The organism is Actinomadura graeca (assembly GCF_019175365.1).
GTDB classification, from domain to species: domain Bacteria; phylum Actinomycetota; class Actinomycetes; order Streptosporangiales; family Streptosporangiaceae; genus Spirillospora; species Spirillospora graeca.
The window spans coordinates 1,065,848-1,123,518 of sequence record NZ_CP059572.1 but is presented as its reverse complement, the minus strand read 5'-3'; the positions used below and the strand labels follow the sequence as shown (position 1 = coordinate 1,123,518).

Genomic DNA, 57,671 nt, shown 5'->3' with positions numbered 1-57,671 from the left:
GGCCGATCCGTCGTTCGCGCTGTGGTCGTTCGTGTTCCTGGTCGCGCTCGGCACCGACTACAACATCTTCCTGATGACGCGCGTCCATGAGGAGGCCAGGCAGCACGGCACGCGGCGCGGCTCGCTGATCGGGCTTTCGGCGACCGGCGGGGTCATCACCTCGGCGGGCGCCGTCCTCGCCGGGACGTTCGCCGCGCTCGGCTCGCTGCCGCTGGTGTTCGTCACCGAGCTCGGCTTCACCGTCGCGTTCGGCGTGCTGCTGGACACCTTCGTCGTGCGGTCGGTGCTCGTCACCGCGCTGAACCTCGACGTCGGCCGGCACATGTGGTGGCCGAGCGCCCTCGCCCGCCCGAGCACCGTCCCGCCCGCGGCCCCCGAGCAGGCCCCGGCGGGCGCCAACGTCGACTGAGCGGACGCTAGGACCAGCTGGGGTGGCCGAGGGCGCGGCCGGCCGGGGTGACCACCCGGTCGCCCGTGCCGTCGGCGCGGATCGCGCGGACCTCGGGATCCTCCACCGCCCCCTGGACGTAGCAGACCCAGCGGCCGTCGCGGGACCAGCCGGGGTCCATCTCGCGCTCGCCCGCCCGCGTCAGCGGGCGGGCGCCGGACCCGTCGGCGTTCATCACCCAGATGTCGGAGGCCGGTGACTCGCCCCGCGTGTAGGCGATCTTGGAGCCGTCGGGGGACCACGCGGGGTCGACGGCGCGGACCCCGTCCCGGCTGAGCTTCGTCCACGGCGCGTCGGGGTGCTCGGGGTCGAGCGTGTAGAGCTGCTCGACCCCGTCGCGCTTGCTCCAGAACACCAGCCGCTTGGTGGAGGACCACATCGGGTCGTCCTTGGCGGCCGCGTCCGTGGTGAGCCGGGTGATCGAGCCGTCCTCCAGGCGGACGATGAACAGCTGCCTGGCCTGGCCCTGCTTGCCGACGTAGGCCAGCCTCGTCCCGTCGGGCGACCAGGTCACCCGGCCGCCCGCGATGTCGGCGACCTTCCGCGCGCCGGTGCCGTCGGCGTTCGCCACCCACGCCGCCGCGGCGCCTTGCGAGGTCCGGGTGAACGCGATGCGCGTGTGGTCGGGCGAGCGCACCGGCAGGATGTCGCACTGCGGGCCCTGGATGAGCGGCTTCGGCGCCGCGTCCCCGGCCTTGTAGGTGCCGATGTCGCCGTGGCACTTGTCCGGCCAGCCCGGCGCGGTGTCGATCCGGACGAGCATCGGCCCGGTGGGGAAGGCCGCCGGGCCCGCCGCCGCCTTCTTCTTCTCCGGGCGCGTGAGCAGGTAGGCGCCTCCCGCGATACCCGCGGTGACCAGCACGGCGAGCGCGCCCGCGGCCACCGTCCGGGTGCGGCGGGACGGCCGCCGCCCCGCCGGCCCCGCCTGGCGCTCCCAGGTGGTCGGCTCCGCGGCCGGCCAGGGCTGCGGGACGGGAGGCGGCTCGGACCCGTAGACCTGGCGCGGGACCGTGCGGCGCTCGTCCGGCGGCTCGGTGCGCGTCTGCGTCGGCGGCGGCTCCGGAGGCTGCGGCGTGGGCGCGGGCGTGGGCGCGGGCTGCGGGGGAGCGGGCGGGGGAGCGGACGCCAGGACGGTCACCGGCGGCGGCGCCGCCCAGGACTCGCCGAGCGTGGTGTTGACGGCGGCCTCGCCTGCGCCGCCGACCAGGGTGAGCAGCAGCTCGCGGGCGGACGGCCGCCGCTCGGGCTCCTTGAGCAGGCAGGACCGGACGAGCCCGGCGAGCGGCGCGGGCAGGTCGCCGACCTCCGGCTCGGCGTGCACGGCGCGGGCGGCCATGATCTGGAACGAGCCGTGCCCGAACGGGTTGCGGCCGCTGGCGGCGAAGGCGACCAGGCAGCCCCAGGCGAACACGTCGACCGCCGGGGTGACCTGCTGCGTGAGGATCTGCTCGGGAGCGATCCAACCGGGGGTGCCGACGACCTGGCCGGTGCGGGTGTGGGCGCTCGCCATGTCCAGGGCGCGGGCGATGCCGAAGTCGATCACCCGGGGCCCGGAGATGGACAGCAGCACGTTGCTGGGCTTGAGGTCGCGGTGCACCAGGCCCGCGCTGTGGATGGCGACGAGCGCGGCGGCGACCCCCACCGCGACGCCGTGCAGCATCCCCGGCGACAGCGCCCCCCGCTCGCTGACGTGCTGGAGCAGCGAGGGCCCGTCGATGTACTCGGTGACCATGTAGGCCATGCCGAGGTCGTCGCCGTGCTCCAGGACCTGCGCGGTGCAGAACGAGGCGACCCGCTCGGCGTTGGCGGCCTCGTCGTGGAAGCGCGCGAGGAACGTGCGGTCGCCCGCCAGCTCCGAGCGCACGACCTTCACCGCGACCGGGCGGCCGTCCGGGTCGCGGCCGAGGTAGACCGCGCCCATCCCGCCCTCGCCGATCTTGGCCTCGATGCGGTAGCGGCCGACCCGCGTGGGGTCGTCCGGGCGCAGCCCGCCCGGTGACGCCGCGGCGCCCGGACGGGAAGGTGGGCTCTCCATCGGCGTTCCTTTCGCCCCCCGAGGGCCGCGTCTCGGCGGCCGCCACCACGGCGGCACGCGGCTCCCTCCGGCCCCCACGATGACAGAGGACGGGGCGTCGCGGCCAGTGCCGGGGAAGGTCAACGCTTTCTCAAGACCCCACCGGCGCAGGGCAAAACTCTGTTCGGCCGCCGTGCAGACGGTGATCCGGGGCGCGCCCGGGCATACCCTGTCGAACCAGTTGGATCAACTCAAGATCGAACCAGTGCGGCTCGGTGGGGGAAATCGGTGATCGTCCCGAGGGTCAGGGTGGCGGCCGCGGCATCCGCCGCGCTGCTGGCCGCGCTGCCCCTGGCGTCCTGCGCCGGGGAGGTCGAGCGGCGCGGGCGCCGCATCTCCGACGACACCGCCGTCCGCAGCGTCGATCCCACCGCCGTCGCCGGCCTCACCGCCCAGACGCGCTTCGAGCAGGACACCACGCGCCGCGTGTACGCCGCCTACCCCCGGGTGCCCGGCGCGAACGCGCTGACCAAGCGGCTCGCCGCGGTGGTGGAGGAGCAGGTCCGCCCATTCACCGCCCTCACGACCAGCGCGCCGCCGCTGGCCGACGGCGGGGTCCCGGAGCTGAACGTGCAGTGGTCGCTGACCGCGGCGTCCCGGCAGGTGGTGGGCGTGCGGCTGGTGACGTGGCAGTACCTCGGCGTGTCCGGCGGCGAGGCCCGGCAGACGCTCTGGTACGACGGCGCCACCCGCACCGCGCACACCTCCGCCGACCTGATCGACGGCCGGGCCGGGCTGACCGCGCTGGCCGAGCGCGTCCGCGACCGGCTCGGCTCGCGCGCGAACCCGGCGCAGGTCCGCGCGGACGAGGCGACGTTCCCGTCGCTGGCGTTCAACGAGGCCGGCGACATGGTGGTGGAGTTCGGCGACTACACCGTGGCGCCCGGCTCGGCGGGACGGGTGGCCGTCACGCTCCCCCGCTCGGTGTACGACCCGATGCTGTCGCCGTTCGGGCGGCGCGCCCGGGACGCGGCGCTCGCCACCCCCGCACGCCCCACGACGACCGCCCCGGAGCTTGCGGCGGCCCGGCCCGTTCCCGGGCCGGTCGACTGCTCGCACGCCAAGTGCATCGCGCTCACCTTCGACGACGGTCCCGGCCGGTACACGCGCGAGCTGCTGCGCACGCTCGCGGCCCGGCGGGCCCGCGCCACCTTCTTCGTGGTCGGCGACAACGCCGCCGCCGATCCGGGGCTGCTGCGCGACGCGGCCGCCGCCGGCAACGAGCTCGGCAACCACACCCAGGCCCACCGCGACCTGACCCGGCTGCCGACCATGCAGATCAACTCCGACGTGCAGCGGACGCAGGACGTCCTGCGCACCGCGCTCGGCCGGTGCCCCACCCTGCTGCGCCCCCCGTACGGCGCCACGAACACCACGGTCTCCAGCGTCGCCAAGTCCCTCGACCTGGTGCAGGTGCTCTGGAGCATCGACCCCGGGGACTGGCGCATGCGCGACCCGGAGAGGATCGCTAGCCGAGTTGTGGAGCGGGCCAGGCCGGGCGCGGTCGTCGTGCTGCACGAGAGCCGCAAGCCGACGATCGGCGCGGTCCCGCGGATCCTGGACCGCCTCGCCCGGCAGGGCTACAGCTTCGTCACGGTCTCGGAGCTGATGGCGGGCCGCGAGATCCCCATCGGCGGGCACTTCTCCGGCATGTGACCGGCCTCCGCCTGTGAGCGGCGTCGGGCATGTGACCGGCGTCAGGTGCGGGCGTCAGTGGAAGTTGCGGGCGCGGACCTTTCCGGGGACCGGCAGCCGCCGCAGCCGTGTCGCGCGGACGTTGGTGACGCCGTCGGCCCGTTCGAGCCGCCCGCCGACCAGCAGCGCCTGCGCGTCGACGGCGAGGGCCCGGTGCCGCCGGAACACCTGCGGCGGGCACACGACGTTGATGATGCCCGTCTCGTCCTCCAGCGTCATGAACACGATCCCGCCCGCGGTCGGCGGGCGCTGCCGGTGGGTGACGAGCCCGGCGACGACCACGTTCGTCTCGGCGGGGGCCGCCGCGAGCCGCTCGGACGACAGGGCGCCCAGCTCGTCCAGGGCGTCCCGGACGTGCGCGACGGGATGGGTGCCGGACACGCCCGTCGCCCACAGGTCCGCCAGGGTCTCCTCGATCGGCGTCATGGCGGGCAGGGCGGGCGCGGCCGCCCCCGGTGTCACGCCCTCCAGCCGGCCGGGGCCGGAGCCCGCCAGCGCGCCCGCCGCCCAGAGCGCCTCGCGGCGGGACATCCCGAGCCGGTCGAACGCGCCCGCGGTGGCGAGCGCCTCCAGCGCCCCCGCCGACATCGGGACGCGCCGCGCCAGGTCCTCCATGCCCGTGTAGGGGCGTCCCGCGGCGATCGCCTCCGCCGTGTCGGTGCCGAGGTTGCGGATCCCGTCCAGGCCGAGCCTGATCGCGGGCTGCGGCTCGGCCGGGGCGTGCGGGTGGGCGCAGTCCACCTCGACGGGTTCCTCCAAGGACGGGTGGACGCCGCTGGCGTTGATGTCCACCCCCCGCACCACCACGCCGTGCCGCTTGGCGTCCGCCAGGAGACTCTGCGGGCTGTAGAACCCCATCGGCTGGTTGCGGACGAGCGCCGCGGTGAACGCCGCCGGGAAGTGCCGCTTCAGCCAGGCGCTCGCGTACACCAGGTGGGCGAAGCTCTGCGCGTGGGACTCGGGGAACCCGAACCCGGTGAAGCCGAGGATCTTCTCGTAGACGCTCTCGGCGATGTCGGCGGGGATGCCGCGCTCGGCCATCCCGTCCAGGAGACGGCGCCGGAGCCGCTCCACCCGCTCGGGCGCGCGTTTGGCGCCCATCGCCTGCCGCAGCTGGTCGGCCTCCGCCGGGGTGAAGCCGGCGCAGTCCACGGCCAGCTGCATCATCTGCTCCTGGAACAGCGGCACGCCGAGGGTGCGGGAGAGCGCGGGCTCCATCAGCGGGTGCGGGCACGTGGCGGGCTCCAGCCCCTTCCTGCGCCGCAGGTACGGGTGGACGGACCCGCCCTGGATCGGCCCCGGGCGGATCAGCGCGACCTCCACCACCAGGTCGTAGAACTCGCGGGGCCTCAGCCGCGGCAGCGTCGCCATCTGCGCCCGCGACTCCACCTGGAACACCCCGACGGTGTCGGCGTCGCCCAGCATCTCGTAGACCTCGGGGTCGTCGGGCGGGACGGACTGCAGGTCCAGGCGCCGCCCGTGGTGCCCGTCCACCAGGTCGAAGCAGTCGTGCAGCGCGGCGAGCATGCCGAGGCCCAGCAGGTCGAACTTCACGAGCCCGGCGGACGCGCAGTCGTCCTTGTCCCACTGCAGGACGCTCCGGCCCTCCATCGAGGCCCACTCGATCGGGCAGATCTCCCCGACCGGCCGGTCGGCGATCACCATGCCGCCGGAGTGGATGCCGAGGTGCCGCGGCAGCCGCAGCATCCGGTCCGACAGCTCCAGCACGGCCGCGGGGATCTCGGTCTCGGTGCCGACCGGGTCGCGCGGGTCGATGCCCTTCGACCAGGCGTCCTGCTGGCCCGGGGAGTACCCGAGCGCGCGGGCGGCGTCGCGGACGGCCATCCGCGGCCGGTAGCTGATGACGTTCGCGACCTGCGCTGTGCACTCCCGCCCGTATTTGCCGTAGACGTACTGGATGGCCTCCTCGCGGCGGCGGTGCTCGATGTCCAGGTCGATGTCGGGCGGGCCGTCCCGCCCGGGGGACAGGAACCGCTCGAACAGCAGCCCGTGGTGGACGGCGTCGACGCCGGTGATGCCGAGCGCGTAGCAGACCGCCGAGTTCGCCGCCGAGCCGCGCCCCTGGCACAGGATGCCCTCGCGCCGGCAGAACTCCACGATGTCGTGGACGATCAGGAAGTAGCCGGGGAAGCGGAGCTCCTCGATGACGTCCAGCTCCTTGGCGATCTGCGCGTACGCGCCGGAGACCCGCTCGGCGTCCGGCGGCCCGTAGCGGCGCAGCGCCCCCTCCGCGACCAGGTGCCGCAGCCAGCTCGCCTCGGTGTGCCCGCCGGGGACGGGCCAGTCGGGCAGCCGGGGCGCGACCACGTCGAAGCGGAACAGGCACTCGCGGGCCAGCGCGGCCGTCCGCTCGCGGACGCCGGGGAAGCGCGCCAGCCGGGCCTCCATCTCCGCGCCGCTCCGCAGGTGCGCGGTGCCGCCCGCCGGGAGCCACCCGGCCATGTCGTCCAGGCCGCGCCGGGCCCGGACGGCGGCCATCGCCTGCGCCAGCCGGGCCTCGGGGCCCGGTGCCGCGAAGTGCACGTTGTTGGACGCGACGGCGTCCACGCCGACGCGGGAGGCCAGCTCGGACAGCGCGTCGTTGCGGTCGTCGTCGCCGGGCCGGTCGTGGTCGACCAGCTCGACGAACACGTTGCCGCGCCCGAACATCGCGGCCAGCTCCCGGAGCTCCCGCTCCGCCGCGTCCGGGCCGCCCGCCTCCAGCGCCGCCGGGACCGCGCCCTTGCGGCAGCCGGTGAGCACCGCCCAGTGCCCGTCGTGCGCCCCGGCCAGCGCCTCGATGTCGTACACCGGGCGGCCCTTCCGGCCGCCCGCGAGCTGCGCCGCCGTGATCGCCGAGCAGAGCCGCGCGTAGCCGGGCGCGCCGCGCGCGAGGACCAGCAGGTGCCGGCCCGCCGGGTCGGGCTCGCCGGCCCGCGGGCCCGGCAGCCCGAGGTTCAGCTCCGCGCCGAACACCGTCCCGATGCCCGCCTCGTCCGCGGCCCGCGCGAACTGCACCGCCCCGTACATGCCGTCGTGGTCGGTGATCGCCATCGCCTCGACGCCCAGCCGCGACGCCTCGGCGACCAGCGACTCGGGGTGGCTCGCCCCGTCCAGGAAGCTGAACGAGGAGTGCACGTGCAGCTCCGCCCACGGCACGCCGACGGACGGCGCGGGCTCCGGGCGCGGGGGACGCGGCAGCCGCGGCTCCGGCGGCCCGCCCGCCACCCGGGGGCCGCGCCATGACAGCCGCTCCTCGAACTCCCGCCACGGGATCGGCGGGTTGTGCCAGCCGGTCATCCGCCGCCGCCGGTCGCGGCGCCGGTCGCGTCGCTAGTCATAGGCCGCCTCCACGTGCCAGTGGCCGCCCTCGACGGCGAGCAGGTAGGCGGCGCCGTCCTCGGTGGCGACCTGGAACCGGGCGCGGCGGCGGGCGCGGGCGGGGTCCCACCAGTGCTCGTCCGCGGGCCAGGGGCCCGTCCAGCCGGTCACCGCCGCCGTGGTCCCGCCGATCGCCAGCGCCGCCGGCGGGGCCGACACCGTGCAGCGCGCCGACACCGCGACGAGGCCGCCCGCGGCGTCCACGACCTCGGCGGGCCGCGCGTGCGGCGGGACGGCGGCGGGCGCGGGCGCCGTCACCCGCCCCGGCCACGGCCCGTCCGGGACGGAGCCGGGCGGCAGGTCGCCGACCGGGACCCTGACGACCTGCTCGCCCGGCCCCCGCCCGCCCGTCAGCACCGGGCGGGTGATCGCGGCGTGGCCGAGCAGCGACTGGATCCGGTCGGCGGCCCGCGCGATCCGGTCGGTGAGCGGCGACCGCCCCCACAGCGCCTCCTGGCGCCCCTCGTCCGGGACGAGCTGGTCGGGCGCCAGCTCCAGCCACGCGATCCCGCCCCAGGCCGCCTCGCCCGGGTCCCCGCCGTCCCCGCCGGGGACGGGCGTCTCGATGCCCTCCGGGTCCGTCCCCGGCGCCGGGCGCCCGGCGCTCCACGCCGACAGCTGCCACCGCACCCGCTCGGCCACCGCCGTCGCGGACAGCCGGCCGTCGTGCCGCCACAGCCGCCGCAGGACGCGCCCGTCGGCGAACCCGGCGGCCGCCTCCAGCCGCACGCAGGTCAGCCCGCCCGCCGCGAGGCCCTCGTGCAGCTCGCCCGCGAGCCGCTTCGCCGCGAACACGACCTGCTCGGCGCGCGCGGCGGGCGGGTCGAAGGCGGCGCGCACCGACAGGTCCGCCGCGCCGGGGACGGCCGCGAGCGGGCGCGGCTCCTCGCCGCGGGCCAGCCGGTGCGCGAGCGCGCCGTCCGCGCCGAACCGTCCCGCGACGTGCCCGGACGGCAGCGCCGCGAAGCCGCCGAGGGTCGTCACGCCGAGCCGCCGCAGCAGGTCCGCCAGCTCCGGGCGGTCCAGCACCGACAGCGGGTACGGGGCGAGGAACGCCGCCGCGCCGCCCTCCGGCACCACCACGCCGCCCTGCCCGGCGCGCGCGGCCAGCCCGGCGGCGAACAGCCCGTCGGCGACGCCCGACCCGCAGTCGTGCCCGGCCTCCACGACCGTGTCCTGGACGAGGACGCGCAGCGCCTCCTCGCCGCCGTAGAACCGGGCGGGCCCCCGCGCCTCGATGGCGCACAGCCCGGGCCGCACGACCTCCACCTTCGGCGCCAGCTCCGCGACCGCGGCGGCGACGTCCTCGAACAGCCGCCCCTCGGTGCCGGTGTCGCGCTCCCGGACGGCCAGCTCCGGGCACCGCCGCTGCGCGTCCCGGATCCGCTGGCCGCGCCGCACCCCCTCGGCCCGCGCCGCCGCCGTGCACGCCGCGACCCTGCCCCCGGCCGCCACGGCGCCGGGGGCCGCCGCGTCCATCCCGGCGGCCGTCGCCGGCCAGTCCGGGCACCACACCACCAGCACGCGCGTCACGCGATCTCCTCCTCGGCGCCGGTGTGGACGCGCGCGCCCGCCGACAGCCGTCCCGCGCCGGGGACGGCCGCCAGCGCCGGGACGGAGCCGGCGGCGGTGACGGCGCCGTCCGGGCCGGGGAACCAGAGCCGGGCGCGGCGGCCCGCCCCTGGCCCCTCGGCCACCACGTCGGCGAGGCGGCCGCGCAGCCGCCCGTGGCCGTCGCCGAGGCCCTGCCAGGCGAGGTCCTCCAGCCGCAGCCGGAGCCGGACGCCCGGCCACGCGCCCGCGTGCGCGCCGGTCAGCGCCAGCACGCAGCCGTGCTTGCGGGCCAGCGCCGACAGGCGGCGGACGGCCGCGGCGGCGGGCCGCCCGGGCGGGCGGAGCAGGATCAGCTCCACGGCCTCGGCGAGCGCGGCGACCACGTCGGGCCAGCGCTCGCCGGGATCGTCGACGAGCAGCAGCCGCTCGGGCGCCGCGCCCATCCCGGCGGCGGCCAGGACCCCGAAGTCCGGCACGCCCACGACGCCGCACCAGCCGCCGGTCCCGTCCGGCCCGCCGTGCGCGCCGACGCCCGCGACGAGCGCCAGGCCGAGGGACGACGCGCCGGGCCCGGACAGCCCCACGGCCGACCCCGGCCGCAGCCCGCCCCCGGGCACGACCGCCCGCAGCGCCGGCAGCACCGGTACCGCCGCCGCGGCGGCGGGGGTGGCCGCGACGTCGCGCAGCGCCGCCTCCGGCACGGGCGTCCCTCCTTCCACGATCTGCACACAATTTCGAACACAGGTTCGACCTGTGTCAAGTTCTCGCAGGTCACGGAGCTGGCAGTGGTGGCACGAAAGGCCCTGCCCCATAGGGCCTCACGCGACTTTTCCGGCAGACTGGACGTATGGAGCATGAGGTGCCGACGGTGGAGTGGGCCGGTGACGGGCTGCGGCTGCTGGACCAGACCGTCCTGCCCGGCCGGGTGGAGCACGTGGTGGTCCGCGACGTCGCCGCGCTCGTGGACGCGATCCGGCGGCTGGTCGTGCGCGGCGCCCCCGCCCTCGGCGTGGCGGGCGCCTTCGGCGTCGCGGTCGCGATGCGGCAGGCGGCCCGCGAGGGCTGGGACCGCGCCGCCCTGGACGAGGCGATCACCCGGGTCCGGGAGGCGCGCCCGACGGCGGTGAACCTCGCGGCGGGCGTCGACCGCGTCCGCCCGCTCGTCGACGAGGGCGCGGGCGCCGTGCTGGCCGCGGCGCAGGCCCTCCTGGACGAGGACGTGCGCGGCAACCGCGCGATCGGCGCGGCGGGCGCGGACTGGATCCTCGGCCGCCTCGGCGACCGCCCGCTGCGCGTCCTCACCCACTGCAACGCCGGCGCCCTCGCCACCGCGGGCTGGGGGACGGCGCTCGGCGTCGTCCGCGCGCTGCACGGGCGGGGCCGCGTCGAGATGGTGTACGTGGACGAGACGCGCCCGCTGCTCCAGGGATCCCGCCTCACCGCGTGGGAGCTGGCGCGCGCCGGGATCCCCTGCGCGGTGCAGGCCGACGGCGCCGCGCCGAGCACGATCCTGCGCGGACTCGCCGACGTCGCGGTGATCGGCGCGGACCGGATCGCCGCCAACGGCGACACCGCCAACAAGATCGGCTCGCTGGGCGTGGCGCTGGCCTGCGCCGACGCGGGGATCCCGCTGGTCGTCGCGGCGCCGTGGAGCACCGTCGACCTGGCCCTCCCGGACGGGCGGGGCGTCCCCATCGAGGAACGCCCCGCCGCGGAGATCCTGGCCTGGAACGGCGTCCCCACCGCGCCGGAGGGCGTGGCCGCCCACAACCCGGCGTTCGACGTCACGCCCGCCCGCCTGGTGACCGCGCTCGTCACCGAGACGGGCCCGCTGGAGGTCTCGGCGGGCGAGACCCCCTTGACGGCGGAGGGGGCGGCGAAGGGGGCGGCGAGGGGCGCCGCCCGCCCTACGGGGTGAGGGTGCGGGTGGCGGCCCGGAGGCTCGCGCGGAGCCGGGCCTCGTACGCCTTGGCGGCGGCGGGGTCCTTGTCCACGAACAGCGCGTCGTAGAGCGCGGGCAGCCGCTGCGTGGCGTAGCCGGTGTCGATGCCCGGCGCGTAGACCTGGTGCCGGTACCACGGCCGGCCGGGCAGCCCGGCCGAGGTCAGCAGGTCCCGCTCGGTCCGCATGATCTTCTCGTTCAGGCCGCGGAACGCGTCGGTGTCGTCCTCGCGGAGCGCCTCGTCCGCGCGCTCCTGCAACGCCTCCGCCGCCCGCCGCCACGCCTTGGCCTGGGCGATGGAGCCCGAGACGTCGACGACGACCGAGCCCAGCCGCTTGCGCTGCTCGGCGGTGAAGTCGGCGAGGTACGCGGCGGTCTCCTCGGCGTACGGGCGGTAGCCGATGGCCACCACGTCGGCGTTCGCGAGCCGCAGCGCCGCGATGCCGGCCAGGCGGGACATCGCCGCGTGGTACTCGAAGTCCGGGTCGCCGAAGTGCGACGTCCAGTAATAGTCGTCACAGGAGCAGTGGTAGCTGCCCGAGGCCCCCGGCGTGGCGGAGCCGAGGTCCATGGCGGGCACGCCGAACCGCTGGAAGAACGCCTGGAAGTCGGAGCCGCCGCCGATCCTGTCGATCGGCGTCGCGCCCTTGTTCTGCGCCTTCCACGCCTCGTACAGCGTCCCGGACGTCCCGGGCCAGCCGACCTCCTTGGACGCGTCGATGACCGACCGGTCCAGCGCGGGCGTCGCAGAGGCGCCGAAGTCCGAGCCGCCCGCGCCGTCCATGTTCACGTAGGCGACGGCGTTGCGCAGGTCGCGCTCCCGGTCCTCGGCGTACTCGGTGGAGCCGAACAGGCCGTACTCCTCGCCGTCCCAGGTGGCGAGGACGATGGTGCGCTTGGGACGCCAGCCCCGCTCCAGGAGCCTGCCGAGCGCGCGGCCGATCTGGAGCACGTTCTCCGTGCCCGACAGGTTGTCGACGCTGCCGTACGTCCACGCGTCATGGTGCGCGCCCAGGATGACCTCTTGGTCGGGACGCTCGCTGCCGGGGATCCGCACCGTCACGTCCCACAGCGGGCGGACGTTGAACCCGTTCTCCAGATCCAGGTGGACCTTTGTCCCGCCCGGCCCGTACCGGTAGGGGAAGGGCAGGCCGCCCTGCCAGTCCTTCGGGACCTCCGGCCCCTTCAGGGCGCGCAGCAGCGGCTCGGCGGCGCCGTAGGAGATCGGCGTCGTGGGGACGAGCCCCTTCAGCATGGGGGCGTCCTCGGGATCGATCCGGCGCGCGCCCTTCACCGCGGGCCAGCCGGGCGTCTGCGGGTCGCCCGCCGCGAGCTGGATCTGCGCGATGCTGCCGCGCTGGATGCCGTCGGAGGCGCGCCACGGGCCGTCCGGGTACACCGGGCCCCGGGTGGACCCGTCGTCGGCGGGATCGGAGTAGATCAGCACGCCCTTGGCGCCGTGCCGGGCGGCCTCGCGGGGCTTGATGCCGCGGAAGACCCGCCCGTACCGCACCAGGACGATCTTCCCCTCGACGGAGACGCCGTTCTTGGCGAGCAGCGCGAAGTCCTCGGGCCGGCCGTAGTTGGCGTACACGACCTCGCCCCGCACTTCCCCGGACGGCGACATGCCGTTGTGCCCGGGGATGACCTGGTCGAAGTGCTTCTGCCAAGGCCGGCGCCTCTCCTTCACCGGCAGCGTCCGGTGCTCCGGCGCGGTCATCTCGACCGTGACCCGCTCCGGCATCGACAGGTAGGCGTAGTAGGTCCTGACCTCGGGCTCCAGCCCGTAGGACCGCAGCCGCGCGACGATCCGCGCGACCCGGTGCCGATCGCCGGTGGTGGTCGTCAGGCCCGGTTCAGCCGCCAGTTCGGCGTCCAGCGAGCGGGCCTCCTTCGCGTCCGGGACGGCGCTCAGCAGCCTCTCGTACTGCCGCTGCCATACGGCGTTCTCCTCGGTGAATCCTGCGATCGGGTCGGGCCGGGCGGGCGCCGCCTCGGCGGGAGGGACGGCCACCGCCGCGGTGAGCGCGAGGGCCAGGGTGACGGCCGGGGCGCACAGCGCCGCCAGGGCCGGGGTTCGGGAGCGGAACACCAGCGATACCTCTCAGTACTCGGGGTACGAGTGCGCCCGGACCGTACGTCGCGATCACCGGAAGATCCAGGACCGCTGCCGGAACCGGCCATCGTGTCGGCGGGATCGGCCATCATGGTCGGTGTGCCGAGCCCCCCGACGACGCCGTCCGCCGCGCCGCGGCCCGCGGTGCTGGAAGCCGTCCTGGAGCGCGTGACCTACGCCAACGAGGACACCGGGTACACCGTCGCGCGGGTGGCGACCGAGAAGGGCGGCGCCGACCTGCTCACCGTCGTGGGGGCACTGCTCGGCGCGCAGGTCGGGGAGAGCCTGCGGCTCACCGGCCGGTGGCGGTCGCATCCGAAGTACGGCCGGCAGTTCGAGGTCGAGTCCTACACCACGGTCCTGCCGGCGACCGTGCAGGGCATCCGCCGCTACCTCGGCTCCGGGATGATCAAGGGGATCGGGCCGGTGATGGCCGACCGGATGGTCGGGCACTTCGGCACCGACATCCTGCGCGTCATCGAGGAGGAGCCCGGGCGGCTCGTCGAGGTGCCCGGGCTCGGTCCGAAGCGCACCAAGCGGATCGGCGAGGCGTGGGAGGAGCAGAAGGCCATCAAGGAGGTCATGGTCTTCCTCCAGGGCGTGGGCGTCTCGACGTCGCTGGCCGTCCGCATCTACAAGCAGTACGGCGACGCCTCCGTCGGCACCGTGCGCCGCGAGCCCTACCGGCTGGCGGCGGACGTGTGGGGCATCGGGTTCAAGACGGCCGACACGATCGCGCAGGCCGTCGGCATCCCGCACGACAGCCCCGAGCGGATCAAGGCCGGGCTCCAGTACACGCTGTCCGAGGCCGCCGACGACGGGCACTGCTTCCTGCCCGAGCCCAACCTGGTGACGGCGGCGGAGAAGATCCTCGGCGTGCCGCGCGAGCTGATCGTCCCGGCGCTGGAGGAGCTGGCCCGCGACGAGGGCGTGGTCCGCGAGCGGGTCCCCGGCCCCGGCGACGACGCGGCGGCGATCCCGGCGGTGTACCTCGTCCCGTTCCACCGCGCCGAGCGCTCCCTCGCCCGCGGGCTGCGGGAGCTGCTGGACGCCCCGTCCGACCGGCTCGGGGCGTTCGCGGACGTCGACTGGGACAGGGCGCTGCCGTGGCTGAAGGAGCGCACCGGCCAGGCCCTCGCGCCCGAGCAGGAGGACGCCGTCAAGCTCGCCCTGACGTCCAAGGTGGCGGTGCTCACCGGCGGGCCGGGGTGCGGCAAGAGCTTCACCGTCCGCTCGGTGGTGGAGCTCGCCGCCGCGAAGAAGGCGAAGATCGTCCTGGTGGCGCCGACCGGGCGGGCGGCCAAGCGGCTGGCGGAGCTGACCGGGCACGAGGCCGCGACCGTCCACCGGCTGCTCCAGCTCCAGCCCGGCGGCGACGCGAAGTTCGACCAGGACAGCCCCCTGGACGCCGACCTCGTCGTCGTCGACGAGAGCTCGATGGTCGACCTGATCCTGGCCAACAAGCTGGTGAAGGCGATCCCGCGCGGCGCGCACCTGCTGCTCGTCGGGGACGTCGACCAGCTCCCGTCCGTCGGCGCCGGGGAGGTGCTGGCCGACCTGCTCGCCGCGGAGGCCGTCCCGCGCGTCCGGCTCACGAAGATCTTCCGGCAGGCGCAGCGGTCCGGCATCGTCGTCAACGCGCACCGCGTCAACTCCGGCGAGCATCCGCAGACCCGCGGCTTCCCCGACTTCTTCCTGTTCCCCTGCGAGGAGCAGGACGAGGCCGCCGAGCTGACCGTGGACGTCGTCGCCCGCCGCATCCCGCGCAGGTTCGGGCTCGACCCGCGCCGCGACGTCCAGGTCCTCGCGCCGATGCACCGCGGCGCCGCCGGGGCGGGCGGGCTGAACACGCTGCTCCAGGAGGCCCTCACCCCGCACGACGAGGCCCGCCCCGAGCGCCGCTACGGCGGGCGCGTGTTCCGGGTCGGCGACAAGGTCACCCAGCTCCGCAACAACTACGACAAGGGCGAGGCCGGGGTCTTCAACGGGACCGTCGGCGTCGTCACGTCGGTGTCGCTAGAGGAGCAGACGCTGACCGTCCTCACCGACGAGGACGAGAGCGTCGGCTACGCCTTCGACGAGCTGGACGAGCTGGCCCACGCCTACGCCATCACCATCCACCGCTCGCAGGGCAGCGAGTACCCGGCCGTCGTCATCCCGCTGACCACGGGCGCCTGGATGATGCTGCGCCGCAACCTGCTCTACACCGGGATCACGCGCGCGAAGAAGCTCGTCGTGCTCGTCGGGTCGCGGCGGGCGCTCGCCGCGGCCGTCCGCACCGCCGGTGCCGGCCGCCGCCACACCGCCCTCTCCCACCGCCTGGCGCCGTGACGGCGCCGGCAGTGCCCTGACGGCGCCCTGGCGGCGCCCGCCGGGGATCAGTCCTCGACGCTCAGCCGGTCGAGGCGCAGGCCGGTGAACGCGTCCGCGGTGACGCCGCGGACCCGCCCCGACCACACCAGATGGTCGTGCGCCGACCACAGCGGCATCGCGGGCATGTCGCGCAGCAGCGCGCTCTCGGCGAGCCGCGCCGGGATCACGCCGTCCTCGGCGGTCCCGGCCTCCCGGGCCTCGGCGAGGAGCCCGGTGACGGAGCCGTCGGCGGGGAGGGCGGGCGCGGCGTCCAGCAGCGACGCCAGCGACGCCACGGGGGCCGGGTAGGCGGCCGTCGCGTGGACGGCGAACGGGCCGTCCACCTCGCGCCGGGCCAGGGCCCCGCGCAGGTCGGGGACGGGACGCGGCCGCGCGTCCAGGCCCAGCCCCCCGTGGAGCTGCCCGGCGACGGCCCGCACCCACGCGTCGTCCCCGGCGCCCGCCTGGTACCAGAGGGAGAGCGGCCCGGGGAGGCCACCGGCGTCCTTCAGCGCGGCGGCCGCGGCGCGCGTGTCGTGGACGCACAGCCGGCACTGCCCCTGGCGGTGCCCCGGCAGGATGCCCGGGGCGACCAGCGAGTCGGCGGGGGAGTACTGGTGGCCGAGCACGCCCTCGGTCACCGCGGACCGGTCGACCGCCATCGACAGGGCGGTCCGCGCCGTGGGGGAGGACAGGCGCCTCGCCCAGCCGGGGAACACCAGGTAGGTGACGGTCCGGCCGGGGACGGCGAGGTGGCGGCCGCCGAAGTCGGCGTCCATCGACCCGTGCCGCGCGGGCGGCACCAGCGTCGCGACGTCCAGGTCGCCGTTCTCCGCCGCGGTGTACTGGCGGGCCGCGTCCGGCATCGCCCTGACCACGACGTCCCGGCCGCCGCCGGGCCGCCGCAGGACGACCTCGCCGCCGGCCCGCGCCGCGATCCGCATCGGGCCGTTGCCGACCGGGCTCCGCGCATAGGACGCCCAGTCGCGGGACCGCAGGACGCCCTCGGGCATCGGGAAGAACGCCGGATCGCCGAGCAGTGCGGGGAACCCGCTGAGCGGGCGGTCGAGCGTCACCTCGAAGGTCCGGTCGCCGGTGACCTTGAGGCCGTCCACGCCGTCGGGGCGGGGATGCCCGGCGCCCTTCACCCGGGCCACGTCCGCGATCAGCCGCGCGCCCGCCCAGCCCTCGCGCAGGACGGCCGTCCAGGCGCCGGTGAAGGAGCGCGCCGTGACGGGCGAGCCGTCGGAGAACACGCCGCCCGGCCGCAGCCGCACCGTCCAGACCCGCCGGTCGCCGCTCGTGACCGACTCCGCGGCGGCACCGGCGGGGGCGCCGGTGGCCGGGTCGTAGGCGACCAGTCCCGTCCACACCGCGTTCGCGATCATCCGCCCGGTCGTGTCGCGCACGTCGCCGGGCAGCAGCGTCGCGGGCGCGGGCGCGCCCACCGAGATCCGCGGATCGGCCGGGTCGCCGAGCGCCTTGAGGGCCGCGACCGGCGCCACCAGCACCACGACGGCACCGGTGACCAGGGCGGCGGTGCGCGGGGCGCTCTTCAACGGCCTCTCCCGGGGAGGTCGGGGCAGGACGCGGGGAAGCGTACGGCACCGGCGCCGGGCGGCGGAAGAGCGACCATGGACCGACCGGCCCCCCGTCCTGGACAGTCGCCACCTGCCCTTACGGTGCTGAGGCCAATTCGTGACATATCACCCTGTTGATCATCGTTCCAACTCTGGTCACACTGACGCTGCGCAGACCGTCCGACAGTGGAGGCGCCCATGACCCCCCGCCATTCCCTCCGCCCGCCGCGCCGGACGCGGCGGCTGCTCCAGGGCGGCGGCGCCGTCGCGGCCTCGCTGGCGCTCATGGCGGGCTCCGCCTGGGCGTGCCCGCCCGAGCCCGGCGCCCCGCAGGCCGGCGCCCCGGCCGCCGCGCGCGGGGAGGGGCAGGGAGAGGGAACGGGAGGCCACGGCGGGCACTACCACCGCTCCGCCGCGAAGACGGCCGGGCCGTCCGAGTCGATCAAGAACGTGCGGCGCGTCGGCGGCGTCACCGACGCCAAGGGCGCCATCTCGCTGATGTTCATCGACTACGGCCACGGCCGCCACAAGCGCACCATCCTGTACGCGACGGGCGAGTTCGGGCTGAAGGCCTACGACATCACCGCCGACCCCCGCGTCCCCAAGCTGGTCGGACAGCTCAACATGCCCGGCATGTGGGAGACCGAGGACACCGACTTCGACCCGAAGCGCAAGATCATCTATCTGTCCCGGGACCCGCGCGCGTTCGGCGGCACCACCGCCAAGGGCGAGTCGGGCGTCTACGTCGTGGACGCCTCCAAGCCGGAGAGCCTGCGGCAGATCACCTACGTCAAGGTCCCGGCCGGGCACACCACCACGTGCGTGAACGACTGCCGGTACCTGTGGACGGGCGGCCCGTCCAAGGCGGACTGGATGCCCGCCGACTGGGGCGGCCGGCCCGTGTGGGTCACCGACGTGCGGAACCCGGCCGAGCCGAAGGTGCACAAGGACCCGATCGACACCGGCCGCAACGACGGCAAGACCGACTACACCCACGACATCCAGGTCGATTCTGACGGCATCGCGTGGGCGTCGGGACGCGGCGGCGTCCGCGGGTACTACACGACCGGCCGCCACTACGACCCGCTGAAGCGCGAGTGGCGCCGCGCCACCGCGGTCGACCCCGTCCCGTACGCGGGCGGCGGGCTCGACGAGGCCACGACGCACTCCACGTTCATGCACAACAGCTACCGGGCCGTCGGGCGCACCCGGGGCCAGGCCGCCGACCCGCGCAGGTGGGGCAACGGCAAGCTGCTGTACGTCACCGAGGAGACGTTCAACGAGGGCTGCGCCAACGACGGGCTGCTCGTCATCGCCTCCCTCAAGGGCTCCTACGACGGCCAGGGCTGGCGCTCCACGCCGGAGAAGAAGTTCCGCCTGCAGACCGTCGCGACCTGGGGCGTCGCCGGGCAGGAGGGCAGCGACCCCGATCCCAAGCAGGACGACTGCTCCGCGCACTACCTCGACGTCCGCGACGGTGTGATCGTCCAGTCGTTCTACTCGCAGGGCACCCGGTTCCTGGACGTCAGCGACCCCACCAACCCCAGGCAGGTCGCCTACTACCGCCCCGCGGACGCCTCGTCCTGGCAGCCCTACTGGCACGGCAGGTACGTCTACGTGGCCGACAACACGCGCGGCATCGACGTCCTGGAGCCGACCTTCCGCTGACCTTCCCGCCGGTCACCACCCCGCCGGCGCACCCCGCAGAGGCCCGTCGCGACCCCCCTGGACGGGCCTCTGCCCGTGCCGGGCGGCCCACTCCGCCCGTGCCCGGCGGCTCACCGGAAGTGGTAGGGGCCGTCGGAGTCCCGGGCGTTGCGCTCGGCGGCGGCCACCGCGGACGCGGCGGCCCTGCGGAGCCGGTGGCCCGCCTGCTGGACGACCCGCGCCGGCCGCTCGGGCAGATGCCGGGTCGCGCCCCGGTGCCGCCGCCACTGCTCGCGTGCGCGGGCGCGGTGCTCCACCCGCAGGTGCTCCAGGAGCCGGTCGAGGTCCATGGAGATCTCCCCGTACAGCGGCCACAGGTCGCCGGCGGCGGCCCGCTCGTGCAGCTCCCGGTTGAGCCGGGCGCGCCGCTCCCGCGCGATGTCGACGCGCATCTCCAGGTCCTGCTCGGCCTTGAACGGCCGCGCGTCGCGGTCCAGGTCGGAGCGGGCGAGCCGGCCGTAGGCGGCGATGCTCGCGGCGACCCCGGCCAGCGCGTCCGCGAGCTGCGGGCGCAGGACGGGGTCGGTCAGCAGCCGGCCGTGCCCGCCGAGCCGCTCGTCGTCGGCCAGCGACCGGGTCAGCCCGCGCAGCGACAGCGTGAAGTGCTCCATCGTCTCGACGGCGTTGCGCAGCGCCACGCCCGCGTCGACGAGCCGCCGCGCCCGGGTCCGCGGGTTGAGCCGGACGCTCTGCTCCGCCGCGCCGAGCGCCTGGTCGGTGCGGGACAGGTCGCGGGCGAGCCGCTCCGCGCCCTCCTGCCAGCGGGCCGCCTCGCCCTCGGACGGCTCGCCGTCCAGGCCCTCGGCGATCTCCTCGATCAGCGCCCGCAGCCGCTCGGCGATGTCCTGGACGGCCTCCTCGGCGGGCCGGACGCGCACCGAGGGCGCCAGCAGCGTCGCCGCCAGCCCGGCGGCCGCCCCGACCAGCGTCTCCAGGAACCGCTCGGCGGCGCCGGACTCGCTGGCCGCGCCCAGCGCGAAGATCAGCATGGTGCTGATCGGCACCTCCAGCACATGCTCGCCGAGCCGCAGCACGTGCCCGATGACGAGGGCGGCGAGGATCGCGAGCCCGAGGCTCCACCAGGAGAAGCCCACGGTGCCGGCGAACAGCACCGCCACCAGCACCCCGGAGGTGACCGAGGCCACCCGCAGCACGCTCGACTTGATCGTCTCGTACACGGAGAACTGGACCACGAGCAGCGCGGTCAGCGGCGCGAGCAGCGGCTGGGGGCCGCCCTCGGGCAGCACCGCCTGCGCGAGCACGAAGGAGGCGACGGCGGTGAGGGTCAGGCGGGCGATGCGGAACGCGGTCGACCGCACCTCCGTCGCCACCTGGAGCGGCGAGCGGTCGGTGCGGCGGCCGGGACGGAGGAACGCGAAGGGCATGGGTGCACACGGGTGTCGGGGTCGCGGTACGGGTGCCCAGGCGGACACCCCTCCCTCAAAGGGATCCGAGACCTCTTTCTTCCCGCCTGACGGCGTTCCTCTCACATCCCGGGTAAAAACCTCTCAGGTGCGCCGGCGGGCGCGGAACGCCGCGACGTTCGTCCGGTTGGCGCAGGTCTCGGAGCAGAAGCGGCGGCGGCCCGAGCGGGAGGTGTCGGCGTAGACGCGGTCGCAGTCCCCGGCCGCGCAGACGCCGGTCCGGCCCAGGCCGTGCTCGACGACCAGCTCGGCGAGGTTCATCAGCGTGGTGGCGCGGAAGCGGTGCGGCAGCCGGGACGAGGGCGGCGCGTAGTGCATGTGCAGGCCGTGCGGCTCGTGGTCGGCCAGATGCGGGTGCATCGGGACCTCCAGCATCAGCTCGTTGAGCATGCCCATCGCCTCCTCCAGGCCGCCGGCCTCGAAGAACGGGCGCAGCGTCCGGCCCCACCGCCGGAACGCCTCGGCGTCGCGCGGCTCGAACTCACGCCAGAGGAACCCGTTGTCGCGCAGGAGGCGGCGCAGCGCGTCCTCCGAGGCGTCGCCCGTCACGCTGGTCACCGCGTTGACCAGCGCGACGGCGGCCGAGACCCCGTGGCTCCTGTACCCGGTGATCCGCAATCGCCGGCCTCCTCTCCCGCCGCCGTCCTGTAAATGATATTTTGATTTTACCCCTTACAGAGCTTCCGAGGATGCGCGGTGGAGGAATGCCCACGCTGTGGCTGGCCCCAGACCGAGGTGTACGAGGTCCTCTCACGTCACCTGACGTCGGAGGGCGTGGTGAGCTACACCCGCTGCGCCTGCGGTGAGATGCAGGTGAGGGTCCAGCCCTACACCCCCGGCGCGGTGGTGACCGCCGGGCACGAGCCCCCCGCGCCGGGCTGACATCGAGATGGGCCAGTACGCGCCCCTGTAGGTCAGTGGCGCCAGCGGGTGGCGGCGGCGACCTGTTCCGGTGTCGCGCCGTCCAGCAGCGCGATCTCGCCGCGCCGGACGGTCGCGACGGTGTCGGTCACCGCCTCGCCGAGCGCCTCCCGCAGGACGCCGTCCGCCTCGAACGCCGCGACCGACTCCGCGAGCGTTGACGGAAGCCGGGCGATGCCCCGCTCGGCCTGCTCGTCCGGCGCCAGCGTGCCCGGGTCGACGTCCACCGGATCGGGCAGCGTGGCCCCGGCGTCGAGCCCGGCGCGGCCCGCCGCCAGCAGCGCGGCGAGCGCGAGGTAGGGGTTGGCGGCCCCGTCGAAGCACTTGACCTCCAGGTTCGCGGCGCTCGCCCGCTCGCCGTCGGCGCCGGTGACCAGCCGCAGCGCCGCCTCCCGGTTCTCCAGCCCCCAGCAGGCGAACGCCCCCGACCAGTGCGACGGGACGAGCCGCAGGTAGCTGGCCACCGACGGCGCGCCGACCGCCAGCAGCGCGGGAAGCCGCTCCAGGATCCCGGCGGCGAACGACTCCCCGGCGGAGGTCAGCCCGTAGGGCCCGTCGCCGCCCGCCATCGCGTTGGCGGACCCGGAGGCGGGCCTCTCGGACGCGGCGGCGGGCTCGCCGGCCTGGCCGTCCCGCGCGTCGTCCTCGCGCCAGAGGCTCAGGTGGACGTGGGCGCCGTTGCCGACCGAGTCCGCCTCGACCTTCGGGGAGAACGAGGCGATGAGGCCGTGCTCCATGGACACCGCCCGGATCGTCTCCCGGACCAGGACGGCGGTGTCGGCGGCTCCGGCGGGGTCCTCGGCGGCCACGGAGATCTCGTACTGCCCCGCCGCGTACTCGGGGTGGAGCTGCTCGACGGTGACGCCCGTCGTGTCCAGGGCCCGGAGCAGGTCGCGCAGGTAGCCCGACAGCTCGCTGACCCGCGTCATGCCGTACGCCGGGCCGTGGCAGGCGGGGGCGAAGCCGTCGCCCGCGCTCTCCGACAGCGCCCACTCGATCTCGAACGCGGCCTTCGCCGTGAAGCCGGCGGCGGCGAGGCGGGCCATCTCGCGGCGCAGCACGGCCCGGGTGTCCAGCGGGTGGACGGCGCCGTCCTGCGCGTACCGGGAGGCGGGCGCGTGCGCCCAGCCGGGCATCGCGGCCATCGGGACGAGCCGGTCCAGGTCGGGGTGCAGGCGCAGGTCGCCCGCGGGGCCGCCGATGTACCGGCCGGACACGATGGAGTCGTCCAGGAGGAACACGTCGAACACCGGTGACATGCCGACGCCCCAGGACGCGGCGTGCTCCAGCCGCCCCACCGGGACGGTCTTGGTCCGCGTGATCCCGCTGACGTCCACCCAGGTGAGCGCGACGGCGACGACGTCCTGCCCGGCGAGGCGCCGGGCCGCCTCCGCGGCCCGGGCGCCGAGCCGGGCCCGTTCGTTGCCGTCGAGCGCCCCGTCGAAGGCGGCGGGCTGTCCGGAATCATCCACAGTGAGTGCTCCCGAGAGGAGTTGGCGAGGGGCGGGCGGGCACGGGCTCCGCCCGTACAGGCATCGTAGGAAGAACAGCGGGTGCTTTTCAGGGAGGAAGGCGGGTGTCGTGCTCGAATGGCTGGAGTCGATCGGATTGGCGGACCACCACTGCCACGGCGTCCTCGGCCGCGACCTCGGCCGCGCCGAGTTCGAGGCGCTGCTGACCGAGGCCGAGACCGGCGGGCCGCCGGGCGTGAGCCCGTTCGACTCGCAGATCGGCTTCGCGCTGCGGCGGTGGTGCCCGCCCGTCCTCGGCCTGGAGGCGCACGCCTCGCCGGAGGACTACCTCGCGCGGCGGGCGGAGCTGGGCGCGGCCGAGGTCAACCGCCGTTTCCTCGCCGCGGCGCGGCTGGAGTCCCTCTGCGTGGACACCGGGTACACGCCGGAGTCGCTCCTGGACCCGCCCGCCCTCGGGCGGCTCGCGGGCGCCCCGGCGCACGAGATCGTCCGGCTGGAGACGGTCGCGGAGCAGACCGCCCGGGACGGCGTCGCCGCGGCGGGCTTCGCCGACGAGGTCCGCGCCCGCGTCGCCGCGTGCGCGCCGCGGGTCGCGGGCGCGAAGTCGATCGCGGCCTACCGGGCGGGGCTGGAGCTGGAGGGCGCGCGCCCGTCGGCCGCGGAGGTGACGGCGGCGGCCGGGCGGCTGCTGCGCCAGGAGGACCCGCGGGTCTGCGATGAGGTGCTGCACCGTTTCCTGGTGTGGTGCGCGTCCGACGCCGGGCTCCCCGTGCAGTTCCACGTCGGGCTCGGGGACGTGGACGCCGACCTGCGGCGCGGCGACCCGCTGCTGCTCATCGAGCTGCTGCGGGCCATGGACGCCGCCGGGACGCCCGCGCTGCTGCTGCACAACTACCCCTTCCACCGTCAGGCGGGCTACCTGGCCCAGGTCCTCCCGAACGTGTACGTGGACGCCGGGCTCGCCACGCACAACCTCGGGCACCGCGCGCCGGCGCTGATCGCCGAGCTGCTGGAGCTGGCGCCGTTCGGCAAGGTGCTGTACTCCTCCGACGCGTTCGGGCTGGCCGAGCTGTACCACCTGGGCGCGCTGCTGTTCCGGCGCGGGCTCGCCGGGATGCTCGCCGGGGGAGTGGAGGACGGCGCCTGGACGGCGGCGGACGCCGAGCGCGTCGCCGCGCTCGTCGCGTCCGGCAACGCCCGCCGCGTCTACCGCCTGTGATCCGGTGCCGCCTGTGATCCGGTGCCGCCTGTGATCCGGTGCCGCCTGTGATCTCATGCCGCCTCCGGGGAGGGGCCGGGTACGCTCGAAACGATCACCGGGAGGGCGGCACATGGCGGGACGGGAGCGGCTGCTCGTCATCGGGGGCGACGCGGCGGGGATGAGCGCGGCGTCCCAGGCGCGCCGGCGGCGCGGCCCGGACGAGCTGGAGATCACCGTGTTCGAGCGCGGGCACCACGCGTCCTACTCGGCGTGCGGCATCCCCTACCTCGCCGGTGGCGTCGTCGCGGACGCCGGGGCGCTGATCGCCCGGACGCCGGAGGAGTTCCGCGACCGCGGCATCGACCTGCGCCTGCGCACCGAGGCGACCGAGATCGACCTGCCCGGCGGGCGGGTGCGCGTCCGCGGCCTCGACGGGGGCGGCGAGCGCTGGGAGCACTACGACCGGCTCATGGTCGCCACCGGCGCGGTCCCGGCGCGGCCCCGGCTGCCCGGCGCGGACGCCGTGGGCGTGCACGGCGTGCAGGTCCTCGGCGACGGCATCCGGATCCGGCGCGTCCTCGACGATGACCGGCCGCGCCGGGCGGTGGTCGTGGGCGGCGGCTACATCGGGCTGGAGATGGCCGAGGCGATGGTGACGCGCGGCCTGGAGGTGTCCCTCGTCGACGGCGCGGACCAGCCGATGCGCACCCTCGACCCGGACATGGGCGCGCTGGTCGCCGACGCGCTGCGCGGCGTCGGCGTGCGCCTGTACCTGGGCGAGCCGGTGGAGGGCTTCGACACCTCCGGCGGGCGCGTCACCGCCGTCCGCACCGCGGAACGGGTGCTGCCCGCCGACCTGGTGGTCCTCGGGCTCGGCGTGCGGCCGGGCTCGGACCTGGCCCGCGCCGCCGGCGTCGAGACCGGGGCGACGGGCGGGATCGTCACCGACCGGCGGATGCGCACCCGCTCCGAGGGGGTGTGGGCGGCGGGCGACTGCGTCGAGACCCGCCACCTGGTCTCCGGCGCGCCGGTCGCCATCGCGCTCGGTACGCACGCCAACAAGCAGGGACGCGTGGCCGGTGTCAACCTCGGTGGCGGGTATGCGACATTCCCCGGTGTGGCCGGCACGGCCGTCGCCAAGATCTGCCGGTCCGAGGTGGCGCGAACGGGCCTGAACGAGCGCGAGGCCGCGGAGGCCGGATTCGAGACGATCACGGCCGCCGTCGAGTCCACCACCCGCGCCGGCTACTACCCGGGCGTGACGACCATGCGCACCAAGCTGGTCGCCGAGCGCCGGACGGGGCGCCTGCTCGGAGCGCAGATCGTCGGCGAGGAGGGCGCCGCCAAACGCGTCGACGGCCTGGCCATCGCGCTGTGGAACGGGATGACCGTGGAGGAGATGACGGGCCTCGACCTCGGCTACGCGCCGCCGTTCTCGCCCGTCTGGGACCCGGTGCTGATCGCCGCCCGCAAGGCCGCCGAGCGCGTCGAGGAGGACATGCGCGCGGCGCCGTGAGCGGGGGGCGCCACATCACGCAAAGTGCCTGAACCGTCAGACTGCTCCGCTACGGTGAGGCGGCATGGAAGATCATCCCCCCCTTCTCCCCGACGAGGACGTCCTGGCGATCCCGGAGGCGTGGCGCACGTCGCTGCACACCCGGCGCGGCGGGGCGCGGGGCCCGGTCGCCACGGTGGCGGCGTCGGCGCCCGGGGCGGCGCGCAAGCTGATCGACGCCACCGGCGGAGCGGTCGCGTCGCTGCTGAAGGGGGAGACCGGTGACCCGGCGCTGACCAAGGCCGCGCGCCGGTACCTGGACGGGGCGGACGACCCCGCCGGCGCCGCCGTGGTCGCGGCCGTCACCTCGCTCGGCACCCCGCGGGCGAGCACGTCGGTGCACCGGACGTTCGCCGACGCCTGGACCGCCGAGCACGGCGTGGGGTTCGCCGCGTGCGCGGTGGTGGAGCTGAGCCGCACGCGGGCGACCCGCCGCGGCGGCGGCGACTGGGCCGGGACCTGGGTGGGGGCCGGGCACCGCGAGCGCGACGACGGCGCCGGGGTCGGCGAGGAGACGCTGCGGCGGGTCCGGGGCCTGCTCGCGGTCGCGGAGGAGCACGCGTACGCCGAGGCGGTGGAGCGGCTCGCCGCCCACCGCCTCACCTGGTCGATGTCCTGGCTCGTGTCCTACCTCGCCCCGACCCGCGAGGACTGGGTGGACGAGTGCTGCGCCGCGCCCGCCCCGATCGCGGGCGGCGGCGGCCTGCGCTGGCTGATCTACTCCACGGTCGGCACGCCCGGCCAGCTCACGACGCCGGTCCCGGCGCGGGGCCTGTCCTGGAAGGACGCGACCCGCGCCCTGCTCGTCACGATGGTGGACGGCGTGGGCCCCGGCGTCCTGCCGTTCCTGCTCGACAGCGCGGCGAGCGGCCACCTGGAGTCGGCGGACCGCAGGCGCCTCTACGAGACGATCGCGGTGCTGCCGACGGACGAGGCGTTGCTGGCGCTGCTGGACCGTGTGGACCGCAAGCACGTGCGGCCCGCCCTCGGCGAGGCGATGAAGCGGTTCCCGGTGCGGGCGCTGCGGCTGCTGGCCCGCGCGGGCGCCGAGGACCTGCTCGGCGAGCACGTCCTGCTGCACCCCGAGGTGGTCGCGGCGGCGCTGCCGGGGCTGCCCCGCGACGTCCGCGCCGTGGTCGAGCGGATCGCGGCGTCGTCCGTCCGGGTGCCGGACGCGCCTGACGACGCCCTGCCCGCCGCCCTGACGGACCCGACGTGGGAGCGGCCGCACCGCCCCGCCGTCGACGGCCTCCAGGCGCCGCCGCCGCGCCTGGCGTGGCTGGACGGCGAGCAACGGGAATGGGCCGACGCCGATTCGGGCGTGGCTCCGCCGGAGGGCAGCGACTGGGCGATGCTCGTCGAGGGCCACACGTCCGGCGCTCCCAAGACCGGGTCGGTGCAGCTGATGGTGCACGGCCCGGACGAGCTGATCCGGCCCCTCCTGCCCGGCTTCACCGGCTTCCCCCGCCGCGACGCGCACCGGTGGACGCGGCCCCTCGTCGCCCGGTACGAACTGGACGCGCTGCCCGTCGCCGTGCGGATGGCCGAGGCGTACCCCGCGACCTGCGGCGATCCGCTGCTGCCGTACCTGGACGAGCGGGTGGCGCTGCTCGCCGCGGACTGGTTCTCCCGCCGGGGGAAGGGCGCCGCCGCCGGGCGCCGGTGGCTCGATCGGCACGGTCTCGACGCTGTCCCGCTGCTCGTCCCCGCGGCGCTCGCCACGACGGCCAAGCGGTGGCGGCCGGCCGAGCACGCCCTCCGCCACCTGGGCGGCGCGCACGGCCTGGACGGGATCGTGGAGGCCGCCCGCGGCGTCCACGGGGACGAGGCCGCGGACGCGATCCGCGTGCTGCTGACCGCGAGCCCGGCGGGCACCGGCCTGGTCCAGCCGCCGGCGATCGGCGCGTGGGCGGACCCGGCGGTCCTCCCGCAGGTGCTCCTGCGCGACGGGGAGCGGGCCCTGCCGCGTGAGGCGGCGCGCCGGCTCCTGGAGCTGCTGGCGATGCCCGTCCCGCACGGGATGGAGGAGGTCCGCCGGGTGTGCGAGCCGGAGACGATCGCGGAGTTCGGGTGGGCTCTGTTCCAGAAGTGGCGCGAGGCCGGGGCGCCGTCGAAGGACGGGTGGGCGCTGACGCAGCTTGGCCGCAGCGGCGATGACGCGACGGTGCGGCTTTTGACGCCGGTCATCCGTGCGTGGCCCGGTGAGGGCGGTCACAAGAACGCGGTGAACGGGCTGGGTGTGCTGGCCGAGATCGGTTCGGACGTGGCGCTGATGCATCTGCACGGCATCGCCCAGAAGGTGAAGTTCAAGGGGCTCCAGGCCGAGGCGCAGACGAGGGTCAGGGAGGTCGCCGACCGCCTCGGGCTGAGCACCGAGCAACTGGCGGACCGTCTCGTCCCCGATCTCGGGCTGGACGCCGATGGTTCGATGACGCTCGACTACGGCCCGCGGCGGTTCCGCGTCGGGTTCGATGAGCAGCTCAAACCGACCGTCGCCGATGAGGACGGCACGCCCCGCAAGTCGCTGCCCAAGCCCGGCGCCAAAGACGACCCCGGCCTCGCTCCGGCCGCCCACAAGGCGTTCACCGCGCTGAAGAAGGACGTCCGCACGGTCGCGTCGAGCCAGCTGCTGCGCCTGGAGCGCGCGATGGTGACGCAACGGGAGTGGACGGCCTCTGAGTTCCGCGAGTTCATCGCCGGGCACCCTCTGGTGCGGCACCTGGCGCGCCGTCTCGTCTGGGCCGCGCGGGACGGCGCCGCGACGACCGCGTTCCGCATCGCCGAAGACGGCACGTTCGCCGACACCGAGGACGACGCGTACACGCTCCCGGACACGGCGTGCGTCCGCGTCGCGCACCCGCTGCACCTGGACGTGGCGGCCTGGGCGGAGGTGTTCGCCGACTACGGGATCCTCCAGCCGTTCCCGCAGCTCGGACGGCCCGTCCACGCCCTCACCGACCAGGAACGCGGAAGCGGGCGGCTGGAACGCTTCGAGAACCTCAAGGTCCCCTTCGGCAAGGTCCTCGGGCTCGTCCGGCGCGGCTGGGAGCGCGGCGTCCCCCAGGACGCGGGCGGCGAGCGGTGGATCTCGCGGCGGGTGGGCCCCGGCCGGTACGTCGTGATCGACCTGGACCCGGGGATCTCGGTCGGCGCGGTCGACGCGACCGGCGACCACCAGATCCTGGAGTACGTGTGGATCGGCACCCGGCCCACCGACTTCTGGCCGTCCAAGGGCACGCCGCTGCGGTTCGGGGAGCTGGACCCGGTCACCGCGTCCGAGGTCCTCGCCGACCTGACCACGCTGTCCGACGCGGCGGTCTGACCGGCATGGACGACCGCCTTTCACCCCAGGCCGGCGAGGACGCCCTGACGATCCCGGAGTCGTGGCGGCGGTTCCTGCATCCGCGGCGCGGCGGGACCCCCGGACCGGAGATCAGGCCGGCGAGGACGGCGCCGGAAGCGGCCCGCGCCCTTGTCGACGCGGCGGGCACGAGGGTCGCGAGGCTCCTGGACGGCGAGGCCGGGGAGCCGCGTCTGGCCGAGGCCGCCCGCCGTCACCTGGACGGGACCCCCGACCCGGTGGGCGCCGCCGCCGTGGCGGACGCCGCCTCGGCGGGCACGCGGTCGAAGGCGCCCGCCGCGCACCGCGCGTTCGTGGACGCCTGGACCGTCGAGCACGGGCCCGCGTTCGCCGCGTGCGCGCTCGTGGAACTGGACCGCATCGCCGACCGGCCCGCCTGGGGCGTTTACGGGGCCGACCCGGAGGCCATGCGGCGCATGCGGGGTCTCCTGGCCGCCGCCACCGACCGGGATCACGAGGACGCGGTCGAGCGGCTGGCCGCGCACCGGACCACCCCGCAGGCGCGCTGGCTCGTCTCCTACCTCGTCCCCGCGCGCCTCGACTGGCTGGACGAATGCCTGGAGGCGCCCGGCGACCCGGGCCGCGACCGCCGATGGCAGATGTACTGCACGCTGGGGGACCCCTCCCGGCTCCCGAGCCCGTCACCGGGGCTGGGCTGGCGGGACGCGTCGCGCGGGGTGTTCGTCACGATGGCGGACGGGATGGGGACCGCCGTCCTGCCCTTCCTCCTCCAGCACGCCGACCGGCGCCGCCCGGACGAGCAGAGCAGACTCGTCTTCGAGACCGTCGCCGTCCTCCCCTCGGACGAGGCGTTCCAGGCGATCCTCGACCGGCTCGGGCACAAGCACGCCCGGCCCGCGCTGATCGCCGCGATGGAGCGTTTCCCCCTGCGGGCGGTGCGGCTGCTCGCCGCCGCCGGCACCCCCGAGGCGACGTTGCTGCTGGAGGAGCACGTGCGGGCCCACCGCGAGGCGGTCACGGCGGCGCTCCCCGCGCTGCCGCCGGAGGTGCGCGCCGTGGCCGGGCCGATCGCGGCGTCGTCCGCCGGGGTCCCGGAGGCGGAGGAGGCCGCGTTGCCCGCGCTCCTCGCCGACCCCCCGTGGCGGCGTCCCCGGCGTCCGGCCGTGGCGGGCCTGGAACCGCCCGCCGGGCGGATGGCCTGGGCCGAGGGCGAGCGCGACGAGTGGGCCGCCACCGGCACCGGGTCGGTCGACGCGCCCCGGGACCCCGACTGGGAGGCGCTCGCCGAGAGGTACCGCAGCGGCGGCGGCCCTCCGCAGGGGACGGTGGCGCTCATGGTCCACGGGCCGGAGACGGTCGTCCGCCCGCTGCTCCCCGGATGGCCGGGGCGCCTGTGGTGGGACACCGGCCAGTGGATGCGGGTCCTCATCGCCCGGTACGGGCTCGACGCGTTCCCCGTCACGCTGCGGGCCGTCGACGCGGCACCGTCGTACGGTGAGCTGCTGATGCCGGTCCTGCACGCGGACGCCGCGCTGGCGATGGCGGACTGGCTGGCGCGCCGCACCAAGACCGCCGGGCTCGCCCGCCGGTGGCTCGGCCGGCACGGCCTGGACGCGGTGCCCTACCTCGTCCCGGCGGCGCTCGGAACGGCGGCCGGGCAACGCCGGGCCGCCGAATCCGCCCTGCGCCACCTGGGCGGCGCGCACGGCCACGCCGGAAACGTGGAGGCCGCGCGGAACGCCCACGGCGCCGAGGCCGCGGACGCGATCGGGGAACTGCTCGCGGCGCACCCCGCGGAGACGGGCCTGGTCCGGCCGCCGAAGATCGGCGCGTGGGCGGACCCGGCGGTCCTCCCGCAGGTGCTCTTGCGCGGCCGCGGGAAGGCGCTGCCGGGCGAGGCCGTGCGCCGCCTGCTGGAGCTGCTGGCGATGCCCGTCCCGTACGGGATGGAGGAGGTCCGACGGGTGTGCGACCCGGAATCCGTGGCCGGGTTCGGGTGGGCGTTGTTCCAGAAATGGCGCGAGATCGGAGGACCGTCCAAGGACGGGTGGGCGCTCACGCAGCTCGGCCGCAGTGGCGATGACGCGACGGTGCGGCTTCTGACGCCGGTCATCCGTGCGTGGCCCGGTGAGGGCGGTCACAAGAACGCGGTGAACGGTCTGGGTGTGCTGGCCGAGATCGGCTCGGACGTGGCGCTGATGCACCTGCACGGCATCGCCCAGAAGATCAAGTTCAAGGGGCTCCAGGCCGAGGCGCAGGCGAGGATCCGCGAGGTCGCCGACCGCCTCGGCCTCAGCACCGAGCAGCTCGCCGACCGTCTCGTCCCCGATTTCGGGCTGGACGCCGATGGTTCGATGACGCTCGACTACGGCCCGCGGCGGTTCCGGGTCGGGTTCGATGAGCAGCTCAAGCCGACCGTCGCCGATGAGGACGGCACGCCGCGCAAGTCGCTGCCCAAGCCCGGCGCCAAGGACGACCTCGACCTCGCCCCGGCCGCCCACAAGGCGTTCGCCGCGCTGAAGAAGGACGTGCGAACGGTCGCGTCGAGCCAGCTGCTGCGCCTGGAGCGCGCGATGGTGACCCAGCGGGAGTGGACGGCCGCCGAGTTCCGCGAGTTCATCGTGGGCCATCCGCTGGTCCGGCACCTGGCGCGACGTCTCGTCTGGACGGTCTCGGGCGGAGACTCCGACGGGGCCGCGGGGCCCGCGTTCCGCGTCGCGGAGGACCGCACGTTCGCCGACATCGAGGACGACGCGTACACGCTTCCGGACACGGCGCGCGTCCGCATCGCCCACCCCGTGCACCTGGACGTCGCCGCGTGGTCGGAGCTGTTCGCCGACTACGGGATCCTCCAGCCGTTCCCGCAGCTCGGACGGCCCGTCCACGCCCTCACCGACAAGGAGCGCGACGGTGAGCGGCTCGAACGGTTCGAAGGCGCCGCCGTCCCGTTCGGCGCCGTGGCCGGGCTCGTCCGGCTCGGCTGGGAGCGGGGCGCCCCGCAGGGCGGCGGCAACGAGACCTGGATCTCGCGGCCCGTCCCCGGCGGCCGCCACGTCGTGATCGGGCTGCACCCCGGCCTGTCCGCCGGTGAGCTCGGCGCGAACGGCGACCACCAGACCCTCGAACACGTCTGGCTCGCCCCGGAGCCCGGCGAGTACCGCCACCGCGGCGGCCGGGGATCCCCCCTCCGCCTCGGCGACCTGGACCCGGTCACCGCGTCCGAGGTCCTCGCCGAGCTGACCGCACTCACCGCCGGCCCCCGGAACAGGACATGACCGGAGACACCACCGGAGACGGCACCGACGGCTACCAGCGGCCGCCCGCCGAGGTCCGGTTCGCCGGCGAGCTGGAGCGGCTGCGCGAGGACGACAAGGGCCCGCGGCCCCCCGGCTGGGCGCTCGGCCTCACGGCGGCGCGGCGGTTCATCGTCGGGGAGGCCGCGGCCGGGATCACCCGCAAGTTCGTCGGCGACACCTCGCTGATCGACCGGGCGCTGGTGACGCTGGCGACGAGCCGGGGCCTGATGCTCGTCGGGGAGCCGGGGACGGCGAAGTCGCTGCTGTCGGAGCTGATCGCGGCGGCGGTGAGCGGGACGTCCACGCTGACCGTCCAGGGCGGCGCGGCCACCACCGAGGACCAGATCACCTACTCGTGGAACTACGCGCTGCTGGTGGCGGAGGGGCCCTCCACCCGCTCGCTGGTCCCGGCGCCGCTGCTGGACGGGATGGCCGGGGGCAAGGTCGTCCGGTTCGAGGAGATCACCCGCTGCCCGCTGGAGGTGCAGGACTCGCTGCTGTCGCCGCTGTCGGACCGGGTCCTCGCGATCCCCGAGCTGTCCGGCCGGGACGCGATGGTCTTCGCCCGCGACGGGTTCAACGTCATCGCGACCGCGAACACCCGCGACCGCGGCGTCAACGAGATGAGCGCCGCGCTCAAGCGGCGGTTCAACTTCGAGACGGTGTTCCCGATCGCCGACTTCGCCACCGAGCTGGAGCTGGTCGAGGCGGAGGCGGCGCGGCTCCTGGAACGCAGCGGGGTCGGTGTCGCGCCGCGCAGGGACGTCCTGGAGGTGCTGGTCACCACGTTCCGGGAGCTGCGGTCCGCCACGACCGAGGAGGGCCGGTCGATGGACCGGCTGTCGGCGGTGATGAGCACGGCGGAGGCCGTGTCGGTCGCGCACGCGGTGGGGGTTCGCGGCTGGTTCCTGCGCGGAGAGGCGGGCGGCGCCGCCGACATCGTCGAGTGCCTCGCGGGGACGGCCGCCAAGGACAGCCCCGACGACCTGGCCCGGCTGCGCCGCTACCTGGAGCAGCAGGCGCCGAGGCACGAGGGCCGGCAGTGGAAGGCCCTGCACGCCGCCCGGAACCTGCTCCCGGGCTGATGGCGGTCACCTTCGTCGGGGTCCGGCACCACAGCCCCGCGTGCGCGCGGCTCGTCCGGGACGTGATCCGGCGGCTGCGTCCCGTGTCCGTGCTCGTGGAGGGCCCGGCCGACTTCGGCGACAGGCTCGGGGAGCTGCTGCTCGGCCACGAGCCGCCCGTCGCGGTCTTCAGCCACTACCGGGACGACGAGCGGGTGCACGCGTCGTGGTCGCCCTTCTGCGCCTACTCCCCGGAGTGGGTCGCGCTGGCGGAGGGCCGCGCCGTCGGCGCGGAGCTGAGGTTCATCGACCTGCCCGCGTGGCATCCGGCGTTCGCCGGGCGCCGCAACCGGTACGCCGACGCGGACCGCCGCTACGCCGAGGTCGGTGAGCGGCTCTGCCGGGAGTTCGCCGTCGACAACACCGACGTCCTGTGGGACCACCTGTTCGAGATCGACGGCGAGGACACCGCCCGGCGGCTCGACGCGTACTTCGCCCTGGTGCGCGGGGAGGCCGACGCCGGGCCCGGCGACACGGCCCGCGAGGAGTACATGGCGCGGTGGGTGCGGGCCGCCCAGGCCGAGGCGGGGGACCGCCCGGTCGTGGTCGTGACCGGCGGGTTCCACAAACCGGCCCTCGAAGCGCTCACCGCCCGCGCCGGGGGCGGGACGGACCGGCCCGAGGTGCCGCGGCCGCCCGGCGGGTCGGCGGGCGGCAGCTTCCTCGTCCCGTACTCGTTCCGGCGGCTGGACGCGTTCACCGGATACCAGGCGGGGATGCCGTCGCCGGAGTACTACCAGCGGCTGTGGGAGGGCGGGCCGGACGCCGCGGCGGCGGCGCTCACCGAGACGGTCGCGGCGCGGCTGCGGGGCCGCGGGCAGGTCGTCTCGACCGCCGACCTGATCGCGGCGCGGACCCTCACCGAGGGGCTGACACGGCTGCGCGGCCACCGCTCGCCCGCCCGCACCGACCTGCTGGACGGGCTGGTCGCCGCGCTCGTCGCCGACGACCTCGACCGGCGGCTGCCGTGGACGGCCCGCGGCGTCCCCGCGCACGGCGCACACCCCGCGGTCGCCGAGATGGTCGCCGCGCTCGGCGGCGACCGCGTCGGCCGCCTGCACCCGGACACCCCCGCGCCGCCGCTGGTGCACGACGCCGCCGCCGAGCTGGAGCGGCTCGCCCTCGACCGCGGCGGCGACGTCGTCGTGAGGCTCGCCGACGCGCGGGGGCTGGAGCGCAGCCGGGCGCTGCACCGGTTGCGCGTCCTGAACGTCCCCGGCTTCACCCGCGTGTCCGGGCCGGCCGCGTGGGGGACGGGCCGAACGCCCCGGGGCGGCCCGGAGGCCGGCGCCGACCTGGTGCTGGAGGAACGCTGGCGGCTGGACCCGCCGGACCCGGCCGGGCCCCGGCTGCCCGCGCTGATCGAGGCGGGCGCCTACGGGCCGACGCTGCGGGACGCGGCGGCCGCCGTGCTGGAGGAGCGCATGGCCGCGGCGGGCACCGACATGGGCGGGCTCGCCGGGGTGCTGTTCGACGCCGCGCTGTGCGGCTGCGCGGAGCGGGCCGACCGGATCGCCGGGCGGATCTCCGCGGGGATCGCGGGCTCGTCCGACGTGCCGGCGCTCGGGCGGGCGCTGGAGGTCGTCCTCGGGCTGTGGCGGCACGACCGGCTCCTCGGCACGGCCCGCAGCCCGCTGTTCGGCGCGGTGATCGAGGAGTGCACGGCCCGGCTGCTGTGGCTGGTGGAGGGCGTCCGCGGCGGCCCGGCGCCCGCCGACCTCCCGCGGCTGCGCGCCGTCCGCGCCGTCCGGGACGCGCTGCTGCACGCCTCCTCCCCGCGCGCCGCGGGCGGGCTCGGCCTGGACCGGGACGCGGCGCTCGGCGTCGCCCGGCGGGTCGCCGCCGACCGCGAGGCGCCGCCCGACCTGCGCGGCGCCGCGTTCGGGCTGGCCCGCTCGCTCGGCGACACCGGCGACACCGGCGACCCGGCCCGCGCGGTGCGCGGCGCGGCGGGCCCGCGGGTGCTCGGCGACTGGCTCGCCGGGCTGTTCGCGCTGGCCCGGCAGGAGGTCCTCGACACCGGCACCGCCGTCCTGGACGTCCTGGACGAGCTGGTCACGGGCCTCGGCGAGGAGGACTTCCTCATCGCGCTGCCCGCGCTGCGGCAGGCGTTCGAGTTCTTCCCGCCGCGCGAGCGCGAGACGATCGCGCGGGGCCTGCTGGACCGCCGCGGCCTGCGCGGCTCCGCGCGCGCCCTGCTGCGCACCGATGCCGCGCCGCTGGTCGTCGCCGAGGGCCGCGCCCTGGAAGAACGCGTGGACCGGGCGCTCGCCGCCGCCGGGCTCATCGGAGGGGAGCCGTCGTGACCGGCCACGACCTGGAACGCTGGCGGCTGATCCTCGGCGCGCCCGCCGAGCCGTGCACCGGCGCCCTGGACGAGGCGTCCGCCGAGCGCGACCGCGCCCTCGGCTGGCTCTACGACCGCGACCCCGACCTCGAACGGCGGGGAGTGCGGGTGCGGACCGCCGGCCCGGCCGGCGCCGGTCCCCCCGATCCCCCGGACGACCGCACCGGCGGGGACGGGGCGTCCGTGCTCACCACCGTCGGCTGGCTCGACGCCGTCCACCGGCTCTTCCCCAAGGAGACGATCGAGCGGCTGGAGCGCGACGCCGTCGAGCGGTACGAGATCCACGAGATCGTCACCGATCCCGCGGTGCTGGAGCGCATCGAGCCGGACAAGGCGCTGCTGCGCGCCGTCCTGCGCACCAAGCACCTGATGAGCGCCGAGGTCCTCGCGCTCGCCCGGCGGATCGTCGAGGCGGTCGTCCGGGAGCTGATGGACGCCCTCGCCACCGAGGTCCGGGCGTCCTTCCACGGGACCCGCTCGCGGCGCCCCACCCGGGTCGCGAACTCCCGGGGCTTCGACTTCCACGGGACGGTCCGCGCCAACCTCGCGCACTACCGCCCGGAGGAGCGCCGCCTGTACATCGAGCGTCCCCGGTTCGTGTCCCGGACGCGGCGGCACGTCGAGCAATGGCAGATGATCCTGCTGGTCGACCAGTCGGGGTCGATGCTCGGCTCGGTGATCCACGCCGCCGTCACCGCCGCGTGCCTGTGGGGCCTGCCCGGGCTGCGGACGCACCTGGTCGCCTTCGACACCTCCGTCGTGGACCTGACGTCCGACGTCACCGACCCCGCCGAGCTGCTGATGAAGGTGCAGCTCGGCGGCGGCACGGACATCCGCCGGGCGGTGGCCTACGGCGCCGGGCTCGTCGACAACCCGCGCCGCGCGATCGTCGCGGTCGTCAGCGACTTCTTCGAGGGCGGGGACGACCACGGCCTCGTCCGCGAGGTGCGGCGGCTGGTCGAGCAGGGCACCCAGGTGCTCGGTCTCGCCGCGCTGGACGAGGAGGCCAACCCGTCCTACGACCGCGCCATGGCGCAGCGCCTCGCCGACGCCGGAGCGCACGTCGGCGCGATGACGCCCGGGCGGCTCGCCGCGTTCGTCGCCGAGCGGATCGGCCGGTGAGCCGCGCCGACCTGCTCGCGCTGACGCCCGGCGCGCTCGCCGCCCTCGTCAACCGCGGCCTGGTCAAGCGCGCCGCGAAGGACCTGGACGCCGGGAACGGCCCCGCCGTGACCGTGGCGCCCGGCGGCGGCGTGCACGGCCTCTTCCCGGACGGGACGGAGACGACGCTCCCGCCCGGCGCGGGACTGGAGGCGGCGACCTGCACCTGCGCGGCCACCTCGGCCTGCCGGCACCGCGTCTGCCTCGTCCTCGCCTACCAGCGGGACCACGGCGGGACCGGCGGACCGGACGACGGACCGGACGACGGGGCCGTGCCGGAGGCCGCCGCGGGCTGGTCGCCGGGGGCGTTCGACGACGAGACGCTCGCCCGCGTCCTCGGCCGGCGGGCCCTCACCGCCGCGCGGCGGACGTTCCGCGCGGGCTACGCGGCCCGCGTCCACCGGCCGTCGGAGCACGACCCGGTGGCGCGCGTGGAGCTGCCGTCCTGCACGGTGCGGTTCCTCGTCCCGGGGGAGCTCGGCTACGTGGAGACCGACGCCGTCGCGGTGGTGCGCGCCGAGGTCATCGTGCTGGCGGCCTGGGCGTTCCGCGCCGCCGACGAGCGGGACCCGGACGGCGCCGACGTCCGCGTCGACGTCGGCGGCGCCGGCGGGGCGGCGGGCGGCGCCGCCGGCACCGGGCTGGAGGCGGTCCTGGAACTCACCGGCCAGGTGCTCCTGGAGGGCGCCGCGCAGGCGGGCCCCGTCCTCGCCGCCGCGCTGCGGCGCGCCGCGGCGGACCTGGCGGGCGGCGGCCTGCACTGGCCCGCGGCCGCCGTGGAGGAGCTCGCGGGACAGCTGGACGCCCACCGCGACCGCCGCGCCGACCACGACCCCGGACGGCTCGCCGCGCTGCTCGCCGAGGTCCGCGCCCGGCACCGCGCCGCGCGGAACGGCGCGTCCAGGGCGCAGGTGCTCGGGACGGACGAGTCCGCGGAGACGCCGCTGCGCCGCGTCCGGCTGGCCGCGCTGGGCTGCCGCGTCGGCGGGAACGCCGAGTCCCGCACCGCCGACGTGTACCTCGCCCACGGGGACACCGTGCTCGTCCTGAAACGGCGGTGGGCCGTGCCCGGCGGCGAGCGGCTGACCGGCGCCGACCTCGCCGGGCGCAGGATCCTCGGGACGTCGCTGCGCGCCCTCGCCGCCGCCAACGTCGTGTCGGAGTCGGCGACCCGCAGCGCGGGGCGGGTCGTGCGGGTCGCGCGGGGCAGGGTCGCCAGGACGACGGTCACCCCGCTCGGCGACGCGTGGGAGGGACTGCCGCCCGCGCTGCTCGTCCGCGACCTCGCGGCGCAGGGGCGGGCACTGGACGCGCTCCCGCCGAGCCTGGTCCGGCCGCGGGTGGAGGCGGAGCTGGTCCGCGTCGTCGCGGTCGCCGAGGTGCGCGACATCGGCTACCACCCCGGCGACCAGCGGCTCGACGCGGTCGTCGCCGACGCGGCCGGGACGACCGCCGTCGTGTCCGCCGATCACGCCCCGCACCGTCCCGGCGCCCTGGACGCCCTGGCCGAGGCGCTCACGGCCGGTCCGCGCCTCATCAGCGGCGCCCTGCGCAGGGACCGCGGCGGCCTCGTCATCGACCCGTTCGCCGTCATGACCGGCGACGGGATCGCCGTCCCCGACCTGGCGACCGGCCGCGGCGGCGGCCCGCTGGACGGCCCGTCCGCCCGTCCCCCGGACGCCCTGGGCTCGGCGCTGGAGGACGCCCTGGCCGTCTGCGCCGAGGCCGCGCAGCGCGGCCTCCTGTATGCCCCGAGGGGGTTGCGCGACCGCGTGGCCCGCGCCGGGAGGGACCTCGGCAGGGTCGGCCTGCGCACCGCCGGCGCGGCCGTCGCGCACCTCGCCACCGCACTGGGCGGCGACGACCCGCATCAGATGACGCGCACCTGGGCGGACGCCCAGATCCGCCTCATCACGACGGCGGAGCGGCGCTGACCGCTCGTGCGGTCCCGCGCACAGGGCCTGCGGACAGGTGGCCCGTGGACAGGTGGCCCGTGGACAGGGACCGGCCCCGGTCGCGGCGGGCGACCGGGGCCGGAGCGGGACGTGCGGGATCAGTCCGCGCAGATCGCGTAGACGCTGATGCCGACGTCGTTGTAGCCGTCCTGGCGGCCGATGCCGATCCAGCCGCGGCCGTCGGGGGTCGGGAACGATCCGACGAGGATCGCCCGGTTGCCCTGGGCCTCGGCGCCGCCGCCCAGGACCCTCTTGGTGCCGGGGCACAGGAGCGTGCGGCGCTGGAAGTTCGGCACGTTGGCGTTGGGCAGGGTGACCACCTGGTAGCCGGGCGGCAGGGCGGCGGCCCGGGCGGCGGCCGGGGCGTGCTGGGTGGTGCCCGTGGCCTGCGCGGCGGCGGTCGTCGCCATGCAGGCCCCGGCGGCCAGGGCGGCCAGCGTGATGGTGGTGGTCCTCTTCGAGAGCATGCTTTCTCCTCGTTCGGGGGTACCTTGCACGATGAGTTTCCTCCCGATGACGCAGAGTTTCCATAGCGATAGGTGATCGTTCAATTACAGAGCGCTTCTAAGGATGATTTTGGGACGCGCGCCGAGCCGTGCGCAGCGCCCTCACGTGCGGTAATCGTGGGAGGTGGGAGGCGCAGGTGACCGTATGCGGCCACGTCAGCCACTCCTCACCCGCCGGTGACGGCCCGCGCCGCGCGCGGGCCGCCGCCGATGATCACCTTGTCGGCGGGGCGGGAGGGCGTCCGGCGCCGGCAGGTCGGGTTCGGAAGGTCAGGCGCGGCAGGTCAGCGGGCGCCCGCCGTTGTAGGCGATCATGTCGTCGAGCGCCGTGACCAGGTCGATCGGCGCGCCCGGCTCCAGCCCGTCCAGCTCCGCGTACGCGCGGTGCAGGTTGCCGACGATCCGCTCGGGGTCGGTCAGCTCCGCGTACTCGCCGAGATCGGCTTCCCGCGCCGCCTCCAAGGGCGTCAGCCCCGCCGCCTTCGCCTCCGCCGCCGTCTCCTGGACGAACCCGGCGTACGCGGCCACGCGGCCGATCAGCTCGGGCCCGGCGACCGGGCCGTGCCCGGGGACGATCGTCTCCGCGCCCAGCGGGGCGAGGACCCCGGTCAGGACCGCGATCGCGCCGGCCACCGAACCCTGCATCAGGAACGGGGTGCCGCCGTTGAACAGCAGGTCGCCGCAGAACAGCACCCGCCGCTCGGGGATCCACACGATCGAGTCGTTGGTGGTGTGCGCGGGCGTCCCGACGTGCCGGACCTCGCACCGCAGGTCGTCCGCCCACAGCGTCACGCCGTCGGTGTAGGTGAGGAACGGCGGCTCCAGCTCGACGCGGCCCCAGTCGGTCTTCGTCCAGTACGGCTCGTCGAACGGCATGCCCCAGGCGAGCGCGCCCGCGCGGGTCTCCTCGTGGCCGACCACGGTGGCGCCGGAGAACAGGTGGTTGCCGAACGTGTGGTCGCCGTGGTGGTGGGTGTTGACCAGCGTCCGGACGGGACGGGGCGTCACCGACCGGATCGCCTCCAGGTACGCGCGGGTCCGGCGCTCGGTCGAGCAGGAGTCCACGCTCGTCACGCCGCGCGCGCCCGTGAGGAAGCCGGTGTTGTTGATCCACCAGGTGCCGTCGGGCTGGACGTAGGCGAAGATCCCGTCGGAGACCTCCTCCAGCCGGGGGTCTCCGGGCCCATCGCGGTCGGGGGCGTCGCTCATGGGTCTCCCGGGGTGCCGGTCGCGCGTGCGCTGGCGGTCCGAAGTGACGGCCCGCCGTGCGGCAGCCTAGCGAAGCGGCGGGGCGCCCGTCCGCGGGGGCGGCGCCGTGGTCACCGGCCCTCGGGGTCCTCGTCGGACGCGCGGGCGGGCTCGGGGCCGTCCGGCCCCACCCTGATCATGCGCACCACCCGGACGATGCGGAACCGCCGCCCGCACGCCACGAACTCCACCCCGCGGTCGGCCTCGACGCGGTCGGCGGCCCGCGCGTACTCGGCGAGCTCGCCGGGGCTCGGCGGCGGCGTGCCGTCCGGGGAGTAGCGGGGCAGGATCACGCGGAAGTAGTGCGCGAGCGCGTCGCGGGCGTCCTGCGGGCCGTCTCCGCCGGTCAGCGGGCGCCACCGGTCGTCCAGGTCCTCCACGACGGTGAACTCCGGCGGCAGCAGCACGACGCCGGGGTGGTCGCGGATCGCCGTGACGGCCTCCTGGCGCATCCCCTCCGGGACGGTCCCGGCGGCGGGGACGAGGCTCAGCAGCTCCAGCCGGAGCGCCGCGTCGGACGGGCCGACCGGCGCGGTCGGGTCGATGGTGAACGAGCGCAGCGGGCCCGCCTCGGTGTCGGTCGGGCGGACCGGCTCGGGCCCGTTGTCACCGAAGCGCGTGAAGCCGAGCACCCGGACGATCCGGTAGCGGCAGTGGCCGGCCGCGAAGTCGTTCTGGACGGTGGCCTCGCCGACCTCGGGGTCGCACCGGTCGGCGATGGCGAGCATCCGCTCGCGGACGCGCCGGTCGAACCCTCCCGCCGTGCGGCGCAGGTGCATCGCCAGATCCACCCGCGCCCCGTACGGCTCGATCGCGCCGAGGTGCAGGATCCGCCACGCGCCGCCGGACCGCTCGGCGACGCCGAAGTCCGGCGGCCCGGCGCCGACGATCTTGGGATACACGCGCATCCGCTCGGCGGCCTCCTGGTCACGGACCGCCTCGACGGGCCCGAGATCCCTGACGAGGTTGATCAGGTCGTATCCGGGCATCCCCTCGATGGCCATGCACCCATCGTGACGTCATGGCGACCCGTCCGTGACGGAAACGGCCACCCGGTCACCTCGTTTTACCGAGCGCCGGTCAGTACTGGGGGACCGTCGTCAGCAGATGGGGGCGCGGTGTGAGGTCGCGGGAGGGATGCCGCGCGGCGGCGTTGCGCACCACGTCCGCCGCCCCGATCACGGCCGCGTCGCCGGTGTCGTCGCCCAGCCACGCGCTCAGCCCGGTCCGCTCGCGGATGAGCCGCTCCAGCCCCGGCAGCCGCGCCGACCCGCCGGTGAGCGTGACGCCGACGCTGAGCAGCTCGCCGGAGATCTCGGGCGTGCAGCCGCCGAGACCGGCCCGGACGGCGTCCACGATCTTGGCGACGGGCCCCTCGATGGCCCGCTGGACGTCGGTGGTGGTGAGGACGAGCCGCCGGGGCAGCCCGGACTCCACGTCGCGGCCCTCCACGATCGCCTGCCGCACCGGGTGCCGTCCCACCGGGGGCACCGCGCCGACCGCGATCTTCGCCGACTCGGCGGCGGTGAGCGACAGCGACACCCCGTGCTCGCGGCGTGCCAGCGCGGCGATGGCGCGGTCCAGGGACGCGCCGCCGACGTGCGCGGTGTGCGAGGTGACCAGGCCGCCGAACGCGATGACGCCGACGTCGGTGACCTCCGCGCCGATGTCGGCGATGACCGCGATCTCCGGGCCGGCCTCGATCATGCCCATGCCGACGGCGGCGGCGATCGGCGTCGGCACGAGCGTCAGCCGCCGCGCGCCGGCCTGGTAGGCGGAGAACTGGAGGGCCCGGTAGTGCACGGACGTCATCCCGCTCGGCACCGTCATGACGAGGCGGGGGCGGGCCATGTAATGGCGCCCGTGGTGGGTGCGGACGAGGTGCCTCATCAGGTACTCGGCCTCGTCGGTCTCGGTCGGCGCGCCCTCGCGGACGGGCCGGATCAGCTTGACGTCGGGATCGCGTCCCGCCATCAGCCGCGCGGGGGCGCCCAGCGCGAGGATCCGCCCGGTGCGCCGCGACCGGGCCAGGAGCGAGGGCTCACGGCAGACGACCCCGCGGCCCTTGACGTGCATCCGCACGGTCGCGCTGCCCAGGTCGATCGCCGTGTCCCGGCCCGCGTAGTCCCACATCGTGCTGTCCCCCCCATCGCCCGGAATGCTGCACGGAGTCCTGTTCATGCCCGGGGGGTCCGTGGCGATGCCCACGGCCGGGTAAGCGAATGGCAACGACCCGGCGAACCCGGATCCGAAATGTCGGACAGCGTCTCCCGGGCATCCCGTGCGCCGGCGCCCGGACGCCCGTCCCGCGCCCAAGGGTTCATCTGCCCGGCGACGGCGGGCACCGTCGGCCGTCCGCGAGCGCCGCCGACCTCCGTAGGCGCCGTCAGCCGTCGGCGAGCGCGTAGGCGATGCCTTCGTCGGGCGGCGTCTGGAGGCCGGAGGCGTACGCGGCGTCGTACGCCTCGTCCCCGAGGGCGGAGCGGAGCCCGCGCTCGCACGCCTCCCGCGCGGCGGCGAGTTCCGGCGAGCCGAGCTGGGGGAGGCCGTGTGCGCGCCAGATCCGCTGCCCGATGCCCGTGAGCCGCGCGGCCCGCGCCGGGTCGCCGGTCGCGGCGACGGCCATGGCCAGGGCGTCCAGGCACAGGGCCATGAACCAGGTGTCGTGCAGCGGCCGCTTGGCCTCCAGCGCCTCCCGCGCGTGCCCGGCCGCGGACGCGGCGCGCCCGAGCCCGAGCTCGGCCAGCGCCTGCACGTAGTCGCCCCACGCCTGCAGGCAGCGCTCGCCCGTCACGGCGCTGCACACCCGCGACTCCTCGGCGAGGGCCGCCGCCTGCTCAAGCTCGCCGAGCTGGACGTGGGCGAACGCGCGGACGCCGCGTTCGAGGTACCAGACCGCCTCCTCCACGCCGCCGCGCGCCGGGTCCGGCTCCAGCGCGCGCAGCACGGCGACGGCCTGGCCGTTCTCGCCCCGCAGCGCCAGCACCGACGCGTCCAGGAACGCGGCGGCCGTCTCCGCGGACGGCTCCGCGCCGATGCGGCACATCGCGGCGGACTCCGCCGCCGCCGTGAGGTCGCCCTGGGAGAGTGTGATGAGCCCGCGCGCCCACGCCGCCCGCGTCCGCCTCGCGTCCGGTATCGCCGACGAGGCGAGCGCGCGTTCCAGGTAGTGGCGTCCCTCGCGCTGGAACCCGCAGGCGTACCAGTAGAACCACAGCGCCCCGGCCAGCTCCAGCGCGTCGCCCTCGTCCCGCGGGTCGGCGAGGGAGTGCTCCAGCGCGACCCGCAGATCGGCGTGGACGGCGCGGACCCGCTCGAACCACGAGACCTGCCTGCCGCCCATCCAGCACGCGTAGGCGCGCCGGGCCTGGTCGATGTGGAAGCCGCGGTGCCGCCGCGTGATCTCCGGCTCCTCGCCCAGCTCCCGCAGCCACCCCGCGCCGTACTCGCGGACGGTGTCGAGCATCCGGTAGCGGGCGTGCGGGCCGGTGCCGTCCTCCAGCAGGATCGACTTGTCGACCAGCCGCTCCAGGACCCGGGGGATGTCGGCGGCGGCCAGGGGCCCGCCCGCGCACACCTCCTGGACGGTGCGCCGGTCGAACTGCCCGGCGAACACCGACGCGCGCGCCCACAGCAGCCGCTCGGCGGGGCCGCACAGCTCGTGGCTCCACCCGATCGCCGTCCGCAGCGTCTCGTGCCTGCCCGGTTCCCGGCCGGGACCGCGGGCGAGCAGCCGGAACCGGTCGTCGAGCCGGTCGGCGACCGCCTGCACCGGCAGGACCCGCAGCCACGGCGCCGCCAGCTCCAGCGCCAGCGGCAGCCCGTCCAGCCGGCGGCACAGGCGCACCACGTCGGCGCGGTTCGCCTCGTCCACCGTGAACCCGGGGACGGCGTGCCGCGCGCGCTCGGCGAACAGCCGCACCCCGTCGTCGTCCGCGTCGTCGACGGGCAGCGGCAGGAGCGTGACGACCCGTTCCCCGTCGACCTTGAGCGGCTGCCGCGAGGTCGCCAGGATCCGGAGCCGGGGCGCCTCGGCGAGCAGCTCGGTCACCAGCTCGGCGCAGGCGTCCGCCATGTGCTCGCAGGTGTCCAGCACCAGGAGGGCCGAATGGGCGCCGAGGAAGTCCGCGAGAACGGTGCCCAGCGGTCGCGTGCCCTGGTCGTGGAGGTCCAGCGCCCCGGCGATCGCGTGCGCGAGCAGCAGCGGATCGCGCAGCCGGGACAGCTCCACCAGCCACGCGCCGTCGGGGAACCGGTCCTGGACGTGCAGGGCCGCCTCCAGCGCGGTACGGGTCTTGCCGACGCCGCCCCCGCCCGTCAGGGTCACCAGCTGTGCCGTGCCGAGGAGGCCGGCCAGCTCGGCCAGCTCCGCGGTCCGTCCCACGAGAACCGGCAGTCCGGTGGGCAGGTTCCCGGCCCGCCCGCCGCCGCTCGTCGCCGAAGTGCTCATCGTCCGACCGTAGCCAGGGAATCGCTCGCAGTGAGCGGAACGGCCGAAGCCGGACGGCGCCCGGGACGGCGGGGACCGGACGCGGGGAGCCCGGCTCAGCCGGCGCGGGCGCCGACCAGATCGGCGACGGCGCGCAGCTCCGCGGCGGGGCCGGGCAGGGGACCGGCGGCGTCCAGGCAGGCCAGCGCGCTCGCGAGGTTCTCGGCGGCCAGCCCGGCGGCCAGCCGCCGCGCGCCCGTGCGTTCGACGAGCGCCGCCAGATGGGACAGGACGGCGGGGGAGAACTCCGCGTCCGTCTCGTAGGCGGCGGCCAGCTCCCGGCCCGCCGGGGTGGCGGACGCGAGCGCCGCGACGACGGGCAGCGACCGCTTGCGGCGGGCCAGGTCGCCGTGGACGGGCAGCCCGGCGCCGCGCGGATCGCCCCAGATGCCGTGCATGTCGCCGGCGAGCTGGAGCGCGTGCCCGAGGCGCTCGCCGAACATGCGCATCAGGCGCACCTGTTCCGGGCCGCCGCCGCCGTGCATGGCGCCGAGCGAGCAGGCGCAGCCGAGCAGCGACGCGGTCCTTCCCGCGATCACCTCGTGGCAGTCGTCCAGGGTCGCGCCGGGCGCCGACGCCAGCCGCAGCGCGGCGCCCTGCCCGGCGCACAGGTCCTGGAGACCCGCCGAGAAGTCGCGCAGGGCGCGGGACGCCACGTCCGGGGGCCCGGCGGAAAGCGTGTCGACGGCCGCGACCAGCAGTGAATCGCCGGTCAGCAGGGTCCGCGGCTTCCCGAAGACGGTCCAGGCGGCGGGGCGGCCGCGGCGGGTCGCCGCGCCGTCCATGATGTCGCCGTGCAGCTGCGAGAAGGTGTGGACGAGCTCCACGGCGACGGCGGCGGGGAGCGCGCCGGACGGTCCGGCCCCGGCCGCCTCGCCGCACAGCAGCGCCAGCGCGGGGCGGATCGCGGGATCGCCGCCTGCCGTGCCGGAGGGCCGCTCGTGCTCGTCCCACCAGCCGAGGTGGTAGCCCGCGACGCCGCGGACGGGGGCGGGGAGCCGGTGCACCGCCGCGCGGAACGCCGGCGCGAACACCGCTGCGGTCCGCGCGAGCGCCCGCCCGCCGTGCCCGGCGTCCCCGGTGCGCGGTGGCGGTGCCTCGGTCGCCGTCGTGCTCGTCACTCCATCGGTCCTTCCCGGCAGATCGTGGCCACCGTAATCCGAACGATCCAGAACATACGGAACGGTGCCGCCGGGCGTGCTGACATTACCTTTCCATGACCCTTTCTTAACTCTGCCACCACCGTGCAAAGGACCCGGAGCGAAGGGGAGGCGCGGGGGCAAAACGGGGGCCGCGCCGTCCGGCCGCCTGATTGCCTCGTCCGCGGCCTGGGAAAGCGGCGGGAGGCCCCCGCCGTACCAATCTCCTAAAAAGGATCGGCAGAGTTGAAAATGGACATGGAAGGGGGCGTTCTCCCGCCCCTGGACGTTCTCGCCGCCGCGGACGCCGCCGTCGTGGCCGCGCCGCTCACCGCCCGCGCCGCCGAGTGGGCGGCACGGCTCGGCCCGCCCTTCGACCCGGCGCTCGCGCCGCTGTGCGCGCTGCCGGCCGCGTTCGTCGCGCCCTGGATGTCCGGGCGGGGCGCCCGGCTGACCGCGCGGACCGGCCTGTGGATCTTCGCCCTGGACGCCTGGACGGACGGCCCCGGTGCCCGCCGCGACGCGGCCCGGCTGCGTGCCGGCCTGGCCGGCCTCCGCGCCGTGGCCCAGGGTGCGGCGCCTGGCGAGGGCGCGCTCGGGACGGCGCTGGCGCAGATCCGCGACGACGTCGCCGTCGCGCCGGCGGCGCTGCCGCCGTGGCGGCGTGCCGTGGACGCGGCGCTGGCCGCCACGCTCTTCGAGTACGAGGCGGCCAAGCGGGTGCGGGAGGGCGGCCCGGCCCCCGCGCTGGGCGACTATCTGCGCCACGGCGCCGCGAGCATCGCCCTCGCGCCCCTCGTCCTCGCGATGTGGTCGGACATGCCGTCCTCCCCGTTGCCGGCGTTGCGGCGCCCCCTGCGGGACGCGTGCCTGGCCGTCCGGCTGGCCAACGACCTGCGCGGGCACGGCCGCGAGCGGCGCGAGGGGGTGCTGGACGCGCTCGCCCTCGGGTTGCCGCCCGACGAGGTGAGGAGCCGGGTCACGCGGCATGTCGCGCGCTGCCGGACGGCGCTCCGGCCCCATCTGGGCGCGGTGCCCGGCCCGGCGCTCGCCCTGGAACGCCTGCTCCTGTGGTCCGTGCGCCACTACGAGCGCGTCGACGCCGGGCACGCGGCATGACCGGACGAGACGACCAGACGAGGCTTTCCACCCGTCCTCGCGCGGAGGCGCTGCTCGGCCGGCTGGGGACCGGCGGCTCGTTCGGGCCGTGCCCGTACACGACGGCGTGGCTGTCGCGGCTGCGTGGCGATGGGCCGGGCGGTTCCGGGGAACACCGGGGGTCCTCCCGCGCGAGGCCGGTGCGGTTTCCGCGGGCGCGGCGCTGGCTGGTGGACCACCAGCGGCCGGACGGGTCGTGGGGCGGGGAGATCGAGCTGCCGCACGACCGGACGGTCTGCACGCTGGCCGCCGTCGTCGCGCTGAGCGACCCGGGCCCGCCGCTGCCGGGCCGGGCGGACGCGGTGCGCGCGGGAGTGCGCTACCTGCGGTCCCACTCGTCGGCCTGGCGCGGCGCCGCCGTCGGGGAGACCATGGGATTCGAGATGGCCGTGCCGCTGCTGCTCGACCAGGCGGCCGAGCGGGGCCTCGACCTGCCGCGCGGGGAATGGGACGACCTCACCAAGGCGCGCCGGGCGAAACTGGACCTCATCCCCAGACGGCGGCTGCTCGGTGAGCCCACGTCGCTGATGTACTCCCTGGAGACCATCGAACCCGACCCCGGGCTGCGCGCGCTCGCGCGGTTCACCGGCCCGGACGGCTCGCTGGCCAACTCGCCGTCCGCGACGGCCGCGCTCTGGACGGCCTGCGGCGGCGACGGGCCGCTCGGCTACCTGGAGTCCGTGGCCGCGCTCGGCCCGGACGGCGGCGTCCCGTCCCTCTATCCGACCGAGGTGTTCGAGCTGGCCTGGACGCTGCATCACCTGCTGCGCGCCGGGCTCCTCGACCGGGGCTCGCCCGCCGCCGCCCGCGGCCTCGGCGTGCTGCGCGCGCTTCTCGGGACACGCGGCCATCTGGGGCTGAGCGGCGGTTTCCCGTTGCCCGACCCCGACGACAGCGCGATGGCGATCATGGTGCTGGACGCGACGGGCCACGACGTGCGGCACCTGCTGGACGGCCTGCTCGCCTTCGAGGGCGAGCACTGCTTCTTCACCTATCCGGGCGAGCGGGACGGGTCGGTCACGCCGAACGCGCGCGTGCTGGAGGCGCTCGCGCTGCGCCCGGACGCGTACGCGCGGCCGATGGGCAAGGCCGTCGGGTTCCTCCTCGACACCCGCCGCGAGGACGCCTGGTGGTACGACAAATGGCACGTGTCGCCGTATTACGCCACCGCACACGTGACCTCCGCGCTGTGCAGGGCGTCGGGCGTGCCCCTGGACCGGACGCTGGCCTGGCTGCTCGACACCCAGCGTCCGGACGGGTCCTGGGGCTGGTACGGGCGCGGCACGCCAGAGGAGACGGGCTGCGCCGTCCTCAATCTGGACACGCTGGCCCGCCACGGCATGCGCGTGCCCGTCTCCGCCTGGGAAGGGGCCCGCCGCTATCTGCTCGACCACCTCGACGGGCCCTTCCCGGAGCTGTGGGTCGGTCGGAGCCTCTACACGCCGTACCTCGTCTCCTGCTCGACGGTGCTGGCCGGTGCGGAACTGGCCCGCGCGTACGCCGCCGCCCGGGGTGAAGTGCCATGCGGCCTGCCGTAGCCGTCCCGTCGCCGGCGCGTCACCGTCATCGGCAGATGGTCGGGACGCAGCGCCCCGGACGCGCGCTCCCGGACCCGGCTCCCCTCCACCGGGGCCACCGACCAGCGCGCGGACACCGTCGCGACGATGACGGCCATCTGGATATAGGAGAAGTGGTCGCCGACGCATTTGCGGGGGCCCGCGCCGAAGGGGATGAAGTACTCGCGTGGCGGCGGGGTGAGCCACCGGTCGGGATCGAAGCGGAGCGGGTCCGGGTAGAGGTCCGGGTCCCGGTGGAGTGTCGTGGGGCTGAACAGCAGCTCGGCTCCTGCGGGGATCCGGTACCCGCCCAGATCGACGTCTGTGCGCGCGCGCCGGGACATCATCCACGCGACGCTGTGGAGCCGGAGGGTCTCGTCGATGAGGCGCCGCGTGTAGGACAGCTCGTGCAGGTCGGCGAACTCGACGGGACGCCCGTCCAGGACGGTGTCGAGTTCCGCTTGGAGCCGTGCCTGGACGGCCGGGTTCCGGCCCAGTTCGTGGTACAGCCACGACAGCGTCGACGGGACGGTCTCCGAGCCGCCCGCCAGGATCGTCATGACCTCGTCGCGGAGCGCCCGGGGTGTCATGCCCGCGCCGGTGTCCTCGTCCCGCGCGTCCATCAGCAGGGACAGCAGGTCGTCCCGCGTGCCGGGGGCGCCCCGGCGCTCCTCGATCATCCCGTCGACGATCCGCCGCAGCCGCGCGGCGGCCCGGGCGAACCTGCGGTTGCCGGGCGTCGGCAGGCGCTCGGCGAAGCGGGGGAGCACCGCGCGCAGCGGGATCTCCCGCAGGAACACCGTCACGCAGTCGTCGATCTCGGCGACGGCGGCGTCGTCCAGGTCGGTGCGGAAGAGGGCCCGCAGCGCGCCGGCGGCGCTCGTGCGGTGCAGCGCCTCGTCCATGGCGACGCGCTGCCCGTCCCGCCACGACCCGGCCAGGGCGTCGGCCTGCGCGCGCATGACGCCGGTGTAGCCGAGCAGGCGTGCGCGGTGGAACGACGGCAGCATGAGCCGGCGGCGCCGCAGGTGCGCGTCGCCGTCCGCGGTGGCCAGGCCGTCGCCGAGGAACGGCCGCGCCCGGTCGTAGGCGAGGCCGCGGACGAAGGCGCCGGCGTCGGTCACCAGCATCCGGCGCAGGAGGTCGGGCGCGTTCACCACGTGGACCGGCCGCCGCCCGACATGGAACCGGACGACCGGTCCCTCGCCGCGCAGCGACTGGAGCAGCCCGACGGGATCGCGGACCAGGCGGGGCCCGTGGCCGAGAAGCGGCAGGCGCCCGGGGGCGCAGGGGACGGTCGGGACCGGCATCGAACCTCGATTCTCGTCATGCCCTCGGCATTACTTTTCCGACATACGGGCGGAAAAGAATGTGCTGCGAGGAAAGCGTCGTGATCGCGCAAGAGAATATCCCTCGCGCCGGGGTCGCGATCCGGCGTTTGCTCCACAATGACCGATGTCGTCCTCGTCGACCGCGAAAGGTGTCTCAATGATTACGACAATTCCCTCTATTTCCGAATCACGTCCGCTACTGCCCTATCCGGACGGCTGGTACGGCGTCGCGTTCGGCGACGAGCTGCGGCCCGGCACGGTGCTGCGCCGCCGCCTCATGGGCGAGGAGGTCGTCCTGTACCGCACCCGCCGGGGCCTGCCGCGCGCCGTCCGCCCGTACTGTCCCCACCTCGGCGCGCACCTCGGCCACGGGTCCACCGTCGAGGGCGAGAACCTCGTCTGCCCGTTCCACCGCTTCGCCTTCGCCGCGGACGGGAGGTGCGTCGCCACCGGCGACGGCGCCCCGCCGCCCAGGACGGGCCTGGAGCACCTGGAGATCCGCGAGCTCGACGGGGCCGTCCTGCTGTGGTGGGACGCGGCCGGCGGCCCGCCCCGGTGGGAGGTGCCGCCGGTGATGACCGGCGGCTTCCCCGCGCCGATCCGGCGGTGCCACCGGCTCACCGCGCATCCCCAGGACATCGTCGAGAACACCATCGACATGGGCCACTTCACCGCCCTGCACGGGTACCGGTCCGCCCGGATCCGGGACCTGGAGTTCGACGGCGCGGGCATGCGCGCGGACGTCGTCACATGGCGCGGCTTCCCGCCGCTCGGCGCGCTGGAGTTCCGCTTCGTCGCCCGCGCCTACGGCCTCGGCGTCAACTCGGCGCGGGGCGTCGTGCCGAGCCTCGGCCTGGAGGTGCAGGCGCTCTTCCTGCAGACCCCCACCGGACCCGGTGAACTGGAACTGCGCGCCCTGCTGGCGCTCCGCTTCACGCGGCCCCGCCGCCCGAGAGTGCTGACGGGCCCCGCGGCCTGGCTCGCCACCCGCCTCATCGGCCCGACCATGTGGGCGGACGTCCGGGAGGACTTCCCCATCTGGAACAACCGCGGCTACCTGCACCGCCCCAGGCTCGCGGGCGGGGACGGGCCCATCACCCCCTACCGCCGCTGGGCCGCCCAGTTCTACACGCGGACAAGCAGTGCAAGCCGGATCCGAGAGGACTTTGCTTGTGAATTGAGTCAATGACGTCGAGGGCCGGCTGGAGCGCAGCGGCAAGCCGGTCGAGGTTTCCCTCGGCGACCGGCTCTGGCAGCGGCTCCGCGCGGGCGGTCACCAGGCGAACGCCTCCGGCGCGGGGCCCGGGCCCGGGAAGATCTCGTCCAGGGCCTCAAGGAAGTCCTCCGTCAGCTTCAGCTCGACCGCGCGCAGGGCCGAGTCGAGCTGACCGCGGGTGCGGGGCCCGACGATCGGGCCGGTGACCTCCGGGCGGCTGAGCAGCCACGCGAGGCCGACGTCGCCCGGCGCCGCCCCGTGCTCCTCGCACAGGTCCTCGTATGCCTGTATCCGCGCCCGCCCCGCCGGGTCGGCCAGCATCTGTGCCGCGCGTCCCGACCGCGACCGGGATCCGCCGCCCTCCCGCTCCTTGCGCAGCACGCCGCCGAGCACCCCGCCCTGGAGCGGCGACCACGGGATCACGCCCAGCCCGTAGGCGTCCGCCGCCGGGATGACCTCCATCTCCGCGCGCCGCTCCACCAGGTTGTACAGGCACTGCTCGCTGACGAGGCCGAGCGACCCGCGCCGCGCGGCCGTCTCGCTGGCCCGCGCGATGCCCCAGCCCGGGAAGTTGGACGATCCGACGTACAGCACCTTGCCCTGCTGCACCAGCACGTCCAGCGCCTGCCAGATCTCCTCCCAGGGCGTCGACCTGTCGATGTGGTGGAACTGGTACAGGTCGATGTGGTCGGTGCCGAGCCTCCTCAGCGACGCCTCGGCCGCGTGCCGGATGTTCAGCGCCGACAGCCTGCCCTGGTTCGGCCACGGCGCGTCCGGCGCCCCCATGTCGCCATAGACCTTCGTCGCGAGGACGGTCTTCTCGCGGCGCCCGCCGCCCTGCGCGAACCAGGAGCCGATGATCTCCTCGGTGCGGCCCTTGTCCGCGGCCCAGCCGTACACGTTCGCGGTGTCGACGACGTTCACGCCCGCGTCCAGCGCCGCTTCCATGATCGCGTGGCTGTCGGCCTCGCCGGTCTCCGGCCCGAAGTTCATGGTGCCGAGCACCAGGCGGCTGACCTTGAGGCCGGTGCGGCCGAGCTGCGTGTAGTCCATGATCCGCAGCCAACCACCTGGAGTGGGCTCCGGGTCAAGCACCGGGCCCGGCCGGGCGGGCACGCGTGTGCGTCCCGTCCGGCCGGGCCCTGCGGGCCGGCAGGTGTCAGCCGCCGTCGGCCGCCGTCTCGGGTGCCGTCTCGTCCGCGAGCGTCGTCCAGGACCGGACACCGGACCTCGGACGGGGCGCCGGAGCCTCCGGCCGGGCGCCCGCGGCGGGCTTCCCGAGGTTCTCGGGCGCGCGCGGCTTCTGGTGCGTCCCGTGCGGCCTCGCGGGACGCGGGCGGACCGGACCCGACGTCGCGGGCCGCGGTTCGATCGCGGGCGTCTCGATGTCGGATGGCTCGTCGTCGGCCGCGGGCGGGGCCACGGGCTCGGACTCCGGCCCGGTCCCCGGTTCGGCCGCGGGGCCCGGCTCGGCCGCCGGATCGGGTTCGGCCGCGGGCCCGGGCTCGGGTTCGACCGCGGGACCCGGTTCGACGGCCCCCGGGGCGTCCGCGGGCCCGGCCCCGGCCCCGGGGTCGGGGTCGGGGTCGGGCGGCGGGGCGACGGCCGGGGGCGTGCCGCCGCCGGCCGTCCCGGACTTCCTGCCGTCCATCTGGAATTCGCCTATCCCCGGGAACACCGGGGCCGTGGTTTCGGACGGCTGCGCCTCGGTCTCGTCCTTTTGCGCGGCGTCCTCCTGCGCGCTCATCCGGTCGATCTTGTCGACCAGTTCACGTATGGACGGCGACCATTTCTTGTAGGCGGGCGCCCCCGGACGCACGGCCCCGGCGAACTGCCTCTTGCGCGCGGCGCCGAGCCTGTCGATCCGGATGGTGGAGCCGCGGTTCGGGGCGTGCAGGAACCTCCCGCCGCCGAGATAGATCCCCACGTGACTGCGGCCGTGGAAGAAGATCAGGTCACCGGGGCGCAGGTCCTTGAGGCGCACCTTGCGCCGCACTCCCGCGTACTGGGAGTAGGTGACGCGCGGCAGCCTCACCCCCGCCTTGCGCCACGAGGCCATCGCCAGTCCCGAACAGTCGTACCCCCGCGGGCCTGCGGCGCCCCACCGGTACGGCTTGCCGATCTGCTTGCGGGCGAAGGACAGGGCCCTCCTCGCCTTCTCCTTCTGATCCGCCTCGCGGGTGCGGTACCGGTCGTACGCCTTGACCTTGCTCAGCGTCGCCGCGTCCAGATCGAGCCTCTTCAGGACGACCGGATTCAGCTGTGCCAGCGCCTGCGTGCCGGCCGGGAGGCTCACGGCGATGCCGGTGGCGGCCGCGATGACCGCCGTCCGGACGATCCTCTGTTTTCGTTCGCCCGTCCCGCCGTGGCGGGGCCGGCCGGGGAATACCCGGGTCCGGCGGCTCTCCCGATCCGAGTGGCGTGCTTCGCACATTCGTGTGCTCCGTTTTCGTGATGTCGGATGATCTGCTGCCGACAGTTCGGGTACCCGTTGATCGGAGCGGAATGGGGAGCACGTCCCGATTTTACATGATCATGGCCCGGAATTTGGGCGGGCGTTTCGTGTCTTTGATCATGAGGTCAGATGGGCGAGCGAGCGGAGCGGGACCGGCAGCCAGGACGGCCGGTTCCGCGCCTCGTAGCGGACCTCGTAGACGGCCTTCTCGAACTCGAACGCGCGCAGCAGCGACGCGTGCGCGGCGGGATCGGCCCCCCCGGCGGAGGCGTAGCCGCGGCAGAACGCGGCGCGGTTGCGGGCCGCCCAGGCGTGCGCGCGGGTCTCCAGGCTGCGGCCGGACTCGGCCGGCACGGCGCCCGCCTTGGTGACGAGGAACCGCGCGGCGTATTCGAAGGAGCGCAGCATCCCGGCGACGTCGCGGAGCGGGTGGGCGAGGGCGCGGCGCTCGGCCGGGGGCCGGGCGGGCTCGCCCTCGAAGTCCAGCAGCGTCCAGCCGGACTCGGTCCGCAGCACCTGCCCGAGGTGGTAGTCGCCGTGGACGCGCTGCACCGGCAGCGGCGCCGCCTGCGCCGCCAGGTCCACGAACGCCCCGGTCAGGGCCTTGGCGTGCGGGGCCAGCGGCGGGACGGCGCGGCAGGCGGCGGTGAGCTCGGCGTTCATCCGCGCGGCCATCGCGCGCACCTCGTCCGCGGGGACGGTCGTCACGCCGAACGCGTCGGCGAGCGCCCGGTGCACCTCGGCGGTGGCGGCGCCGAGCCGCCCGGCCTCGGCCGCGAAGTCGCCGCCGGCGGCGCTCGCGTCCAGCTCGGCCCACTCGTCCTCGCCCGGCGGCATCGTGTGCGCGTACCAGTCGCGGACGCTGGCGATGGCGAGGCTCCAGCCGTTCGCGCCGGTGCGCAGGTAGTCCGAGAGCAGCCCGAGCGTGACCGGCTCCCCGTCCCCGCCGTCCCGCGGTTCCAGCTCGATCCACCCGAGGACGGCCGGGACGTGCGCGCACCCGGCCCGGGTCAGCGCGAGGTTGACCTCCAGGTCGAGGTTGACGCCGCTGCTCAGCCGCCGGAACAGCTTGCAGATGTAGTCGTCGCCGAACAGCAGCGAGGTGTTGCTCTGCTCGGTGGTGATGGGCAGGCTCGTCAGGTCGGTCCGGATGCCGGCGCCGCCGGCGCGGCGGAAGCGCAGCGGGCCGACCGACGCCTCGGCGGCCAGCCCGTCCAGGAGCGTCCGGGTCAGGTCCGCGTCGTAGACGGCGTCGTAGAGGCGCGCCCGGGTGCCGTCCGCGCCGTCCGCGCCGTCCTCGGGGGGAGCGCCGATCTCGGCGTGCCGCAGCCGGTCGGGGAGGTGGTGGCGGGTGCCGAGGAGGAGCTGGTAGTGGTCGGTGGTGGTGTTCTGGTGGACGTCGAGGACGAGGTGGTGGAGGGCGGGGTCGCCGGTGAGCAGCTGGGTGGTGGTGCCGATGGTGAGGTGGTCGATGGGGCCGTCCTTGCCGCCGAACCACCGCTGCCGGGGCAGCCACTCGGCGAGGTCCCGCGTGAGGACGCCCTCGGGTGGCAGCACGTCAGACGGCCCTCTCGGCGTCCACGTCGTCCGGCGGAGTGAGCTCGAACCAGAAGAACCCGTGGCCCGGCAACGTCAGCAGGTAGGGCAGTTCCCCGATGGCCGGGAACTGCACACCGCCCATGCATTCCATGGGGGAGTAGCCCTCGAATCGCCGCAGGTCCAGTTCCACCGGCTGCGGGAAACGCGACAGGTTGCTGACGCAGAGGACGGTGTCCACGCCGCCCAATTCGGTGTCGCCTTCTCCGATCTCGCGGGTGAAGGCGAGGACGGAGGGGTTGGAGGCCGATAGCTCGACGTAGGATCCGACGCCGAAGACGGGGTGGCGCTGGCGGATTTCGATCATTTTGCGGGTCCAGTGGAGCAGGGAGCCGGGGTTGTGGGCTTGTGCTTCGACGTTGACGGCCTGGTAGCCGTAGATGGGGTCCATGATGACGGGCAGGTAGAGGCGGGCGGGGTCGCAGCGGGAGAAGCCGGCGTTGCGGTCGGGGGTCCATTGCATGGGGGTGCGGACGGCGTCGCGGTCGCCGAGCCAGATGTTGTCGCCCATGCCGATTTCGTCGCCGTAGTAGAGCACGGGGGAGCCGGGCAGGGACAGCAGCAGGGCGGTGAAGAGTTCGAGCTGGTTGCGGTCGTTGTCCAGGAGGGGGGCCAGGCGGCGGCGGATGCCGATGTTGGCTTTCATGCGGGGGTCTTTGGCGTATTCGGTGTACATGTAGTCGCGTTCTTCGTCGGTGACCATCTCCAGGGTGAGTTCGTCGTGGTTGCGCAGGAAGATGCCCCATTGGCAGGAGTCGGGGATCTTGGGGGTCTGGGCCATGATCTCGGAGATGGGGTAGCGCTGCTCGCGGCGGACGGCCATGAAGATGCGGGGCATGACGGGGAAGTGGAAGGCCATGTGGCATTCGTCGCCGCCGGCGGCGGGGTCGCCGAAGTATTCGACGACGTCGGCGGGCCATTGGTTGGCTTCGGCGAGCAGGACGCGGTCGGGGTAGAGGCGGTCGACTTCGGCGCGGACGCGTTTGAGGTAGGCGTGGGTTTCGGGGAGGTTTTCGCAGGTGGTGCCTTCGCGGGCGTACAGGTAGGGGACGGCGTCCAGGCGGAAGCCGTCGATGCCCAGGTCGAGCCAGAAGCGCAGGACCTCCAGCATGGCGTCCTGGACGGCGGGGTTGTCGTAGTTGAGGTCGGGCTGGTGGGAGAAGAAGCGGTGCCAGTAGTACTGGCCGCGGACGGGGTCGTAGGTCCAGTTGGAGGATTCGGTGTCGATGAAGATGATGCGGGCGTCGGGGTAGCGGGTGTCGGTGTCGTCCCACATGTAGAAGTCGCCGAAGGGGCCGTGGGGGTCGGTGCGGGAGGCCTGGAACCAGGGGTGGGCGTCGCTGGTGTGGTTCATGACCAGGTCGGCGATGACGCGGATGCCGCGGGCGTGGGCTTGTTCGATGAGGTCGACGAAGTCGCCGAGTTCGCCGAAGTCGGGCAGGATGCGGGTGTAGTCGGCGATGTCGTAGCCGCCGTCGCGCAGGGGTGATTGGTAGATGGGCAGCAGCCACAGGCAGTCGATGCCCAGCCATTGCAGGTGGTCGAGTTTGCTGATCAGGCCGCGCAGGTCGCCGTAGCCGTCGCCGTTGGAGTCGGCGAATCCCCGCACCGACACCTCATAGAACACCGCCGTCTTGAACCAGTGCGGCTGCCTCCGGGTCGTGGTCCCGAACGGATCGACGACCGGTTCCGTCACCGGCGCCCCGTCCCGCCCGGCCCCTTGACCGGCGCCTGCGGCTGTCGTTTGGCCGGACGCGCCGCTGGCGAGGTTCTTCTGGACAGGCATGAGCCACCCCGGGTGTGTCGAAGACGTCTAGATCAGCAATTCCCCCGGACCGCGTCCGGGACGTCCGCGACACGCAACCATCCGTAAAAGAGTGTGTACGCACCGTAACAATCGCGCCGGTATCGGCCGTCTGGGGGCGGCGGGACAAGGTCATCGCGCGGCCCGGCCCGGCCATCGGGCGGGCAAGCCGGGCAAAACAGCCGCCATTTCCACCGGTGCGTCGCTGGACGTCGGGCGTGCCGCTGCTTGCCGCGCGACGGCTGTGTCATGTCCGTGTTTTTAGCTTCGTCACTTTTTCTGCCAAGGGCCTCGGGTAGGTCGTTTCCAAGCTCGAAGCCTGCCGGCCGGCAGTCGATGACGGCCGGACGAAGAAGGACGTTCGTCCCAAGCGATCGGAGGGACAGTGGAGCGCTGGGAGATGTCGCCATCGGTCGTACCGACGCGCGATGACCTCATAGCGCGGCTGCGTGTTCGCTTCGCCGACATTCCGGCTGAGCACGTGCGCCGTTGCGTGGACGACCTGTGGTGCTGCTGCACGCACCTCGGAGTGCAGCCAGAGGAGCG

General features: G+C 75.4%; 37 protein-coding genes (1 of these 37 cut by a window edge). 17 read left to right on the top strand and 20 right to left on the bottom strand.

Annotated elements, in window-relative coordinates:
- Positions 1–409, top strand: partial view of an MMPL family transporter gene (locus tag AGRA3207_RS05305; protein WP_231333426.1) — the 3' end only. 1,757 nt of this gene lie to the left of the window's left edge; only the last 409 of its 2,166 coding nucleotides appear in the window; its start codon lies beyond the left edge, outside the window; it ends in the stop codon at positions 407–409.
- Positions 410–416: 7 nt separating this feature from the next.
- On the opposite strand, the gene AGRA3207_RS05300 is transcribed toward AGRA3207_RS05305, so the two are convergent.
- A complete protein-coding gene (locus AGRA3207_RS05300) occupies positions 417–2,483 on the bottom strand; it encodes a protein kinase domain-containing protein (protein WP_231333425.1) in 2,067 nt (688 codons plus the stop codon).
- A 267-nt stretch (positions 2,484–2,750) separates the two neighbouring features.
- Here AGRA3207_RS05300 and AGRA3207_RS05295 point away from each other — a divergent pair, with 267 nt between their 5' ends.
- Positions 2,751–4,178 carry a polysaccharide deacetylase family protein gene (locus tag AGRA3207_RS05295; RefSeq protein ID WP_231333424.1) on the top strand — a complete coding sequence of 476 codons (1,428 nt, stop codon included), beginning with the start codon at positions 2,751–2,753 and terminating at the stop codon, positions 4,176–4,178.
- Between the two features lie 54 nt (positions 4,179–4,232).
- On the opposite strand, the gene AGRA3207_RS05290 is transcribed toward AGRA3207_RS05295, so the two are convergent.
- Genes AGRA3207_RS05290 through AGRA3207_RS05280 form a run of 3 tightly spaced genes read right to left on the bottom strand, consistent with a single transcriptional unit; the run spans position 4,233 to position 9,853 of the window.
- Complete coding sequence (locus AGRA3207_RS05290) at positions 4,233–7,517, bottom strand: error-prone DNA polymerase (RefSeq protein ID WP_231333423.1); 3,285 nt, start codon at positions 7,515–7,517, stop codon at positions 4,233–4,235.
- A 33-nt stretch (positions 7,518–7,550) separates the two neighbouring features.
- Positions 7,551–9,131 carry a DNA polymerase Y family protein gene (locus AGRA3207_RS05285; RefSeq protein ID WP_231333422.1) on the bottom strand — a complete coding sequence of 527 codons (1,581 nt, stop codon included), beginning with the start codon at positions 9,129–9,131 and terminating at the stop codon, positions 7,551–7,553.
- A complete protein-coding gene (locus tag AGRA3207_RS05280) occupies positions 9,128–9,853 on the bottom strand; it encodes a hypothetical protein (RefSeq protein ID WP_231333421.1) in 726 nt (241 codons plus the stop codon). Before AGRA3207_RS05280 ends, AGRA3207_RS05285 begins: the two co-directional genes overlap by 4 nt.
- 146 nt (positions 9,854–9,999) lie before the next feature.
- Between AGRA3207_RS05280 and mtnA the strand changes: the two genes are divergently transcribed.
- Positions 10,000–11,070, top strand: a complete 1,071-nt coding sequence (mtnA, locus tag AGRA3207_RS05275) for an S-methyl-5-thioribose-1-phosphate isomerase (RefSeq protein WP_231333420.1) — start codon at positions 10,000–10,002, stop codon at positions 11,068–11,070.
- On the opposite strand, the gene AGRA3207_RS05270 is transcribed toward mtnA, so the two are convergent.
- Positions 11,060–13,186: a M28 family peptidase gene (locus AGRA3207_RS05270; RefSeq protein WP_231333419.1), complete on the bottom strand. Its 2,127-nt coding sequence runs from the start codon at positions 13,184–13,186 to the stop codon at positions 11,060–11,062. The genes mtnA and AGRA3207_RS05270 overlap by 11 nt on opposite strands.
- Before the next feature lie 123 nt (positions 13,187–13,309).
- On the opposite strand from AGRA3207_RS05270, the gene recD2 reads away from it, so the two are divergent.
- On the top strand, positions 13,310–15,541 hold the full coding sequence (gene recD2 / locus AGRA3207_RS05265; RefSeq protein WP_420830871.1) for an SF1B family DNA helicase RecD2: 2,232 nt from the start codon (positions 13,310–13,312) through the stop codon (positions 15,539–15,541).
- Between the two features lie 47 nt (positions 15,542–15,588).
- On the opposite strand, the gene AGRA3207_RS05260 is transcribed toward recD2, so the two are convergent.
- Positions 15,589–17,121, bottom strand: a complete 1,533-nt coding sequence (locus AGRA3207_RS05260) for a peptide ABC transporter substrate-binding protein (RefSeq protein WP_231333417.1) — start codon at positions 17,119–17,121, stop codon at positions 15,589–15,591.
- A gap of 219 nt (positions 17,122–17,340) precedes the next feature.
- Here AGRA3207_RS05260 and AGRA3207_RS05255 point away from each other — a divergent pair, with 219 nt between their 5' ends.
- On the top strand, positions 17,341–18,810 hold the full coding sequence (locus AGRA3207_RS05255) for an LVIVD repeat-containing protein (RefSeq protein WP_231333416.1): 1,470 nt from the start codon (positions 17,341–17,343) through the stop codon (positions 18,808–18,810).
- Positions 18,811–18,920: 110 nt separating this feature from the next.
- Here AGRA3207_RS05255 and AGRA3207_RS05250 read toward each other — a convergent pair whose 3' ends face one another.
- Both AGRA3207_RS05250 and AGRA3207_RS05245 read right to left on the bottom strand, forming a co-directional pair.
- Positions 18,921–20,234: an FUSC family protein gene (locus tag AGRA3207_RS05250; protein WP_231333415.1), complete on the bottom strand. Its 1,314-nt coding sequence runs from the start codon at positions 20,232–20,234 to the stop codon at positions 18,921–18,923.
- 123 nt (positions 20,235–20,357) lie between these two features.
- Positions 20,358–20,891 carry a CGNR zinc finger domain-containing protein gene (locus tag AGRA3207_RS05245; protein ID WP_231333414.1) on the bottom strand — a complete coding sequence of 178 codons (534 nt, stop codon included), beginning with the start codon at positions 20,889–20,891 and terminating at the stop codon, positions 20,358–20,360.
- A 78-nt stretch (positions 20,892–20,969) separates the two neighbouring features.
- Between AGRA3207_RS05245 and AGRA3207_RS05240 the strand changes: the two genes are divergently transcribed.
- A complete protein-coding gene (locus tag AGRA3207_RS05240) occupies positions 20,970–21,155 on the top strand; it encodes a hypothetical protein (protein ID WP_231333413.1) in 186 nt (61 codons plus the stop codon).
- Positions 21,156–21,187: 32 nt separating this feature from the next.
- Here the strand turns inward: AGRA3207_RS05240 and AGRA3207_RS05235 are convergent, their stop codons facing one another.
- A complete protein-coding gene (locus AGRA3207_RS05235; protein WP_231333412.1) occupies positions 21,188–22,666 on the bottom strand; it encodes a type I glutamate--ammonia ligase in 1,479 nt (492 codons plus the stop codon).
- Positions 22,667–22,775: 109 nt separating this feature from the next.
- Between AGRA3207_RS05235 and AGRA3207_RS05230 the strand changes: the two genes are divergently transcribed.
- From AGRA3207_RS05230 to AGRA3207_RS39740, 8 genes are all read left to right on the top strand, one after another.
- Positions 22,776–23,885, top strand: a complete 1,110-nt coding sequence (locus tag AGRA3207_RS05230; RefSeq protein ID WP_231333411.1) for an amidohydrolase family protein — start codon at positions 22,776–22,778, stop codon at positions 23,883–23,885.
- A 112-nt stretch (positions 23,886–23,997) separates the two neighbouring features.
- On the top strand, positions 23,998–25,383 hold the full coding sequence (locus tag AGRA3207_RS05225; RefSeq protein WP_231333410.1) for an FAD-dependent oxidoreductase: 1,386 nt from the start codon (positions 23,998–24,000) through the stop codon (positions 25,381–25,383).
- A gap of 64 nt (positions 25,384–25,447) precedes the next feature.
- A complete protein-coding gene (locus AGRA3207_RS05220) occupies positions 25,448–28,744 on the top strand; it encodes a DUF4132 domain-containing protein (protein ID WP_231333409.1) in 3,297 nt (1,098 codons plus the stop codon).
- A 5-nt stretch (positions 28,745–28,749) separates the two neighbouring features.
- On the top strand, positions 28,750–32,019 hold the full coding sequence (locus AGRA3207_RS05215) for a DUF4132 domain-containing protein (RefSeq protein ID WP_231333408.1): 3,270 nt from the start codon (positions 28,750–28,752) through the stop codon (positions 32,017–32,019).
- Positions 32,016–33,125 (top strand): ATP-binding protein, encoded by a 1,110-nt coding sequence (locus AGRA3207_RS05210; RefSeq protein ID WP_231333407.1) that lies wholly within the window; start codon positions 32,016–32,018, stop codon positions 33,123–33,125. Before AGRA3207_RS05215 ends, AGRA3207_RS05210 begins: the two co-directional genes overlap by 4 nt.
- Positions 33,125–35,470: a DUF5682 family protein gene (locus tag AGRA3207_RS05205; protein WP_231333406.1), complete on the top strand. Its 2,346-nt coding sequence runs from the start codon at positions 33,125–33,127 to the stop codon at positions 35,468–35,470. The genes AGRA3207_RS05210 and AGRA3207_RS05205 overlap by 1 nt, the downstream gene beginning before the upstream one ends.
- Positions 35,467–36,633, top strand: a complete 1,167-nt coding sequence (locus tag AGRA3207_RS39745) for a VWA domain-containing protein (RefSeq protein ID WP_273700007.1) — start codon at positions 35,467–35,469, stop codon at positions 36,631–36,633. Before AGRA3207_RS05205 ends, AGRA3207_RS39745 begins: the two co-directional genes overlap by 4 nt.
- On the top strand, positions 36,630–38,606 hold the full coding sequence (locus AGRA3207_RS39740) for a hypothetical protein (RefSeq protein ID WP_273700006.1): 1,977 nt from the start codon (positions 36,630–36,632) through the stop codon (positions 38,604–38,606). The genes AGRA3207_RS39745 and AGRA3207_RS39740 overlap by 4 nt, the downstream gene beginning before the upstream one ends.
- A 119-nt stretch (positions 38,607–38,725) precedes the next feature.
- On the opposite strand, the gene AGRA3207_RS05190 is transcribed toward AGRA3207_RS39740, so the two are convergent.
- The 6 genes from AGRA3207_RS05190 to AGRA3207_RS05165 all read right to left on the bottom strand — a co-directional run bounded on the left by AGRA3207_RS05190 (position 38,726) and on the right by AGRA3207_RS05165 (position 45,991).
- On the bottom strand, positions 38,726–39,094 hold the full coding sequence (locus AGRA3207_RS05190; RefSeq protein ID WP_231333404.1) for a hypothetical protein: 369 nt from the start codon (positions 39,092–39,094) through the stop codon (positions 38,726–38,728).
- A gap of 309 nt (positions 39,095–39,403) precedes the next feature.
- On the bottom strand, positions 39,404–40,342 hold the full coding sequence (locus tag AGRA3207_RS05185) for an MBL fold metallo-hydrolase (protein WP_231333403.1): 939 nt from the start codon (positions 40,340–40,342) through the stop codon (positions 39,404–39,406).
- A 110-nt stretch (positions 40,343–40,452) separates the two neighbouring features.
- Positions 40,453–41,385: a DUF5954 family protein gene (locus tag AGRA3207_RS05180; RefSeq protein WP_231333402.1), complete on the bottom strand. Its 933-nt coding sequence runs from the start codon at positions 41,383–41,385 to the stop codon at positions 40,453–40,455.
- A gap of 76 nt (positions 41,386–41,461) precedes the next feature.
- Positions 41,462–42,514, bottom strand: a complete 1,053-nt coding sequence (locus AGRA3207_RS05175; protein ID WP_231333401.1) for a rod shape-determining protein — start codon at positions 42,512–42,514, stop codon at positions 41,462–41,464.
- A 253-nt stretch (positions 42,515–42,767) separates the two neighbouring features.
- Positions 42,768–44,831 carry an ATP-binding protein gene (locus AGRA3207_RS05170; RefSeq protein WP_231333400.1) on the bottom strand — a complete coding sequence of 688 codons (2,064 nt, stop codon included), beginning with the start codon at positions 44,829–44,831 and terminating at the stop codon, positions 42,768–42,770.
- 95 nt (positions 44,832–44,926) lie between these two features.
- Positions 44,927–45,991, bottom strand: coding sequence for a polyprenyl synthetase family protein (locus AGRA3207_RS05165; protein WP_231333399.1), 1,065 nt, complete (start codon positions 45,989–45,991; stop codon positions 44,927–44,929).
- 270 nt (positions 45,992–46,261) lie between these two features.
- Between AGRA3207_RS05165 and AGRA3207_RS05160 the strand changes: the two genes are divergently transcribed.
- A complete protein-coding gene (locus AGRA3207_RS05160; protein ID WP_231333398.1) occupies positions 46,262–47,128 on the top strand; it encodes a terpene synthase family protein in 867 nt (288 codons plus the stop codon).
- A complete protein-coding gene (locus AGRA3207_RS05155) occupies positions 47,125–48,705 on the top strand; it encodes a prenyltransferase/squalene oxidase repeat-containing protein (RefSeq protein WP_231333397.1) in 1,581 nt (526 codons plus the stop codon). Before AGRA3207_RS05160 ends, AGRA3207_RS05155 begins: the two co-directional genes overlap by 4 nt.
- On the opposite strand, the gene AGRA3207_RS05150 is transcribed toward AGRA3207_RS05155, so the two are convergent.
- Positions 48,603–50,033 (bottom strand): cytochrome P450, encoded by a 1,431-nt coding sequence (locus AGRA3207_RS05150; RefSeq protein ID WP_231333396.1) that lies wholly within the window; start codon positions 50,031–50,033, stop codon positions 48,603–48,605. The two genes, AGRA3207_RS05155 and AGRA3207_RS05150, sit on opposite strands and share 103 nt — an antisense overlap.
- Before the next feature lie 178 nt (positions 50,034–50,211).
- On the opposite strand from AGRA3207_RS05150, the gene AGRA3207_RS05145 reads away from it, so the two are divergent.
- On the top strand, positions 50,212–51,243 hold the full coding sequence (locus tag AGRA3207_RS05145) for a Rieske 2Fe-2S domain-containing protein (RefSeq protein ID WP_231333395.1): 1,032 nt from the start codon (positions 50,212–50,214) through the stop codon (positions 51,241–51,243).
- Positions 51,244–51,327: 84 nt separating this feature from the next.
- On the opposite strand, the gene AGRA3207_RS05140 is transcribed toward AGRA3207_RS05145, so the two are convergent.
- The 4 genes from AGRA3207_RS05140 to treS form a co-directional block, all read right to left on the bottom strand.
- The gene (locus tag AGRA3207_RS05140; protein ID WP_231333394.1) at positions 51,328–52,323 is read right to left on the bottom strand and encodes an aldo/keto reductase; all 996 of its coding nucleotides are present in this window, start codon (positions 52,321–52,323) and stop codon (positions 51,328–51,330) included.
- Between the two features lie 106 nt (positions 52,324–52,429).
- Positions 52,430–53,704 (bottom strand): C40 family peptidase, encoded by a 1,275-nt coding sequence (locus AGRA3207_RS05135; RefSeq protein ID WP_231333393.1) that lies wholly within the window; start codon positions 53,702–53,704, stop codon positions 52,430–52,432.
- A gap of 138 nt (positions 53,705–53,842) precedes the next feature.
- A complete protein-coding gene (locus tag AGRA3207_RS05130; protein WP_231333392.1) occupies positions 53,843–55,282 on the bottom strand; it encodes a maltokinase N-terminal cap-like domain-containing protein in 1,440 nt (479 codons plus the stop codon).
- A 1-nt stretch (position 55,283) separates the two neighbouring features.
- Positions 55,284–57,107: a maltose alpha-D-glucosyltransferase gene (gene treS, locus AGRA3207_RS05125; RefSeq protein WP_420830870.1), complete on the bottom strand. Its 1,824-nt coding sequence runs from the start codon at positions 57,105–57,107 to the stop codon at positions 55,284–55,286.
- Positions 57,108–57,671: the final 564 nt, after the last annotated feature.

Excerpts from the sequence above, each read along its gene's own strand:
- AGRA3207_RS05210 (WP_231333407.1), top strand. The coding sequence starts at position 32,016 with ATGACCGGAGACACCACCGGAGACGGCACCGACGGCTACCAGCGGCCG.
- treS (WP_420830870.1), bottom strand. The coding sequence starts at position 57,107 with ATGCCTGTCCAGAAGAACCTCGCCAGCGGCGCGTCCGGCCAAACGACA.
- AGRA3207_RS05155 (WP_231333397.1), top strand. The coding sequence starts at position 47,125 with ATGACCGGACGAGACGACCAGACGAGGCTTTCCACCCGTCCTCGCGCG.
- AGRA3207_RS05255 (WP_231333416.1), top strand. The coding sequence starts at position 17,341 with ATGACCCCCCGCCATTCCCTCCGCCCGCCGCGCCGGACGCGGCGGCTG.
- AGRA3207_RS05150 (WP_231333396.1), bottom strand. The coding sequence starts at position 50,033 with ATGCCGGTCCCGACCGTCCCCTGCGCCCCCGGGCGCCTGCCGCTTCTC.
- AGRA3207_RS05205 (WP_231333406.1), top strand. The coding sequence starts at position 33,125 with ATGGCGGTCACCTTCGTCGGGGTCCGGCACCACAGCCCCGCGTGCGCG.
- AGRA3207_RS05185 (WP_231333403.1), bottom strand. The coding sequence starts at position 40,342 with ATGAGCGACGCCCCCGACCGCGATGGGCCCGGAGACCCCCGGCTGGAG.
- AGRA3207_RS05250 (WP_231333415.1), bottom strand. The coding sequence starts at position 20,234 with ATGCCCTTCGCGTTCCTCCGTCCCGGCCGCCGCACCGACCGCTCGCCG.
- AGRA3207_RS05290 (WP_231333423.1), bottom strand. The coding sequence starts at position 7,517 with ATGACCGGCTGGCACAACCCGCCGATCCCGTGGCGGGAGTTCGAGGAG.
- AGRA3207_RS05135 (WP_231333393.1), bottom strand. The coding sequence starts at position 53,704 with ATGTGCGAAGCACGCCACTCGGATCGGGAGAGCCGCCGGACCCGGGTA.
- AGRA3207_RS05175 (WP_231333401.1), bottom strand. The coding sequence starts at position 42,514 with ATGTGGGACTACGCGGGCCGGGACACGGCGATCGACCTGGGCAGCGCG.
- AGRA3207_RS05170 (WP_231333400.1), bottom strand. The coding sequence starts at position 44,831 with ATGAGCACTTCGGCGACGAGCGGCGGCGGGCGGGCCGGGAACCTGCCC.
- AGRA3207_RS05140 (WP_231333394.1), bottom strand. The coding sequence starts at position 52,323 with ATGGACTACACGCAGCTCGGCCGCACCGGCCTCAAGGTCAGCCGCCTG.
- AGRA3207_RS05220 (WP_231333409.1), top strand. The coding sequence starts at position 25,448 with ATGGAAGATCATCCCCCCCTTCTCCCCGACGAGGACGTCCTGGCGATC.
- AGRA3207_RS05145 (WP_231333395.1), top strand. The coding sequence starts at position 50,212 with ATGATTACGACAATTCCCTCTATTTCCGAATCACGTCCGCTACTGCCC.
- AGRA3207_RS05190 (WP_231333404.1), bottom strand. The coding sequence starts at position 39,094 with ATGCTCTCGAAGAGGACCACCACCATCACGCTGGCCGCCCTGGCCGCC.
- AGRA3207_RS05160 (WP_231333398.1), top strand. The coding sequence starts at position 46,262 with ATGGACATGGAAGGGGGCGTTCTCCCGCCCCTGGACGTTCTCGCCGCC.
- AGRA3207_RS05225 (WP_231333410.1), top strand. The coding sequence starts at position 23,998 with ATGGCGGGACGGGAGCGGCTGCTCGTCATCGGGGGCGACGCGGCGGGG.
- AGRA3207_RS05300 (WP_231333425.1), bottom strand. The coding sequence starts at position 2,483 with ATGGAGAGCCCACCTTCCCGTCCGGGCGCCGCGGCGTCACCGGGCGGG.
- AGRA3207_RS05180 (WP_231333402.1), bottom strand. The coding sequence starts at position 41,385 with ATGGCCATCGAGGGGATGCCCGGATACGACCTGATCAACCTCGTCAGG.
- mtnA (WP_231333420.1), top strand. The coding sequence starts at position 10,000 with ATGGAGCATGAGGTGCCGACGGTGGAGTGGGCCGGTGACGGGCTGCGG.
- AGRA3207_RS05215 (WP_231333408.1), top strand. The coding sequence starts at position 28,750 with ATGGACGACCGCCTTTCACCCCAGGCCGGCGAGGACGCCCTGACGATC.